General features: G+C 64.9%; 42 protein-coding genes and 2 pseudogenes (1 of these 44 running past the window's edge). 15 read left to right on the top strand and 29 right to left on the bottom strand.

Going from position 1 to position 57,671, the window contains the following annotated elements; all coding sequences use genetic code 11:
• Both HMPREF2896_RS03110 and HMPREF2896_RS03105 read right to left on the bottom strand, forming a co-directional pair.
• Positions 1 to 1,426, bottom strand: partial view of a VanW family protein gene (locus HMPREF2896_RS03110; protein WP_210388734.1) — the 5' portion only. 266 nt of this gene lie to the left of the window's left edge; only the first 1,426 of its 1,692 coding nucleotides appear in the window; the start codon lies at positions 1,424 to 1,426; its stop codon lies beyond the left edge, outside the window.
• Between the two features lie 34 nt (positions 1,427 to 1,460).
• On the bottom strand, positions 1,461 to 2,522 hold the full coding sequence (locus tag HMPREF2896_RS03105; RefSeq protein ID WP_070717616.1) for a glycoside hydrolase family 3 N-terminal domain-containing protein: 1,062 nt from the start codon (positions 2,520 to 2,522) through the stop codon (positions 1,461 to 1,463).
• 58 nt (positions 2,523 to 2,580) lie between these two features.
• On the opposite strand from HMPREF2896_RS03105, the gene HMPREF2896_RS03100 reads away from it, so the two are divergent.
• The 3 genes from HMPREF2896_RS03100 to HMPREF2896_RS03090 are packed head-to-tail and all read left to right on the top strand — an operon-like array spanning position 2,581 to position 6,670.
• On the top strand, positions 2,581 to 3,087 hold the full coding sequence (locus tag HMPREF2896_RS03100; RefSeq protein WP_070562290.1) for a universal stress protein: 507 nt from the start codon (positions 2,581 to 2,583) through the stop codon (positions 3,085 to 3,087).
• A gap of 32 nt (positions 3,088 to 3,119) precedes the next feature.
• Positions 3,120 to 3,317, top strand: coding sequence for a DUF2613 domain-containing protein (locus HMPREF2896_RS03095; protein ID WP_010188604.1), 198 nt, complete (start codon positions 3,120 to 3,122; stop codon positions 3,315 to 3,317).
• A 2-nt stretch (positions 3,318 to 3,319) separates the two neighbouring features.
• Positions 3,320 to 6,670: an alpha-(1->3)-arabinofuranosyltransferase domain-containing protein gene (locus tag HMPREF2896_RS03090; RefSeq protein WP_070717613.1), complete on the top strand. Its 3,351-nt coding sequence runs from the start codon at positions 3,320 to 3,322 to the stop codon at positions 6,668 to 6,670.
• A gap of 177 nt (positions 6,671 to 6,847) precedes the next feature.
• Here HMPREF2896_RS03090 and HMPREF2896_RS03085 read toward each other — a convergent pair whose 3' ends face one another.
• Positions 6,848 to 8,008 carry an acyltransferase family protein gene (locus tag HMPREF2896_RS03085; RefSeq protein WP_070717610.1) on the bottom strand — a complete coding sequence of 387 codons (1,161 nt, stop codon included), beginning with the start codon at positions 8,006 to 8,008 and terminating at the stop codon, positions 6,848 to 6,850.
• Between the two features lie 53 nt (positions 8,009 to 8,061).
• On the opposite strand from HMPREF2896_RS03085, the gene HMPREF2896_RS03080 reads away from it, so the two are divergent.
• The gene (locus HMPREF2896_RS03080; protein ID WP_070717607.1) at positions 8,062 to 9,036 is read left to right on the top strand and encodes a PorA family protein; all 975 of its coding nucleotides are present in this window, start codon (positions 8,062 to 8,064) and stop codon (positions 9,034 to 9,036) included.
• Positions 9,037 to 9,042: 6 nt separating this feature from the next.
• Positions 9,043 to 10,545 (top strand): MmpA family trehalose lipid delivery protein, encoded by a 1,503-nt coding sequence (locus tag HMPREF2896_RS03075; RefSeq protein ID WP_083311442.1) that lies wholly within the window; start codon positions 9,043 to 9,045, stop codon positions 10,543 to 10,545.
• Here HMPREF2896_RS03075 and HMPREF2896_RS03070 read toward each other — a convergent pair.
• Positions 10,469 to 11,551 (bottom strand): glycosyltransferase family 4 protein, encoded by a 1,083-nt coding sequence (locus HMPREF2896_RS03070; RefSeq protein ID WP_070644506.1) that lies wholly within the window; start codon positions 11,549 to 11,551, stop codon positions 10,469 to 10,471. The genes HMPREF2896_RS03075 and HMPREF2896_RS03070 overlap by 77 nt on opposite strands.
• A 24-nt stretch (positions 11,552 to 11,575) precedes the next feature.
• Here HMPREF2896_RS03070 and HMPREF2896_RS03065 point away from each other — a divergent pair, with 24 nt between their 5' ends.
• Positions 11,576 to 12,331 (top strand): class I SAM-dependent methyltransferase, encoded by a 756-nt coding sequence (locus HMPREF2896_RS03065; protein ID WP_070717603.1) that lies wholly within the window; start codon positions 11,576 to 11,578, stop codon positions 12,329 to 12,331.
• Positions 12,332 to 12,387: 56 nt separating this feature from the next.
• Here the strand turns inward: HMPREF2896_RS03065 and HMPREF2896_RS03060 are convergent, their stop codons facing one another.
• Complete coding sequence (locus HMPREF2896_RS03060) at positions 12,388 to 14,208, bottom strand: phosphoenolpyruvate carboxykinase (GTP) (protein ID WP_070717600.1); 1,821 nt, start codon at positions 14,206 to 14,208, stop codon at positions 12,388 to 12,390.
• A gap of 357 nt (positions 14,209 to 14,565) precedes the next feature.
• Between HMPREF2896_RS03060 and trmB the strand changes: the two genes are divergently transcribed.
• The 6 genes from trmB to HMPREF2896_RS03025 all read left to right on the top strand — a co-directional run bounded on the left by trmB (position 14,566) and on the right by HMPREF2896_RS03025 (position 20,924).
• Complete coding sequence (trmB, locus tag HMPREF2896_RS03050) at positions 14,566 to 15,339, top strand: tRNA (guanosine(46)-N7)-methyltransferase TrmB (RefSeq protein ID WP_070443313.1); 774 nt, start codon at positions 14,566 to 14,568, stop codon at positions 15,337 to 15,339.
• Positions 15,339 to 15,950, top strand: coding sequence for an NYN domain-containing protein (locus HMPREF2896_RS03045; protein ID WP_070717595.1), 612 nt, complete (start codon positions 15,339 to 15,341; stop codon positions 15,948 to 15,950). Before trmB ends, HMPREF2896_RS03045 begins: the two co-directional genes overlap by 1 nt.
• A gap of 7 nt (positions 15,951 to 15,957) precedes the next feature.
• Positions 15,958 to 18,360, top strand: a complete 2,403-nt coding sequence (locus HMPREF2896_RS03040) for an MMPL family transporter (protein ID WP_070717592.1) — start codon at positions 15,958 to 15,960, stop codon at positions 18,358 to 18,360.
• Entirely contained in the window at positions 18,357 to 19,367 is a 1,011-nt protein-coding gene (locus HMPREF2896_RS03035) for a lysylphosphatidylglycerol synthase transmembrane domain-containing protein (protein WP_070443306.1), read from the top strand. Before HMPREF2896_RS03040 ends, HMPREF2896_RS03035 begins: the two co-directional genes overlap by 4 nt.
• On the top strand, positions 19,368 to 19,715 hold the full coding sequence (locus HMPREF2896_RS03030) for a DUF3054 domain-containing protein (protein WP_070443304.1): 348 nt from the start codon (positions 19,368 to 19,370) through the stop codon (positions 19,713 to 19,715). It abuts the gene before it with no gap.
• A 195-nt stretch (positions 19,716 to 19,910) separates the two neighbouring features.
• Positions 19,911 to 20,924, top strand: a complete 1,014-nt coding sequence (locus HMPREF2896_RS03025; protein WP_070717590.1) for an HNH endonuclease signature motif containing protein — start codon at positions 19,911 to 19,913, stop codon at positions 20,922 to 20,924.
• 297 nt (positions 20,925 to 21,221) lie between these two features.
• Here the strand turns inward: HMPREF2896_RS03025 and HMPREF2896_RS03020 are convergent, their stop codons facing one another.
• The 12 genes and pseudogenes from HMPREF2896_RS03020 to HMPREF2896_RS02965 form a co-directional block, all read right to left on the bottom strand.
• Complete coding sequence (locus HMPREF2896_RS03020) at positions 21,222 to 22,793, bottom strand: acyl-CoA carboxylase subunit beta (protein WP_070443300.1); 1,572 nt, start codon at positions 22,791 to 22,793, stop codon at positions 21,222 to 21,224.
• Positions 22,766 to 27,610 (bottom strand): type I polyketide synthase, encoded by a 4,845-nt coding sequence (locus HMPREF2896_RS03015; RefSeq protein ID WP_070717587.1) that lies wholly within the window; start codon positions 27,608 to 27,610, stop codon positions 22,766 to 22,768. Before HMPREF2896_RS03015 ends, HMPREF2896_RS03020 begins: the two co-directional genes overlap by 28 nt.
• 217 nt (positions 27,611 to 27,827) lie before the next feature.
• Positions 27,828 to 29,687 carry a FadD32-like long-chain-fatty-acid--AMP ligase gene (locus HMPREF2896_RS03010; protein ID WP_070717584.1) on the bottom strand — a complete coding sequence of 620 codons (1,860 nt, stop codon included), beginning with the start codon at positions 29,685 to 29,687 and terminating at the stop codon, positions 27,828 to 27,830.
• Between the two features lie 138 nt (positions 29,688 to 29,825).
• Complete coding sequence (locus HMPREF2896_RS03005) at positions 29,826 to 30,758, bottom strand: cutinase family protein (RefSeq protein ID WP_070717582.1); 933 nt, start codon at positions 30,756 to 30,758, stop codon at positions 29,826 to 29,828.
• A 54-nt stretch (positions 30,759 to 30,812) separates the two neighbouring features.
• Positions 30,813 to 31,331 (bottom strand): hypothetical protein, encoded by a 519-nt coding sequence (locus HMPREF2896_RS03000; protein WP_070717578.1) that lies wholly within the window; start codon positions 31,329 to 31,331, stop codon positions 30,813 to 30,815.
• A gap of 8 nt (positions 31,332 to 31,339) precedes the next feature.
• Entirely contained in the window at positions 31,340 to 33,253 is a 1,914-nt protein-coding gene (locus tag HMPREF2896_RS02995; protein WP_371325727.1) for an alpha/beta hydrolase-fold protein, read from the bottom strand.
• 301 nt (positions 33,254 to 33,554) lie between these two features.
• The gene (locus HMPREF2896_RS02990; protein WP_070717576.1) at positions 33,555 to 34,586 is read right to left on the bottom strand and encodes an alpha/beta hydrolase; all 1,032 of its coding nucleotides are present in this window, start codon (positions 34,584 to 34,586) and stop codon (positions 33,555 to 33,557) included.
• Between the two features lie 144 nt (positions 34,587 to 34,730).
• Positions 34,731 to 36,476, bottom strand: a complete 1,746-nt coding sequence (locus HMPREF2896_RS02985) for an arabinofuranosyltransferase AftB family protein (protein WP_070717573.1) — start codon at positions 36,474 to 36,476, stop codon at positions 34,731 to 34,733.
• An 11-nt stretch (positions 36,477 to 36,487) separates the two neighbouring features.
• A complete protein-coding gene (locus HMPREF2896_RS02980) occupies positions 36,488 to 37,495 on the bottom strand; it encodes a decaprenyl-phosphate phosphoribosyltransferase (RefSeq protein WP_070443285.1) in 1,008 nt (335 codons plus the stop codon).
• Positions 37,492 to 38,019 (bottom strand): phosphatase PAP2 family protein, encoded by a 528-nt coding sequence (locus HMPREF2896_RS02975; protein ID WP_070443283.1) that lies wholly within the window; start codon positions 38,017 to 38,019, stop codon positions 37,492 to 37,494. Before HMPREF2896_RS02975 ends, HMPREF2896_RS02980 begins: the two co-directional genes overlap by 4 nt.
• Complete coding sequence (locus HMPREF2896_RS02970) at positions 38,009 to 39,961, bottom strand: glycosyltransferase (RefSeq protein WP_070717571.1); 1,953 nt, start codon at positions 39,959 to 39,961, stop codon at positions 38,009 to 38,011. The genes HMPREF2896_RS02975 and HMPREF2896_RS02970 overlap by 11 nt, the downstream gene beginning before the upstream one ends.
• Before the next feature lie 94 nt (positions 39,962 to 40,055).
• Positions 40,056 to 40,214, bottom strand: a pseudogene (locus HMPREF2896_RS02965) (protein tyrosine phosphatase); the annotation flags it as partial.
• 927 nt (positions 40,215 to 41,141) lie between these two features.
• Here HMPREF2896_RS02965 and HMPREF2896_RS12805 point away from each other — a divergent pair.
• On the top strand, positions 41,142 to 41,309 hold the full coding sequence (locus tag HMPREF2896_RS12805) for a hypothetical protein (RefSeq protein ID WP_154762579.1): 168 nt from the start codon (positions 41,142 to 41,144) through the stop codon (positions 41,307 to 41,309).
• Between the two features lie 17 nt (positions 41,310 to 41,326).
• Here the strand turns inward: HMPREF2896_RS12805 and HMPREF2896_RS02960 are convergent, their stop codons facing one another.
• From HMPREF2896_RS02960 to HMPREF2896_RS02920, 9 genes are all read right to left on the bottom strand, one after another.
• Entirely contained in the window at positions 41,327 to 43,018 is a 1,692-nt protein-coding gene (locus tag HMPREF2896_RS02960) for an ABC transporter ATP-binding protein (RefSeq protein WP_232751630.1), read from the bottom strand.
• A 38-nt stretch (positions 43,019 to 43,056) separates the two neighbouring features.
• A complete protein-coding gene (locus HMPREF2896_RS02955) occupies positions 43,057 to 44,835 on the bottom strand; it encodes an ABC transporter ATP-binding protein (protein WP_070717569.1) in 1,779 nt (592 codons plus the stop codon).
• Entirely contained in the window at positions 44,832 to 45,512 is a 681-nt protein-coding gene (locus HMPREF2896_RS02950; RefSeq protein ID WP_046647601.1) for a class I SAM-dependent methyltransferase, read from the bottom strand. Before HMPREF2896_RS02950 ends, HMPREF2896_RS02955 begins: the two co-directional genes overlap by 4 nt.
• 73 nt (positions 45,513 to 45,585) lie before the next feature.
• On the bottom strand, positions 45,586 to 46,323 hold the full coding sequence (locus HMPREF2896_RS02945; RefSeq protein ID WP_046647602.1) for an ABC transporter permease: 738 nt from the start codon (positions 46,321 to 46,323) through the stop codon (positions 45,586 to 45,588).
• A complete protein-coding gene (locus tag HMPREF2896_RS02940; protein ID WP_046647603.1) occupies positions 46,320 to 47,072 on the bottom strand; it encodes an ABC transporter permease in 753 nt (250 codons plus the stop codon). The genes HMPREF2896_RS02945 and HMPREF2896_RS02940 overlap by 4 nt, the downstream gene beginning before the upstream one ends.
• The gene (locus HMPREF2896_RS02935; protein ID WP_046647604.1) at positions 47,069 to 48,112 is read right to left on the bottom strand and encodes an ABC transporter ATP-binding protein; all 1,044 of its coding nucleotides are present in this window, start codon (positions 48,110 to 48,112) and stop codon (positions 47,069 to 47,071) included. Before HMPREF2896_RS02935 ends, HMPREF2896_RS02940 begins: the two co-directional genes overlap by 4 nt.
• The gene (locus HMPREF2896_RS12625) at positions 48,109 to 49,188 is read right to left on the bottom strand and encodes a saccharopine dehydrogenase family protein (protein WP_246823982.1); all 1,080 of its coding nucleotides are present in this window, start codon (positions 49,186 to 49,188) and stop codon (positions 48,109 to 48,111) included. The genes HMPREF2896_RS02935 and HMPREF2896_RS12625 overlap by 4 nt, the downstream gene beginning before the upstream one ends.
• Before the next feature lie 166 nt (positions 49,189 to 49,354).
• Positions 49,355 to 51,601: an ATP-binding cassette domain-containing protein gene (locus HMPREF2896_RS02925; protein ID WP_246823981.1), complete on the bottom strand. Its 2,247-nt coding sequence runs from the start codon at positions 51,599 to 51,601 to the stop codon at positions 49,355 to 49,357.
• 107 nt (positions 51,602 to 51,708) lie between these two features.
• On the bottom strand, positions 51,709 to 52,212 hold the full coding sequence (locus tag HMPREF2896_RS02920; protein ID WP_239107369.1) for an ECF transporter S component: 504 nt from the start codon (positions 52,210 to 52,212) through the stop codon (positions 51,709 to 51,711).
• A 627-nt stretch (positions 52,213 to 52,839) separates the two neighbouring features.
• On the opposite strand from HMPREF2896_RS02920, the pseudogene HMPREF2896_RS02915 reads away from it, so the two are divergent.
• A pseudogene (locus HMPREF2896_RS02915) lies at positions 52,840 to 53,226 on the top strand (IS110 family transposase); the annotation flags it as partial.
• A 2-nt stretch (positions 53,227 to 53,228) separates the two neighbouring features.
• On the opposite strand, the gene HMPREF2896_RS02910 reads toward HMPREF2896_RS02915, so the two are convergent.
• From HMPREF2896_RS02910 to glf, 3 genes are all read right to left on the bottom strand, one after another.
• Positions 53,229 to 53,837 carry a three-helix bundle dimerization domain-containing protein gene (locus HMPREF2896_RS02910; protein ID WP_070717560.1) on the bottom strand — a complete coding sequence of 203 codons (609 nt, stop codon included), beginning with the start codon at positions 53,835 to 53,837 and terminating at the stop codon, positions 53,229 to 53,231.
• 50 nt (positions 53,838 to 53,887) lie between these two features.
• Positions 53,888 to 54,124 carry a hypothetical protein gene (locus HMPREF2896_RS02905; protein WP_046647607.1) on the bottom strand — a complete coding sequence of 79 codons (237 nt, stop codon included), beginning with the start codon at positions 54,122 to 54,124 and terminating at the stop codon, positions 53,888 to 53,890.
• A 74-nt stretch (positions 54,125 to 54,198) separates the two neighbouring features.
• A complete protein-coding gene (gene glf, locus HMPREF2896_RS02900) occupies positions 54,199 to 55,395 on the bottom strand; it encodes a UDP-galactopyranose mutase (RefSeq protein ID WP_070717557.1) in 1,197 nt (398 codons plus the stop codon).
• A gap of 170 nt (positions 55,396 to 55,565) precedes the next feature.
• On the opposite strand from glf, the gene HMPREF2896_RS02895 reads away from it, so the two are divergent.
• Positions 55,566 to 57,506 (top strand): N-acetylmuramoyl-L-alanine amidase, encoded by a 1,941-nt coding sequence (locus HMPREF2896_RS02895; RefSeq protein ID WP_070717554.1) that lies wholly within the window; start codon positions 55,566 to 55,568, stop codon positions 57,504 to 57,506.
• Positions 57,507 to 57,671: the final 165 nt, after the last annotated feature.

Here is a 57,671-nt window from a genome sequence, read left to right as displayed (position 1 = left end):
CCGGGTGGTTGGAGGTGTTCTTAAACTGCAGGTCAATTGCGCCTTCGTACACGGTGGCCTCGCGGCCAGCCGGGTAGCGCGAAATGTAATAGGAGTGCGGGGTGTGTGCCACGTCCTCCATGCCGGCGAAGTAGGCCGCGTTGTACAAGGTGGTGGCGAACTGAGAGATGCCGCCGCCCACGGCCTTGCCCGCGTGGCCGTCGATGATGATGCCGGATTCCACATAGCCCTGCGCGGTACCGCGCGGGCCGGTGTAGCCGTTGAGGGAGAAGGTCTCACCCGGGTTGACCACGGCACCGTTGACCTCCTGGGCCACCAGGCGGATATTGGTGCCGGAGGCCCCGGAGAAACCGCCGGTAGAAAACTCGGACACGGTCTCATCGAAGGTGGCCTTCTCTGCCATTTCCGTGGTGAAGTCTGCGGGGTCCGGCTTGTAATCGGCATCCCATTCGCGGTCGTCCTCGCTGCTCACACGGTCCTCGAAGCCCTCGAGGGTCTTCTCCCAGTCGATGATGGAGCCATCCACCGAGGGCGTGATCTGCTTGTCGTTGCCGCTGAAGGAAATTTTGGCGTTGGTGCCGGGCACCTCGGAGCCTTGCATGCGCTCTTGGAAAAGCTCGCGCGCGCGGTTCTTATCCACCTTGAGGCGTAGCTCGCCATCCTCCGCGGCGATGGAGACGAACTGGGAAATCTCCGGCTTGCGCAAGGTGCCGGTGGTGTTGTTCTCGCCCTTCAGGGTGAGCGGGTTATCCAGCGCGCGGGCGGCATCCCCGGTGCGCATGGCCTCAATCGCTTCATCATTAATCTGCGGCTCCACCACCATCGGCTCAACCTCGACGCCCTCGGGGTCGAGCCAGTGCTTGACGACGCCCTCGTGCAGCTCCCCCTCGTCCACCGCCTGGCCCAGTTCGGGTGCGGTCTCCTTGAGGGAGCCGTCGATAAGCTCCAGGTTTCCGTCCTTCGGCTCGATCTTCAGCTCGTTGCCCACGCGCTCGAGCTGGCCGGAAAGCTGGTTCTCATCGATGTCCACGGCGACAGGGATTTCCTGGGTGGGCTTGATGAAGCTGTACAGGCGCGAGAAGGGGTTCAGGGAGGCATCGGGGATGCCATCGACGGCCTTCTGATAGTTCAGGCTCAGGCCGGAGTCCTGGGGGATAAGCTGCGAGCTTTTCTCCCCGGAGCGGATATCCACGGGCTGGGCCGCGACGTCCCCAAGCTCCTGCTCCAGCTTCTCCACCGCAGCGGTGCGCTCCATGCGGGAGATGTCCACGCCGCCGACCGACGTCGCGCGCGGAACCTTGTGCTGGTTGGCCATGACGTCCCACGCGTAGGCGATGCCGGCGATGAGTAGAAGTCCAACGAGCACGCCAAGGGCCACTTGGAGCCCCTTGCGCCGCTGTTGGCTGTGTCCGATTGCCTTTTTCACGTGTACGAGATTAACGGCTGCCAGCTGGTTTTTACTAGTCGCCCTCTTGCTGGGCCACCACGTCGGCGGCCGCGTCGATGACCGCGTTGATGTCATCGTCGGTGGACCACAGCGGCATATCGGCCCCGGCGGTGAGGGCTGCGGCCACGGCCTCCGGCACGCTGAAGTTCTCCGAGATGGAGGCCATCCCTCCCAGGTCATCGGTGTAAATCGTGCCCTCGAAACCCAGTTCCTCGCGGGCCAGCTGGTAAGCCCGCGGGTTGAGGGAGGCGGGCTCGTCCCCTAACCCAGGCACCACGAGGTGGCCCATCATGAGGGCCGCTTCCGGGGCTTGCGGGATTGCCGTGTGGAAAGGCACGAACTCGTGTCCGTACAGTTCTTCCAGCGGCGGGGTAACGGCCTCACCCAGGTGTGTGTCCCCGGAGGCACGCCCGTGGCCCGGGAAGTGCTTGAACACGGCCTTCACGCCGGCGGCCTGCAACCCGCGGGCAAAGGCCGCGCCATACTCGCCGGCGGCCTGTGGGTCGGTGGAGAAGGCGCGATCGCCGACGACCTCCAGGTCTCCCCCATCCACGTCGAGCACGGGGGCGAAGTCCACCGTCACACCGTGGGCGCGCAGGCTCTGCCCAATCTCCGTGGCCAGGGCCTCGACCTCCTCCGGGCTATGGCCTTCCGCCATGGCCTGCGGGGAGGGGTAGTCACCCAAGATTTCGGAGAAGCGCTGCACGCGCCCGCCCTCGAAATCGATGGAGACTTCAAAGTCACGGCCCATCTCCTCGCGCAGGGCGTTCACTCCCCGCGGGCCATCGCTGAGCAGCTCAGGGTCGGCCCAGCTGGGGATAAAGAGCCCGCCCACGCCGGCTTCGAGTTTCGCGCGGGCATCCTCGTAGTTCAGCGCCGGCGGCATGAGCTTGACGGCAGCGCGAGCGCGGACGCCCTCAAGCGCGGCATCGTGTTCTGCCGCGTCCCCCGACGCGGCGCTCGAGGCCGCGGCGCTGGTTTCGCTGGGCGGGGCGTCGGAAAGCACAGGCTCCTCACTACACGCGCTCAGCGCACAGGTAGCACTCAACAGGAGGGCGGGCATTGCTTTTCTCATGCCCACCAGTGTGCCTGAAGCACCCGCGCGGGAAACAACCGGTTGTTAGGATGGTCACATGAATAACGGAGAGACCATGCTCATTGCCTATGACGGCTCCGACCGCGCCGACCGCGCCCTCGAGTACGCCGCGCGGCTCCTGCGCCCCACCGACGTCGAGATCCTCACCGCGTGGGAGCCGTCCGCACGCCAGGCCGCCCGCGCCGTCAGCCGCACCGGGCTGCACCAATCCACGGTCTCACCAGACAGCGTGGAAGATGATCCGGCCTACGAGGAGGCCCTCGCCATCTGCCGCCAGGGCATCGCCAAGGCGGAGACCTTGGGGCTGCGGGGCCATGCCCACCTGGTGGAATCCGTGACGACGATTCAGAGCGCGATTGTCGACGCCGCCCAAGAACTCGACATCGATGTCATCGTCACCGGCACCCGCGCGCTAACCGGCTTCCGCTCGCTGTGGAACAACTCCACCGCGGAGTACATCGTGCGCAACGCAGGCCTGCCGGTCTTCATCGTTCCGCCGGAGAACGATGAGGAGGACGACGACGCAGCGGAGAGCCACTCCTAAAAGGCGGCATCGAGCTGCTAGAATCTGGCGCCATGGCATTCGACAGCGATTCACTCAACAAGCGCACCCTGGGCCCGGCCCTGGGCAGCGCGGTCGTTGGCGTAGCGCTAGGTGTCGTAACCATCCTGGGCATCGCGCAGTTCTCGCAGGCAGATGCCGTTCCAAACGATAATTCCGTCAAGGCCTCCGACGCCGTGATGGGCGGGCCGGAGTACGGCTCCCGCGAGTAAGCGTGCGCGCACGCATCGGGGGGCTTTTCTTTTTAGCCCTCGTGGTTCTGGTGCAGCCATGGGGGCTGACCGCCGCCGATACTAAGCACGACCTGGTGGCCAACCCGGCTGGGTTTTTGGCCGGCGCCCTGCACGCCTATACCGATACTTTTACGCTGGGCCAGCTCCAGAACCAGGCCTATGGCTACCTCTTCCCCCAGGGCTTGTTCTTCTTGCTGGCGGACCCACTTCCGGATTGGATAGCGCAGCGCGCCTGGTGGTTCTTGGTCCTGGCCGTGGGCTTTCTGGGCTTCTTCCGCGTGGTCCGCACAGTGCTTCCCGCCGCGCCGCGCTATGCCGCGCTGATGGGCAGCCTCCTCTATGCGCTCTCCCCGCGCACGCTGACCACGCTGGGCGCGATTTCCTCGGAGACCTGGCCGGTCATGCTGGCCCCCTGGGTGCTGCTGCCCTTCCTGCGGCCGGGCCGTCTGTGCTGGCGGGATGCCGCACCCTCGGTGGTGGCGGTGGCGTGCATGGGCGCGGTTAACGCCACGGCCACACTCGCCGCTTGCCTGCCGGCGGGTGTGATCCTGCTGTGGCGGCGCGCGGGCAAGACCGGCCTGGTGTGGTTGGCTGGGTGCGCTGCGGTATCCGCGTGGTGGATTACCCCGCTGCTCATCCTGGGCCGCTATGCCCCGCCTTTCACGGAATTCATCGAGTCCGCCGGCGTGACCACGCGGTGGCTCAACCTGGCGGAAATCCTGCGCGGCACCACCAGTTGGGCGCCGTTTGTGGATACCGAGCGCGTTGCCGGCAACGAGCTGGCCACCGAGCCGGTCTTCGTGCTTGTCACCGTGGCCGTGGCCGCCCTGGGTCTTATGGGCCTGGCCCGGCTGCCGCGCCTGTGGCCTGCGATGTTGCTCGTGGGCGTGGCCATATTAGGCACGCATGCCGCGTGGTACCTCGACGCGCTCGATGGCCCGCTGGCCGCGTTGCGGAATGTGCACAAATTCGACCCGCTGGTGCGCATCCCACTGGTACTCGGCGTGGCCGCGATTGCTGCCCGGGTGAGGTTGCCGCGGACGTTGGCACTGGGGCGTCGTGAAGCAGCGGGCCTTCTGGTGTGCCTCGTGGTGATGGGCGCGACCGCCCCGGCGTGGGCGGGCAGGCTACTGCCGAAGGGGGCCTACGAGGAGGTGCCCAGCTATTGGCAGGAGGCCGCTTCTTTCATGAACAGCCTGGATACGCGCGTGCTCATCTACCCACCGGCGTCCTTTGCCCGCCAGGACTGGGGGTGGACGCGCGATGAGCCGGCGCAGCCGCTTCTCGACGTCCCCTGGGCCGTCCGCGACGCCGTCCCCCTCATCCCGCCCGAGGCCATCCGTGGTCTGGACGGTGCGATGGCGCAGATCGAACGCGACCCTGCCACCGCGCCCTTAGTGTTGCAACGCCTAGGCATCGGGGCCGTCGCGGTGCGCCACGACCTCATGTCTGGTTCTTCGGACCACATCCCGGGCGAGGTCCACACCTTCGGGGAGGTCGACGTCGTGGTCTTCGACCCCGACCTCTCCATGAACCTGGCGCCTGCGGACCCGCCGCGCGTGGCGGGCGGTGGGGAATCGCTCGCGCTCCTGGAAGGCCCCCACGAGCTCGTCTCCGCCAACGCCGATATCGTCACCGATACTCCCACCTTGCGTGACCGCAACTACGGCACGCTTTCCGGCCCAGTGTCCGCGCCGTTGGCCTCTAGCGACCCATCGACGGTGCGCAACCGACTGCGCGATTATCCCTCTGCCGGCCCGCTGACCCAGGTGGTGGAGCACGATGGCCGCGTCATCGCATCCTCGTCTGCCGCAGATGCCTCCGCCTTCGGCGGGGCAAACCCGGCGCGCTCTCTCACCGCGGCCGTCGACGACGAAAACTCCACCGCCTGGTGGCCAGCACCCGGCGATTCCGGCTGGTTAGAGCTGCATTCTGCGTCTTCGTGGACCTCGCCTACGCTGCGGCTGATGACCACGGGCACGACTGAGGTGACCATCCACAACGGCGACTCCAAGGTCACCGTCACCATGGAGGCCTACCGCGCCCGCGATATCCGCGTGCCCGGCGCGCAGGCCTCCACCATCCGCATCGAGCCACAGCGCCGCACCGGGATTGCCGAGGCCTCCATCGTGGACCAGCCCACCCCGCGGCGCATCGTCACCGTGCCCGATAACTCGCCGGATGCCGAACAGTTCCTCTTCCAGCAGGACAACGAACACATCCTCATCCGCTCTTTCACCGTCCCGCGCGATATGACGGTGCGGGTCTCCGGCGAGAAGACAGTGCTTATCGACGGCTCCCCCCACGCCCCCAACACCACCCTCAATCTCTCCGCGGGACAGCACCTCCTGCGCACCACCGGCGACTGGGCAGCCCTGACCGATACCGTGTCTTCCCTGCCCGCGCCCCTTCCCGCTTCCTCGCGCGCAGCTTCCGAGGACAAAACCGGTTCCTCCGCGGACCCGGCCGCCGCAACCGACCCATCCGACACCGGCTATACCCCGCTCGCTTCCGGCGGCAACCACGACTTTGCTCGGCTCACCTCTGGTGAGCCCATCGAGCCCGCCGACCACGACCGCCTCCTCATCACCGGCCGTGCCTTCAACGAGGGCCTGCGCGGCGAGCTGCGCTCCCCCAACACAGCCGCGGTCTCGACACCAGGTTCGGCACCAAACTCAGCGCCGGCCTCGACGCCGGCCACTAGCTCGGAACCGCTGGCCCTCGAACCGCGTTCCATCGATGCGGACACGCAGGCCTTCCTCGTCCCCGCCGGTGCCAGTGGCACCTTCCACATGTCTTTTGCTGCCGACCGCGCCTATCGCGTCGGCTTGGGCCTCGGCGGCGCGCTCGCCGCGCTGACCACCGCGCTGTGCCTGCTCGTCATGGCCCGCGGCCCCCGCCCTCAATCCGCTTCCCCCGCCACCTCCGCTGCCTCGCCTGCTGCTTACGCAACACACGATTCAGCCGCAAGCGGCCCAGTCGCCGATGCCGCCCTCCCGGTATCCTCCGCGGCTTCCCAAACGGCCTCGCCCGCCCGTGTTGCCCACTCGTCTCTCTCGGCGCGTGTCCGTCTGGCGCTACTCGTCGCGGCAACGATGGTGCTCGTCGCGGGTCTTCCCGGTGTTGCCGCCGCTGCCGCGGCGTGGGTCATTACCCGCTGGACCACGCTGCGCCCCGACTACCTGGCGGGCGCGCTCACCTTGGCCGCGGGCGCGATGCTCGCCCGCGCACCTTGGCCTGCAGAGGGCTACGCCGGCGATTCGCTGCTCGTGCAGCTACTCTGCATTGCGGCTATCACGTGCGCCTGCCTCCCACCCCGCAGCACGCCGTAGGTACCCTGCCTCACCGCATATGGTTCCCCTCAAAAGGCATTAGCCAGATGGTGTCTTTGGGGTCAAGGAAACCATCTGCGGCGATGCAAAAGGTTTGTTTGGGGTCAAGGAAACCGTTTGACTAATGCCTTCTGGAAAATGCCATGTGTGAAGCGGCGGCGCGGCCACAGCGGCCGGCTAGGAAGCAGAATCAGTAGAGCCAGCGGCGCTGGCGGGGGATCCGGAACCGGAAGCGCTCGCAGAATCGGAGGCGAGGCGCGGCAGCGAACGCGGGACGGCGATACGACCGCGAGTAAAGGCGAGAGAGCGGATGAGGTCGCGGCCGGGGACCTCGACAAGCACATAGGTCGCGGCAGACAGCACACAGCTGACCACCACAGTAAAGACCGAAACCACCGCGAAATCCCCGGCAGCACTCGAGAAGGCAGACACACCCAACAGCGGGAAGGCAATGGCCAGCACCGCCACATGCCACATGAAAACCCCATAAGACCAGCGGCCCAGCGCCCGCATCCACTCGGAGGCCAGCCAGCTTTCCCGCGGCGCCAGCGCTACCGGCACCACGATGCAGGCCCCGCACACAGCACCCACCGCGATGCGGCGCGCAAACTCGCCAGGCTCAGGATGCACCAGCCCCTGCGGGCCGAACCACTCGCGGCTCGCCAGCCACACGCAGCCCGCGGCCACCACCCAGCAGACCGGACGCACAATCCGCCCGGCGCGCAGGCGTACCTGCGCGGCCTCCGCCTCCGCGGCCAGCATCCCCACCGCGAACCACGAGAAATACGCCGGCGGCCAAATCTGAGTATTGACATCCCCGGATTCATAACCGGCTACGAATGGCAGGAAGCCCCAGAACAAACTCAGTACGCCAGCAACCGCAAGAAGCACAACCCTTAAACGCGCAGAAAACCTATCCAACCCCCACGCCAACAACGGCAACACCGCGTAGAAGGCGAACTCCACGCACAGCGACCACAATTGCGTTAACCCGGGAACCAGGCCGTCAGCAATATAGAGCTGCGTGCCGGTCAGGTTGGTGATGACTTGCGGGAGGGTTAAGGGGGAGGCGTCGGGAAGCAAGGCGAGTACCGCCACCACGCACACGACATACAGCGGTGCCAAACGCGCCACGCGGGAAAGAAGATACTGCCCCGCCGTATGCGCATGTCGTCGACGCCACAGCAAGAATCCGCTGAGCACGAAGAAGACCGCCACCCCATAATCCAAGCGCTCAGCCCAAGCCCAGCCGGTGGCCGTCTGGAAGGACACGTGCGTGATCACGACCGCCAGCGCTGCCAGCGCACGCACGCCTTCGAGCTCAGGGAGAAAGCGCATGGCCCACTACGATACTATTTCTGCAGTGAATCCCTCGACCGATCGGAGCTGACGTGTTCCTTCGCTCCCGCCTAGCGCAGGTGACGATTGCCGCCGCGGTGTTCCTCATACTCGGGTCCATCCTTCCGCCGCTGTACAACAACCAGTCCCGCCCCCTGCCCAGGGACCTCAACCTAGAGATCCACGCGGAGCACGACGGAGTCACGTTTACCCGCCACACCACCACCGCCCCCGCGATGAAGGATTCCGTGGCCCGCGCGCAGTCCACCACTGACCTCACCTTAAACGGCGAGACCATCGCGCACATCACCGAGGAATCCCAGCTCAACCGCGAATCCGCCTACCCGGTGGCGGGGCCGAATACGACTCAGCACATCGAGCTGCCCGCCTTCGACGTGCAGGTGGAAGACCGAGTGGAGCGCGACGGCATCAGCTATTTCTTCCCTTCCGGCGCGGAGCAGCGCTCCTATCCTTTCTTCGATCCGCTGACACAGGACACGGAGCCCATCGACTTCCTGCGCGATGAAAAACTCGACGGCATCCCCACCTACGTCTTTCACCAGGATGTCGCGCCGGTCTCGCTCGGGGAGGTCTTCGCCTTCGACGCCCACCGCTCCGGCCCGGCGGGCGATTTCTACTCGCCGGGATCCTTAGAGCGCTACAACCTCAAGCCGAAATCGCACGTCATCCTCGAGCCTTTCTACGCCGTGAGCCGCACGGTGTGGGTCGAGCCCACGACCGGCACCATCGTCAACGAGGAGGAACACCCGCGCATCTTCTGGGCCACGGATGCGCGCCAGGCCCAGGCGATGGTCGATGCCGATGACACACACGAGCGTGCGCTTCTCGACGTCCCCCTCTCCTGGTCCGATTCCACCCGCACCGAACGCCTCGACTCTGTCCGCCGGGTCATCGACACGGTCAAGATCTTGAGCCTCGTGGGCTGGCTGGGCAAAGCCATCGGCGTGGCGTTGCTGGCGGTGGCGGCCGCGATGTTCATGCGCCGCCATGCAGCGCAGAGCGCATAGGCACCCGTGACTACCTCCTGGGCTTCCCGCGCGGTGCGCACCGCCCTCGGCGCGTGGGGCGTGGTGCTCGTTCTCGCGGTGTGCTGGCCCTTTGCGCTGCCCGGCGAGTTCCTGTGGCGCGACATGGTGTTGCTTGAGCACCCAGCGTTCACCGCCTCTGCCTTCGGCGCCGGCGATTTGCCTGCGCGCAATGCTCCGCAGGACGGGGTGCTTGCCCTCGTTGGCGGGGCGTGGATAGCCAGGGTTTTTATCCTCGGTGCGGCGAGTGCCTCGGCGTGGGTGGCGGGTCTGTGGGCGTGCCAGCGCCCACAATTCAGCCCGTGGGCCGCAGCTGCGGCGATGGCGTGCGCGGTGGCCAATCCTTTCGTCATCGAGCGCCTCTTGCAGGGCCAGTGGTCGCTGGCGGTCGCGGCCTGGCTGGCGCCCGTGATCGCGTGGGGGTGCTTAAACTGCCACCCGCGCGTGGCGTGGCTGGCGCTGTGGGCCGCGTCCTTGACGCCCACCGGCGGGCTCTTCGGGGGCCTCATCGCGGTTGTCTGTGAGCGCGAAGGGCGAAGAAGGTGGCTCTTCGCTGGCGGCTCAGTCTTGTTGTGGTTGCCGTGGCTGATTCCAAGCCTTGTGGGCGGACTTTCGGCCGCGCCCATGACTAACGGTGATCCCGCCGCCCAAACCGCGGCCTTCGCCCCGCGCGCGGAGGCCTATGTGGGAACGGTCGGCTCGCTGCTGGGTTTCGGTGGCATCTGGAACGCCGCAGCGGTGCCAGCCTCCCGCGAACATGGCTTCGCCGTGGCGGGGCTTGCTGTTGCCGCCCTCGCCGTCTTGGGCGCTGCCCGCCTGTCCCGGCGCGAGGTGCGCCCGCTAGCGGCCCTGGCGGTTCTCGGCATGGGCCTGGCGATCCTCGGCGCGCTGGCGCCCGGGCTTACTGCGTTCGCCATCGAGCACATCCCCGGCGCGGGCCTGTTGCGCGATTCCTCCAAGCTCAGCCTGCTCGCCCTGCCGCTGGCCGTGGCGGGCATCGCGTCCCTGCGCCAGCTTCCGGCCGCGCTCGCCCTGTGTGCCTGCCTGCTCCAAGCCCCCGATGCCCCGCGGGAGCTCGCCGTATTGAAGCCGCGTGAGACGGGCATCGACCGCCAGCTCATCGAAGAGCTCGATGGCCGCCTGACCTTCTTCGCCGACCGCCCCGCCATGGTCGTAGTCGACGGCGGCATCGCCCTCGACCCCTACTCCAAGGCCGCGAACAAGCTCGACTCCGGGGAGCTCACCGTCGACGGTGTGACAGTGGATGAGCCATCGCCGCGCTACCTCGCGGCCGCCGAAGCCTGGACCAACCGCGACCTCAACCGGCTGGAGGAACTCGGCGTGGGCGCAGTCGTCGAGGATGGCCGCATCGTTGTCACCACGAACGCCCAACCGACACCCGCCCCGTGGGTTCTTAGCGCCGCTTGGTGCGCACTTCCGCTTCTAGCAACTCTTCGAAGCGCGCGCCGGTTTTCTCCCACGAAAAAGTAGCCGCCAACTCGCGCGCCGCGTTGCCTAAACGGTGGCGGAGGGAGGGATCGTCGACAAGCGTGCGCACCGCCTGCGCGAACTCCTCCTCGCGCTGCACCAGCACACCAGTCTCACCGGCGATAACGCTGTCTTGCAGGCCGAAGGCATAACCTACCGTGGGAACCCCATGTTGGGCCGCCTCCATGACTGCCAAACCCCAGCCTTCTTTGCGGGAGGGCATAAGGTGCACGTCGGCGCGCGCGAGGAGCGCATGTTTATAGTCCTCAGTGACCTGACCGCGGAAGCGCACGCGGTCTTCCACCCCGTGGGCCCGGGCGTACTCGCGCAGCTGGGATTCCCACCAGCCGGAACCGATGACGTCGAGAATCGCCCCCGGAATCCGCGCCACGGTGTCCATGGCGTGTTCAATCTGCTTGTGCGGCACCAGGCGCGACAGCGTCACCAGGTGGATATCGGCCTCGCGCTCCAGGGTGGGCACGTGCTGCGGCAGGGGATCAAGGCCGTTCTCAATGATGCGCGCACCGTGAATCCCCAGCTTCTCTAAATCGCGCTTCGAGGCTTCCGAGACCGTCACCCACGTGTTCTCGCGATACAGCGCGGGGACCACGCGAGATTCCAGGAACCAGCCCAGCCGCGCCAGCACGGGCCCGGCCACCGGCCACTGCTCGCGGTGGCAGTGGTGCGTCAGGATCACCACGGGCGCCCGGGTGGCCAGGCGCGCAAAGAACGGGATGCCGTTGTGGGTATCCACCACGACATCGAAACCGCGGCGCCCGAACAACATCGCCACCAACGCGCGCGGGTACACGCTGAACTTGGCCCCAGCGCGCGAATAGAGCACGCCGTTGCGGCGCTCGCGCTTGGCGGCGTTCATGTGGCGCGCAGTACGGAAGACCACCTCGTGGCCTTGGGCAGCGAGGTACTCGCCGACGCGCTCAAGGTAGCGCTCGGAACCGCCACCCTGCGGGTGGGTGGAATCGCGCCAACATAAAAGAAGGATTTTCATGACGATGCTTTAGCCTAGTGGGTTATGAAACGCACCCGCGCCTTGGCCACCCTGCGCCGCTCCTGGCGGCTGCTGCGCTCCTTCCGCTTCGAGCAGACAGCGCCCACGGTCTTTTATGGCGGCCTGGCCCAAGACACCGCCGCGCTTGTCGACGCCCTCTCCCGCGATCATTCTTTGTCCCTCACCGGCGCGCGCGTGCTCGACGTCGGGGGCGGCCCCGGTTATTTCGCTTCCGCCTTTGCCCAGCGCGGTGCCAGTTATGTGGGGCTGGAGCCGGACGTGGGTGAGATAGCCGCCGCCGGCATCTCAGTGGCCCAAGCAGTGCGCGGCGATGGCACGTGCCTGCCTTTTGCGGATAACACTTTCGACATCACGTATTCCTCCAACGTGGCCGAGCACATCCCGCACCCGTGGGCCATGGGCGAGGAGATGCTGCGCGTGACCAAACCCGGCGGTCTGGTGGTCTTGAGCTACACGGTGTGGCTGGGACCTTTCGGCGGGCACGAGACCGGCCTGTGGGAGCACTACGTGGGCGGCGAGTTCGCCCGCGACCGCTATATCCGCCGCCACGGCCACCCGCCGAAGAACGTCTTCGGCACCTCGCTCTTCGCGCTTTCCGCACGCGAAGGTCTGGACTGGGCGCGGGGCGTGACGTCGCAAGGCTCGCAGCTCCTCGCAGCCTTTCCGCGCTACCACCCTGCCTGGGCCTGGTGGGTGACCAAGGTGCCGGTGCTTCGCGAGTTCCTCACCTCCAACCTGGTCCTCGTCCTACGCGCTTAATCCCCCGTAAAACGCCGAATGCTCCCCCGCAGGGGAGCATTCTTTAGATGCCAAGACTAGCTGGCAGACTCAACGCGCTGCTTGAGCGCGGAGAACTGGTCCCACACCTCAGACGGAACGCGGGAGCCCAGGAAGGTCAGGTACTCCTTGTTGTCTTCCATGTCGCCAGCCCAATCGGCCGGGTTCACGGCAAGTGCCTCGCGGACGTCTTCGATGTCGAAGTCCAGGCCGGTGAGGTCGATATCCTCCGGGCGAGCGGTGTGGCCCACGACGGTCTCAACAGCGTCGACGTTGCCCTCGATGCGGTCCACAATCCACTTGAGAACGCGGGAGTTCTCGCCGAAGCCCGGCCACAGGAAGCGGCGGTCCTCACCGCGGCGGAACCAGTTCACCAGGAAGATGGCCGGCATGCGGTCGCCGCCCTTTTCACCCATATCGATCCAGTGCTGCAGGTAGTCACCGGCGTTGTAGCCCATGAAGGGCAGCATGGCCATCGGGTCGTGGCGCAGGGCGCCGACCTTGCCCTCAGCGGCAGCGGTCTGGCCAGAGGAGAGCAGGGCGCCGATCATGGTGCCGTGGTTCCAGTCGAAGGCCTGGGTCACCAGCGGAACGGTATCTGCGCGGCGGCCGCCGAAGAGGATGGCGTCAATCTTGACGCCCTTCCAGTCATCAAACTCCGGAGCGGCAGACGGGCACTGCGTGATCGGCACGCAGTAGCGGGAGTTCGGGTGCGCCGCCTTGGTGGTGGAAGCCGGGGTCCAATCGTTGCCGTGCCAATCGATGAGGTGCTCCGGGGCCTCGCCCATTTCCTCCCACCAGACATCGCCGTCGTCGGTCAGCGCGACGTTGGTGAACAGGGTGTTGCCCGGCTCCATCGTCTTCATGGCAATCGGGTTGGAGTCATAGTTGGTGCCCGGTGCCACACCGAAGAAACCGTTCTCCGGGTTGACGGCGTACAGGCCATCCTCGCGCAGCCTCATCCAGGCGATGTCATCGCCCACAACCTCAGCCTTCCAGCCCGGGATGGTCGGGGTGATCATGGCCAGGTTGGTCTTACCGCAGGCGGACGGGAAGGCGGCCGCGATGTGGTACTTCTTGCCCTCCGGGTTGGTGAGCTTCAGGATGAGCATGTGCTCTGCCATCCAGCCTTCTTCCTTCGCCATGACGGAAGCGATACGCAGCGCGTAGCACTTCTTGGCCAGGATGGCGTTTCCGCCGTAGCCGGAACCGTAGGACCAAATCTCCTTGGTTGCCGGGAACTGCGTGATGTACTTCTTGTCATTGCACGGCCACGCGACATCCTCTTGGCCCGGCTCCAGCGGAGCGCCAACGGAGTGTAGGGCGTGGACAAAATCGCCGTTCTCACCAATCTTATCCAGAGCCTGCTGACCCATGCGGGTCATGATGCGCATGGAGAGCACAACATAAGCGGAATCAGTAAGCTGCACGCCGAGCTTGGGGTCCGGGTCGCTGATGGGGCCCATGCAGAAAGGCACCACGTACATGGTGCGGCCCTTCATGGAACCGCGGAAGGCCTCGGTCATCTCTTCCTTCATGGCCGCCGGCGGGGCCCAGTTATTGGTCGGGCCTGCGTCCTCCTCAGTCTCCGTGCAGATGAAGGTGCGGGACTCCACGCGCGCGACATCCGACGGGTTCGAGCGCGCCAGGTAGGAGTTCGGGCGCTTCTCCTCGTTGAGCTTAATCAGGGTGCCCTTCTCCACGAGCTCAGCGGCGAGACGGTCAGCCTCCTCCTGAGAGCCATCTACGAAGACGACCTCTTCCGGCTGGAAGAGCTCGACGCTCTCACTGATCCACGAAATAAGCTTCTCGTTCTTCGTGGGCAGTTCACCTACAAGGCCTTTAATAGTTGCGGTCATCTCACATTCTCCTGTGGTCGGTGTGGCCAGAGTGCTTTATATCGCCGAAGGTTTCCCCTATCGACGTTTCACCAACCAGAGTACGGATACTGGTGATAACAGAACGTGTAATGCCCGCCACCCCGGTTATATCCACCCAGCTCATGTCGACTATGTCGAGGACAGCGAAGTGTGAAATATGGCACCCACCGCCCCCAATCGCCCCCATACGGGGGCTCTGTTTCTAAGCATCACTCATCCAGTACGCCCGTCCTATTACCCCCGCGGAGCCCTGATCTGTCTCCGCCTAGGCACCCTCCACCCTCCACGGCGCGGCACGTTGCCCCTCACCCCTGCTTAAGGGAACAATGTCAACTGATGAATAGTGCAGACTCCTCCCAGAATCCCGCCGCGCAGATGCCTCATGGCCGCGGCCTCCAGACGGATTTCAACGCCGAGTTCAACAATGATTTGGACTACCCACGCCTCGGCAACGTGACCTTCCGTCGCGGCACCCTCACCGACAACCAGAACGCCCTCTTCGAGGAGCACTGGCCTCAGTTGGGACGCCTGCTTGCCGACGAACCCCTCGACATCCCCGCCTGGTTCAACCGCGAGGGGGCTAAGACCATCGTGGAAATCGGCTCCGGCACCGGAACCTCCACTGCTGCGATGGCCCCGTTGGAAAAGGACACCAACATTGTTGCCGTCGAGCTTTACAAGCCAGGCCTAGCCAAGCTGCTGGGCTCCATTGTCCGCAACGATATTGAGAACATCCGCATGGTCCGCGGCGATGGCATCGAAGTTCTCATGCGTATGTTCGCGCCCGAGTCCCTCGACGGCATCCGTATCTTCTTCCCGGACCCGTGGCCCAAGGCCCGCCACCACAAGCGCCGCATCATCCAATCCGGCACCCTCAACCTCTTCGCCTCCCGCCTGAAACCCGGCGGCGTGCTCCACGTGGCCACCGACCACGCCGGCTACGCCGAGTGGATCGACGAGCTCGTAGAGGTCGAGCCCTCCCTCGATTACAAGGGCTGGCCCTGGCCGGAATGCCCCATCCTGACGGACCGCCAGGTCATCACCAAGTTTGAGGGCAAGGGCCTGGATAAGGAACACGTCATCACCGAGTACCTCTGGGAGAAGAAGTAATGGCCGGCACCTACCTTCTGGTGTGGGATGCGCCCAACATGGATATGGGGCTTGGCGCCATCCTCGGCGGGCGCCCCACCGCCGCCTACCGCCCGCGTTTTGATGCCATCGGCCGCTGGCTGGTAGAGCTGGCCTTTGACAACGACGCCACCCCCGAAGCCGCCGTCTTCACCAACGTCACTCCCGGCGGCGCCGACGTCATCCGCCCCTGGGTCGAGGCTATCCGCAACGTCGGCTTCGCCGTCTTCGCCAAGCCAAAGCTTCACGAGGACGATGATGTCGACCCCGACATGGTCGAATACATCAAGGCCAACCGCGAGAACCTCTCCGGTGTCATCGTGGCCTCGGCTGATGGCCAGAACTTCCAGCACCTGCTGGAGCAGCTCACGGCTTCCGGTCTGCCCACCTGCGTGCTCGGTTTCCATGAGCACGCCTCCTGGGCGCTGACCCACCCCGACATCGAATTCGTCGACCTCGAAGACATCGAGGGTGTCTTCCGCGAACCGCTGCCGCGCATTAACCTAGATAATCTGCCTCCAGGTGGCGCCTGGCTGCAGCCTTTCCGCCCGCTGTCCGCGCTGCTTCCGGAACGCGCGCCCGAGCACAGTTAGGAGCCGCATGTTTTATTCCTGGGGCCGTTTTTCCTATGCCCACCGCAAGGTCATCCCGCTCATCATCGTGGGTCTCATCCTTGGCCTCTTCTTCGGCTTCGGCACCCGCCTCGAGGAGCGCATGAGTCAGGAGGGCTGGGAGGACCCGGGGGCGGCGTCGACAAGCGCGGCACAGATCGAGCTGGAGACCTTCGGCCGCGATAATTCCGGCGACGTCATCCTGCTTTTCGACGATCCCGATGCCCACGCCACCGAGGCCAAGGCCTTTCTGGATGACCTCAAGGCTCAGCATCCGGAACAGATTGACTCTGTCACCAGCTACTTTGATAAGCGCAACCCGAACCTCATCACGCAGGACCACTCCACGGCCTTCGCCGCCATCGGGCTCAAAGGTGACGGCGAGCAGACCCTCAAGGACTTCCGCACCATGGAGGATTCTCTGCACTCCAGTGGGCTGCCCGTGCAGGTCGCGGGTGCCACCGCCGTGGCCGACGCGCTGGATGAGGGCATGGCCAAGGACATCTCCCGCGCGGAGAAGGCCGCCCTGCCGCTCGTCGGCCTGCTGCTCCTCGTGGTCTTCGGCTCCGTCGTGGCGGCGTTCATGCCGCTCGTCGTGGGCGGGCTGTCCATCCTGGGCTCACTAGGCATTCTTTCCATCCTGGCTGGCTTCCAGCAGGTCAACGTGTTCGCGCAGGCCGTCGTCACGCTGCTGGGACTGGGCCTGGCCATCGACTATGGCCTGTTCATGGTTTCGCGCTTCCGCGAGGAGCTGGACAAGGGACGCGATACGAAAGAGGCGGTGGCGATCACCACCGCTACTGCCGGCCAAACCGTGGTCTTCTCCGCCGCCATGGTGGCCGTATCCCTCTCCGGGCTCTTCCTCTTCCCGCAGGCCTTCCTCAAATCCGTGGCCTACGGCTCCATCTCCGCCGTCGGCCTGGCCGCTCTGCTGTCGGTGACGGTGCTGCCATCGCTATTTGGCATGCTGGGCCCCAACATCGATAAGTGGACCGTGCGCAAGACCTCGCGGCGCGGGCGCCGCATCGAGGACACGTGGTGGTACCGGATGCCGCGCTGGGCCATGGGCCGCGCGGGTGTGATGACCACCGCCATCTGCGCGCTGCTCATCGCGCTGACCTTGCCGGTGCTGGGCGTGAAATTCGGCGGCATCAATGAGACCTACCTGCCACCCAACCAGGACGCGCGCGTAGCGCAGGACCAGTTCAACGAGCAATTTCCCTCCTTCCGCACCGAGCCGGTCAAGCTCGTGGTGAAGAACGCGACCAATGAGCAGCTTGTCGACGTCGTCATGCAAGCCCGCTCCATCCAGGGCCTTACCGAGCCGATGGGCCCGAAGACCGCGACCGTCGACGGCACCACCGTCCTCGGCGCCGGCATCCAGGACCGCGAGGACTACGGGCGCATCGTCCACGAACTCGAGAACATCGAGGCACCGGAGGGCGTGGAGCTGTATGTCGGCGGCACCCCGGCCATGGAGGTCGAATCCCTCGACGCGCTCTTTGAGACCCTCCCTTGGATGGCCCTCTACGTGGTGCTGGCCACCTTCCTCCTCATGGCGCTGGTCTTCGGCTCCTTCATCCTGCCGCTGAAGGCCATCATCATGACGCTGCTCTCGCTGGGTGCCACGCTGGGCATCTTGACGCTCATGTTCGTCGATGGCCTCGGCTCCGGCCTGCTCAACTTCACCGCCGGCCCGCTGATGAGCCCGATTCTGGTGCTCATCATCGCCATCGTCTTTGGCTTGTCCACGGACTACGAGGTCTTCCTAGTCTCGCGCATGGTAGAAGCCCGCCGCCGGGGCGCTTCCACGGACGAGGCCATCGCGGCGGGTACCGCGCACACCGGCGGCATCATCACGGCGGCCGCGCTCATCATGATTGTGGTCGCGGGAGCCTTTGGCTTCTCCGACATCGTCATGATGAAATACATCGCCTTCGGCATGATTTTTGCACTGCTTATCGACGCCACCATCGTCCGCATGCTCCTCGTCCCCGCCGTCATGCACCTGCTGCGCGAGGACAACTGGTGGGCCCCGCGCTTCCTCACGCGCCTGACCCATCGCCTCGGCGGCGAGAACTCCCCGGCTGCCGAGCCGGCGCCCACCGCCCCAGTGCTGAACAACGAAGAGGCCGCACCGACTGAACAGGCTGCGCCGTCCCCCGCCGTTACTAGCGAGCGGGACGATCCGCGTTCTTCGACTGGGTCCACCGAGCAGGCAGAACCGCACTACTCCCCCGTGACTCCGGCTGAACAGGTCGAGGTGGAGGGGGCGTCGGCAAGCGCCGCGAACGAAGCCGCCGTACGCGGGAACCGCAGTGCCGATACTGACGAGGAGCTCATCCCCTTCTCTGAGCTGGTCAAGCGCCTCAATTCCACGGATGGTCGATGAAGAAGAACTGGCTGACCTGGATAATCTCCCTGCTGATTCTGGCCGCGCTGGCGTGGTTCTTCCGCGACCAGCTGGACTTCATCTCCGAGGGATTGCGCCGCCTGCGCCACGCCGAACCTTTCCCCGTCGTGCTGGTGGTGTTCTTCGCGCTGCTGTCCATCGCGGGTATGGCGGAGGTAATGAAGCGGCTCATCGGTGCCGGCGGCGTTGAGGTGCCGCTGCGCGAGACCTACGCCATCACGCTGGCCTCCAATGCCTGGTCCACGACTCTGCCTGCGGGCCCTGCCTTTTCGGCTTTGCTCACCTTCCAGGTGCAGCGCCGCTGGGGCGCGTCGGTGGCGCTGTGCAGCTACTTCCTGTTTTTGTCCTCGATCATTAGCTCGATGTTCCTCGCGCTCATTGGCCTGGGCGGGGTGTTTTTCCTCAACGCAGATATGGCTTTGGGTTCGCTGATCACGACCATCGCCCTCATGCTCGCGGCACTCGGCGGCATCTTCTGGCTGACCTCGCACCCGGTGACCCTTGAGCGCTGGCTGCGCAAGCTGCGGCCCGGCCCGAAGCGGGACCGCGCGATCCAAGAAGTCCGCAACCTGGGCGAGGTCCACCTTTCGCGCGGCCCCTTTGTTGTAGTTGCCGGGGCGTCGCTGGTTCACCGCCTGGCCGATATGGCCGCGCTATGGGCTTCCGTGTGGGCGGTAACCGGGGAGATCCCGTGGCTGCGCGCCGGTGCTGACGACACCACACTAGCCGGTGTGGCCCTGGCCTTCCTGGCTGCGAAGCTGGCTGGGTCCGCGCAGGTCACCCCGGGTGGTGTGGGCACGGTGGAGGCCGCGCTCATCACCCCTCTGGTGGCGACAGGCCTGACCGTGGTGCACGCCACCTCTGCGGCCATCATCTACCGGCTTATTTCCTTTGCGCTCATCACTATCATTGGATGGGTCATCTACTTCGCCCACTACGCCCGCGATGGCTTTTCTTACGCGGCGTTGAACCGGAAGGAATCCTAAATGCGCGTTGCCCCGCTTATCGACGTCCTCGCTCTCGTACTCTTCGCCATCCTCGCCCGCCTGGCGCATGGTGGCCTGAGTTTTAGCTCCTGGGTTGATGCCTTCTGGCCGTGGACCGTGGGCGCGCTCGTCGGCTGGGTCATCATCATGGCCACGAAGCTAAGCGGCCTGTGGAAGGAGGGCGCCGTCGTGTGGCTGAGCGCCGTCATCGGCGGCATGGCTTTGTGGATGCTGGTCAACGGGCGCCTGCCGCACTGGTCCTTCCTCATCGTGGCCACCGTGATGTCCGCGCTATTCTTCTTTGGCTGGCGAGCCATCGCGGCCTTTGCGTCCCGCTCCCGCGCCTAAGGTTTGTGCTTCAACTGCCAATTCGCCCTACACGACGCCGGGGGCCTGCTTTCATCCTTAACTTCCGCCGGAGTCCAACGCGTCACAACTAACTCCCAGTCGAAATGGTACATTCACCCCTTACGTTCGGGTGTTTGAGCTGGGAGTTTGGCGTTCCGGTTGCGGGGTGCTTTAGGCCGGTTTAGGGTGTGAGGCATGAAGTTGGGGGACTTACTCGGGGTACTCGCTCGCGGCATGCACGTCGTGTCCTTGTGCGCAGGCCACACCCGTGAGGAGATGCTGGCGCTGGGCGCGACGCCTCGCATGGCGCGGCAGCTCGAAGGACTTCACCGCGTTTATTTTGGCCAGACTGCTTTCACTGCCAAGCAGCGCCGTGCGCGGGAGACGGACCATGCGCTGGATACGCTGCTGCAGATTGAGCGTCATGTGGCACGCGTCAAAAACTCACGCCAAGCTTGGGATCTGCGAGTGGAATTGTGCTCGACCCCCGAGGGCGAGATTGCGCGCGTGGCGAAGCTAAGACTCTCGGAACTTAAACCCGAGCCTAGCCCCGGCGTCCGCGTGCGACGCAGTGCGGGAGGCATGCACAAACTCATCATCACGGACCGTCCGCGCGCGATTGCCAATCTGGTGGGCACACTTAAGGCCACCTCCGACGACCTGCTGAAGGCCGTCCACGAAGTCTTTTCCGGCGGCGGCGCACCGAAGCCAGCCTTGCATGCGCACGTGATTGTGCGACTAGAGCAGCTGGACAAGATTGTGCGCGGTGAGGGCGACGATATTATTCTGCAAGCAACTGACGGCGGCACCATGACCGGCGCTGAATTTCTCCGCACGCAGTTTGCCGAGCGAGGCTTTGTCTCGCTCTTCCACCCGGTCGAGGGGCCGGTGAATCTGTATTACGGGAGCCGTTTTGCCAACGATAAACAGCGGCTTTTGCTCAGTGCAGAGCATCCGACGTGCGCCTGGCTCGGCTGCACACGACCAGCCGCGGAGTGCCAGATGCACCATATAAGGCGCTGGCAGGATGGCGGACCGACCAACCTCGACAACCTCGTGCCGCTATGTAAATATCACAACGCCATCAATGACGATGACCCCGCCCGACCCACATATCGCGGGCGCATCGACCGAGTTGAGGGCCGCATGGCATGGCTGCCTCCCGACGGCGCTCCACCAATCCCCATCCCCAGCCCGGTCTGGGATTAAAAAGCCCCTCCACAAGGAGGGGCTAGAAGCGCTGGCTTACTTCGAGCTCAGGGCGCCAACGTTCACGCCTGCTTGGTTGAGCAGCATGATGACGAGGTTGATGATGTCACCGCTGAGGTCAAGAACGCTAGAGAGCATTGGGTTTCTCCTTCGATTGAATTCCTAGACTTTATGCCTATCGTACGAAACGGTCCCAAACGTTACGCCCCGTGCCTGGGGCGCGCGGCGGAGGCTTAGGTCGCCCAGTGAGCATGCATCCCGGGAGCAGCTAACACGAGGCAGTTAACCCCCAGGACGCTAGAGCGGGGAGATGGTGTGCTTCTTGGGCAGGTCCTTCTCTTGCTTATCGGCAAGCTGGCGCAGCGCGCGGCGCAGGGCCAAGCGCGACTCGGAGGGCTTAATCATGCCATCGAGGTATCCGCGCTCCGCGGCGACATAGGGTGCGGTCATGGTCTCGTCGTAGAAGTCCATGAACATCTTCTTCGTCATCGCGCGTTGCTCTGGGGTCTCGGCGGCCTCGAGCTGCTTGCCCGCAATCATGACCACGGCGGCGGCCGAGCCCATCACGGCGATCTGGGCCGTCGGCCACGCCAGGTTGATATCACCGGTCAGGTTCTTCGAGCCCATCACGGCATACGCGCCGCCATAAGCCTTGCGCACGATGAGCGAGACCTTCGGCACGGTGGCCTCCACCACGGCAAACGCAAACTTCGCGCCGCGGTGAATCAAGCCCGCCTTCTCCTGGTCCACGCCCGGCAGGTAACCCGGCGTATCCACCACAAAGACCAGCGGGATGTTGTAGGCATCGCAAATACGGATAAAGCGCGCGCCCTTATCGGCGGCATCCGCATCGATACAACCCGCTGAATGCATCGGGTTATTGGCCACAAAACCCACGGCCTTGCCATCAATGCGACCAAAGGCAGTGATGACGTTGGGGGCGTAGTTTTCCTGAATTTCGATGAGATCGTCATCGTCGCCAAGCTGCGTGAGCAGGTCCATCATGTCGTAGCCGGCGTTCGTATCATCCGGCATGAAGGAATCCAGCTCGGTGTCCTGGGCTACCTCCTCATCAGAAGGCGCATCGAAGACCGGGGATTCGTCGAAGCAGGTCAGAGGCAAATGATCCAGCAAGTCACGAACTAGGTCGAAGGCCTCATCCTCCGAGGGCACCACGACAGACACGTTGCCGTTGAGCTCCTGCTGGCGCGCGGAGCCCAAGTCGTGGGAGGAAATTTCCTCGCCCGTGACCTCCTTGATCACGTTCGGGCCCGTCACGTACATTTCCGCCTCACCATCGACGGCGATGATGAAGTCCGTGGTCACCGGCGCATACACCGCACCACCAGCGGACTTACCCATCATGATGGAAATCTGCGGGCTACGGCCAGATAGCGGCAGCTGGCGGCGGGCAATCTCGGAGTACATGGCCAGAGACGTCACCGCGTCCTGGATGCGCGCACCACCGGAATCCTGGATACCGATAACCGGGCAGCCAATCTTGATGGCCAAATCCATGATGTCGGTGACCTTCTTACCAAAGGTCACGCCCACGGAACCGCCATACACGGTCTTATCGTGCGCGTAGATACACACCGGGCGGCCATTGATGCGGCCGTGACCAGTGACCACGCCGTCGGAGTAAATCGCATCCGGGTCACCGGGGGTCTTGCCCAGGGCGCCGGTTTCGACGAAGGAGCCTTCGTCGAGAAGCGCGGCGATGCGTTGGCGCGGAGTCGAACGCCCAGCCTCGTCGCGGCGCGCCCGGGAGCGTTCACTGCCGGGATCCTGGGCGCGTTCGAGGCGCTCGCGTAGGTCCGCTAGCTTGTCAGCGGTGCTAGTCACTTCCGAATCTTCTCCTCGATCCATTCCTCCATGTGCTTGCCCACGATACCGATTGCGGGCTCGTCGGGAACCGCCAGGTGGTCGCCCGGCAGCTGCACAATCTCCAGATCCTTCACGATAACGCCCCAGCCACCGTCCGGGTTAATCTCCGCATAGGCAGGCTCGAGCTCGATGGCGCCGTCATGCATGCGCTCGGAGCGGAAGAGGATGACGGGCGCGCTTACCGACGCCCACCGTCCCATATCCAGCGAGCCCAGAATCTGGTTATCCACGAAGGATGCGCGCTGGTGCTCTAGCACGCCGGCGGACAGGCCGTGCTCAGAGGCGTCGGTGGAGCTAAGGAATTCCGCGAGCATGGCCATGAGTGCATCCTCGCCCACGGTCTCCAGCATCTCGTAGGGCGGCTCGAAGTCGAGGCCATAGGTCTTCTTGGCGAAGGCGGCGTAGCGCCCCCAGCGGGCCTTGGTTTCCTCCAGTGTCTTCGGCGCTGGGTTAGCCGGCTGGGTGGTATCCAGCAGAGCGATAAAGGCAACCTCAGCAGTATCCTCGCCGCGAGCTTGACGCTCCTGCAGCTGGTAGGCCACCTCGTAGGCTAGCGCTCCGCCGAAGGACCAGCCGCCGAGCACGACCTTGCGCCCGCGCGCGTAGTGCAGGATGTCCTCGATATAGGCGGCGGCGCGATCCTCCAGGCTGCCCTCGATGCGCTCCACGCCGTAGACGGCGACGTCGGCAGGCAAGCGGCGGGTCAGCGGCTGGTAGACCACGGTGGTGCCGCCGGCCGGGTGGAACATGAAGACGGCCGGGCCATCGGCCTCACGCAGCACACGGATATTGCCCTCGACCTCAGTTTCCAGGCCCTCGCGGACCAGGTCTGCCAAATTCTCCAGGGCTTCGGCTTCCTGGACCTGTTGTGCGGTGACCTCGATGCCGGCGCGCTCGGTGAGGCGCTCGGCAATCTTTGCGGCGACCTCATCGCTGACCTGCGGCAGCGCAGAGGTCACGCCGGCCGCGGCCTTGCCCGTGAAGGTGGCCCAGGTACCAAAGACCATACGCTCGGAGGCATCGCGCGGTGCGACGCCGACGCCTTCGCGGTTCTCATCCATGCCGCCGCTTTCGCCGTTCGGCTTATCTGCGCCGCCCTTCGCGCTCACGGTGGTGTCGTTCGCGCCGGTGCGGTCAGCCTCGGTGAGTGCGGAAGGTGCGTCAGTACTCGCGGTTCCAGCTTCAGCAGCCGCGTCGGCCGGTGCCTGTGCGGCAGAACCGGGCTGCTCGGACACGGCCTCTTCAACCATGGTGATGACGTCGGCGAGGGAGGCGTCGCGAAGCGCCTGCACCTGCAGCGGCGGAATCTGGAAGTCATTCTCCACGCGGTTCTTGATGCGCATGCCCATGAGCGAATCCAGGCCCAGGTCAATGAGCGGCAGCTCGCGCGGGAGATCGGAGACGTCGTAGCCCATGGACTCCGACACGATGAGTGCCAAGCGCTCCTCCACGCTCTCCGTCGCCGGGTCCCAGCGCACGGCATCGGCGCCCACGTCGGGGTCCGCGAACTGCGGCGCGGTCACAGCCTGCGGCAGGCTCGGCTCCGGGGCCGCAGCGGGTTCGGCAAGGTTGAGAGTCGAGGCAAAGCCCTCCGCGACAAGCTTGGTGCTTGCTCCGTCCACGTAGTGCACCGCCAGCGACAGTCCACCCAGCGTGCGGCGGACAATCGTGGTGACCTCGCCCTTCGCGGGCAGGTCGAGGTGCTCCTCGCTCGCCGCGATATGGGCGCCCGGGGTCACGGCCTCGGCGGCAGCCTCCAGGATGGCCAGCGCGCTCGGCGCCTGGTCGGCGTTCGTGGAGAAAGCCACCGCGCCCTCCGGCAAGCTCACGCGCGCACCCGGCAGACCGGACACACCAGAAGACGGACGAGCATTGGTCCAAAAACGTTGGCGGCGGAAGTGGGTATGGGGGGCGTCGACAAGCGCGCCGGAGCCAAAGACCTTGGTGTAATCCACCGGCGTTCCAGCAACGTAGAGCTTGCCCAGTAGGTCCAGAAGTGACTCGGTGGGCTCCACCTTGCGCTTCAGGCTGTAGAGCAGCTGCGCATCCGCCTTGCCCGCGGCAAAAGCGGTGGACATCAGGCCCATCAGCGCAATCGGGTTCGGGGAAATCTCCACGATCTGCATGTGGCCGGCCGCGAACGCCGCTTCCGCCGCGTCCTGCAGGTAGACGGGCTTGCGGGTCATGCGGATCCAGTAGTCCTCATCGTGCAGCACCGCACCGGGGCGGTAGACCTTGCCGCGGTCCACGGAGGAGAAGAGCGTCGTGTGCAGCGGGCGGGTCTCGATGCCAGCGATTTCTGCATAGAGCTCACCCAGGAGCGGGTCAACGGCGGAGGTGTGGCCAGCGCCCTTGACATTGAGCGCGCGGGCGAACTTGCCCTCGCCCTCGAGGCGCTCCACCAGCGCGAGGACCTCCTCACGCGGGCCGCCTACGGTGGTCATGCCCGGGCCGGTGTAGACGGCGGGTTCGATGGAACCCGGCAGGGCGTCAATCTCCTCGGCGGAAAGCTCGACGACGGCCATGGCGCCCTGCTGGTCCTCCGGCAGCGAAGCCTCGCCCTCGCCCATGAGGCGCGCGCGGTGGCAGGCGATGAGCATGGCGTCGGCCGCCGTGATGCCGCCCGCAGCGTAGGCCGCGCCGATTTCACCCATGGACATGCCGATAACGCCGGCCGGGCGCACGCCGAAGGTGGCGAGCAGGTCCGTCAGCGCAATCTGGATGGCGGTGATGGCCACCTGCGCGGTTTCGGTGTTATAGGTCTGGGCGTCGTCGTGCACCAGCTCCAGAATGGACCAGCCGGATTCGCGCTGGACGATGGCGTCAAGCTCCTCCAAGCGCTCCTTGAACAGCGGCGAGATCTCGATCATGTCCTTAGCCATCTTGCGGTGCTGGGAGCCGAAACCGGAGTACATGAAGACAGGTCCGTGCACCGTCGGGGAATCCGCCGCGGCGATCCCGACGGAGACGGTCCCCTCGGAGACCTGACGCAGGCGCTTGACAGCTTCCTCGCTTGACGACGCCGTTACTACCGCACGCGAACGCCCATGGTTGCGGCGCGCGAGGGTGCGGGCCAGGGAGAGCAGGTTCGGGTTCTCCGCTTCGATGTAGTCCGCCAGGTGAGCCGCTGCCGCGGCGCGGCGGGATGGCAGCAAACCGGAGACCGGCAGGGCTACTGGCTGGCCCTCGCCGATGGCGACCTGCGGGGTGTCCTGGTGGGTCAGCCCGCGGTAATCCGTAAGGACGACGTGCGCATTGGTGCCGCCGAAACCAAAGCCGGAAACACCGGCGATTTTCTGGCCGGAGTATTCAGGCCACTCGCGCGGATCCTCGACCACTTCGAGGTGCTCTGCGTCAAAATCGATATAGCGGTTGGGGCCCACGTAGTTGATGTTTGGTGGGATGACGCCGTGGCGCATGCCTTCGATGACCTTGATGAGGCCCACGACGCCAGCGGCGGACTCGGAGTGGCCGATGTTGGTCTTGGCGGAGCCCAGCAGGGTCGGGTTGGCGGCCTGGCGGCCCGGGCCCAACACGCGGCCGAGCGCGGTGGCTTCAATGGGGTCACCGAGAATGGTGCCGGTGCCGTGGGCCTCGACGTAGTCCACGTCCTGCGGGCGGATGCCGGCGTCGGCGTAGGCGCGCTCGAGGACGTCGACCTGCGCGTCTGGGTTGGGGGCGGTCAGGCCGTTGGAGTGGCCGTCAGAGTTGACCGCGGAGCCCTTGATGACGGCGTGGATGGTGTCGCCGTCGCGCTCGGCGTCCTCCAAGCGCTTGAGCACGAGCACGCCCGCCGCATCCGCGCGGACGATGCCATCGGCATCATCGGAAAAGGCGTGGATGGCGCTGGTGGGGGAGGTAACCCCCAGCTCACTAAAGCCGATGGAGGCGTGCGGCGAGGCCAGGATGTTCACGCCGCCGGCGAGGGCCGTATCGGCCGCACCCACGCGCAGATCCTTCACCGCCTGGTTGACCGCTACGAGGGAAGCCGAGCACGCGGTATCCACGTTGAGGGAAGGGCCGCGCAAATCGAAGGCGTAGGAAAGGCGGTTAGCCACGATCGCTGAGGAGGTACCCGTCATGGCATAAGGGTGCATCTCCGCCGGGTCGGCGGTAATCAGCATGCCGTAGTCATTGTTGGTGGAGCCCATGTAGACACCGGTGGCGGTGCCGCGCAGCTGGTTGGCGGGTACGCCGGCATCCTCGAGAGCTTCCCACGCCACCTCTAGGAGAATGCGCTGCTGCGGGTCCATGTTGGCTGCCTCCAGCGGGGAGAGGCCAAAGAACTCGGCGTCGAAGGAGGCGATGTCCTCGATGTAGCCGCCGTCGGTGTTTTGCTGCTCCATCTTCTCGCTGGTAATTGGGTCGGAGGAGTACTCCGACCAGCGCCCGACGGGCAACGGGCCGGTGCCCGCGCGGCCCTCGACGAGCATGGTCCAGAACTCGTCGACGTTCTTGGCTCCCGGGAAACGGCCGGCATAGCCGATGACGGCGATATCCCCGCCCGCGAGGGAAGCAGAACGCGGCGAAGCCTCACGCGGCGCGCTTTCTGCCGAGGTGCCGGCCGCGCCGTTGACAAGGCGCTCGGCCAGCTGCGCAATGGTGGGGTACTCGTAGGCCACGGTGGGCTCGAGCTTAATCCCGAGGAGGTTTTCTAACTCGCCGGAGAGGACGACTGCGTCACGCGAGGACAGCCCGAAATTCTCCAACGGTTTGGTGTCCGTGATTTCCTCAGCTGATAGGCCGGTGGTCTGCGCAACCCAGGTGCGCAGCCAGCCACGAAGCTCTTCAACGGTCATAAATCTCTAGCTTTCTTACGCGGACTAAAACTAACTAAATGTGCGGTCGATTTTGCGCAGCACAAAAGCGCGCACATCGATGCGTATATAGGGGCTATCGGACGATTATCCCACTTTGTTAACTTGGGTTTCATAACCGACATACCCACAGGCAGCGGCAACCCCCGCCCCGCAGTAGCGCGGAAACGGGGGTTGAAAAGGCGTGGTTTCGGAAGGCCTAGGAAGCGAGGTAGCTCTTCTTCGCCACGCGGCGGGCAATCTTGCCCGAGGAGGTGCGCTTGATCTCATTAGCGTTGAACCACTGGATGACGGCCGGCGTCACGCCGTGGTGCGCGGAGACTGCGGAGCGGATGGCTTCGGACGCGGCGGCGTCATCGGTTGGGTTGGCACCGTCGGCGCGCTCAATGAGCAGCACGAGTTCCTCGGTGCTACCACCCTCCACGGAGAAGGCCGCGATGGAATCCGCACGTACGTGGCCCGAGGCCTCCTGCACGGTGCCTTCGATGTCCTGCGGGTAGTGGTTGCGGCCAGCCACCACGATGAGGTCCTTGAGGCGGCCAGTGATGTAGAGCTGGTTATCCACGATTGCCGCCAGGTCACCGGTGGCCAACCAGTTGTTATCCTCCGGCGCGTTCGGCACGCGGGAGCCCTCTTTCAGGCGCTCCCCCAGCGTGTTGTGGAAGGTCGAGGTGGTTTCCTCCGCGCGGTCCAGGTAACCGGCCGCGCGGTTATCACCGTGGAGCCAGATTTCGCCCACTCGGCCATCCGGCAACTCGGCCTTGGTCTCTGGGTCCACGATGGTCAGGTGCTGAGCCACGACGCTCTGACCACAGGAGGCATAAGCCACGGAGTCCGCGGACTTCTCCACGATGACCGCCTCGCCGTCGGCCAAACGCTCGCGGTCGAAGTGGGAAATAATCGGGCGCTCCAATGTCTGCGGGGTGGTCACAATCAGCGAAGCCTCCGCCATGCCATAGGAGGGGCGCAGGGCATCGCGGCGCAAGCCGTACTCTTCCTTGCCGAAGGTCTCCCAGAAGGAATTCACCGCGGACTCCGTGACCGGCTCCGAGCCGATCACGATGCCATCGACATTGCTGAAGTCCAGCGTCTCACCTTCCGCCGGGGCGCCGTAGCGCGCGGCGAGCTCGAGGGCGAAGTTGGGAACCACGGCATAGGTTCCCTGCAGCTGCTCATCGATGGGCTGGCGCTTGAGCTGGTCAATCCAGCGCTTGGGCTGCTGCACGAAGTCACGCGGCGTCATGATTTCCAGGTTGAGGCCCAAGATAGTCACGAAGGTTGCCAGGATGATGCCCATATCGTGGTGCATCGGCAGCCAGGACACCACGCGCGCCGGCAGCTTGATCTGCACCGCGGTGAAGATCTGCAACACATTGGTCATGATGTTGCGGTTGGTCAACAGCACACCCGCCGGGGTGCGGGTGGAGCCGGAGGTGTACTGCAGGAAGGCCGGGTGGTCCACCGGCGCGGTCTGCAGCGCGGCCAGGGCCGCCTTGCCCTCCTCGGTCTCCAGCGGGTTCACCCAGCTCTGCGCCAAGGAATCCGGCAGGGAGTCGATGGAGATGATGCGCGGGCGCTCAGACGCCGGGCGGTCCGCGAAATAAGCTCGGTTAGCCGCAGCTGAAATGTTGTTGGTCAGCACGATCGACGGGTTGGCATCGCCGAAGACTGCCCGCAGGTGATCGGTGTGGCCGGGCTCGTTCGGATCGTAGAGCGGAAGCGGCGTCATGCCCGCGTACATCGCGCCGAGGAAACCGAAGATGTACTCGGGAGAGTTGCCCGCCAGGATCGCCACACGATCCCCCATCTTGCCTACCTGCTGCAGGCGTGCTGCTACCGCCTTGATGCGGGTATTGACCTGGGAGCGGGTGATATCGCGCGGGGTGCCCTCCGGGTTATCGGTATAGACCCACTGGCGCATGACCGGGCGATCCGGGATTCCCGCCTGCTGCTCCGCGGCATAGACGTGTTCAGCGAGCCCCGCCAACGTCAGGTGAGGCGGCAGGGCAATGTTGCCCTTCTCGTCGAAGAACTGGCCGATCAAGGCTTTCAGGTCCATGTGGGAAAGCTCCTTCGTAGGGTTGAGAGGGGCACGCACCCCTACTTCACGTACTTTTGACATTGAAAATATCAGAAGAGATGTGCCGAGCGTTACATGGCACGCGGTGGAGGTGGGGTGCGGGGGCGTCGCCAAGCACTACTGCGCGTCGATGGTGTCCTTCGCCCACTGCGTGACCCACTGATTGGCCGTGGTGCCTTCGATGACGTCCGGATTGTAGGCATACAGTGCATGAACACCGTTGGCGTCGATGAGATCACGCGCGCGTTCGAGCCCGTTGCTGACATCCAGCGGGGCATCACAAATCGAGTCATTCGGCGCACAGATTTGGAAGGTGTGGTCCGCCAGCGCCCCGAAGCCATTGGCGCGCTCACCGCGCATCGTGGCACCCGGGACGATACCCTGAATCAACGTCGAGACCGGCTGCAGGGCAATCTCCGCGCCCACACCGCCGACGTGCGCGCCCGGGTTAATGCCCACGCCATCCTGGCGCCGCCCATCCGCAATGAGAGCTACGCCCGCCACGCTTTCTGCGGGCACGGGACCGTTACCGCCGCCAATCCGGTCCGCCACATCACCCGCGATGACCGCACCCTGCGAAAAGCCGCTCAGGATGAATTTCGTGTTCGGGCAGGTCTCGTGCATGTAGGTCAACTCACCCTCGAGGCGCGAGGTTCCCTCGTTGCGGGAATCGTCGTAGCTCATCTCGTGCTGCGCGTTGATGTTCTTAAACTGCGCGGTGTACGGCAGCGTCCACACCTTGACGTCCTCGGGGACGTAGGCCTCCTTCAGAGGATTCGTAATCGACAGCATGAAGGAGTTCGGGTTCGCGCCTGGGTTAATGGGATCATCGTCCGCAGCGGATTCCCACGTTCCCGGAGCGGAGATAAACTCCACGCGCGGGCACCAGTCCGGTTGCTCGGGGCTCGCGTCCCCCTCCTCCTGGGAGGGGGCGGGCTCCGCCAGGTTCCCTTGCTCTCCTTCCTCATTGCTATTGAGAAAGTGGACCGCTCCCCCGCCAATCACGGCTAGGAGAACAACGACGGCAAGGACGGTGAGTGTTTTACGCATGAAGAAATTTCTACCTTGACAAGGCGCGGGATTGGCTGGAAAATCCCTGCCACATTACTGAGCGCAGAGCTTGTTGCCCTGCTCGGTGATGAGCTGGACGACGTCCTCGTGGCTGAGTTCCGTGCGGCCCTGCTCGATGAGCTGCCCGGCCACAGCCGGCACGGTGACGGCATCGCCCTGGCAGGAAGCTTGCGCAGCACCCACCAGTTGGTCTTCTACGCCGTCGATGTTCACACCTTTCTCAGCCACTGCAGCCAGGAAGTCCTGGTCCGGGCCTTGCGCGGGCGCGGGCGTTGGGATTTCGGAGATCTCGCGCGCACCACGGTCTTCCGGCTCCTCGCCTGGCGTTCGCTCGGCCGATGCGGAGCCTGAGGCGGATGCAGAGCTTTCGGATGCCTTGCTTGCCGACGATTCACCACTCGCCACCGAGGAGCGCTCCAGCGGAGCCACGGAGGTTTCGGTGGCATCACCCTCGTCGACGGTGGCGGAACCGCAAGCGCTCAGCAAGGTGCCGGCCGCAAGCAGCACCGCCGCACCAGCTGCTGCGGTGGGTCGGGCAGAGAAAAGACGCATGACAGTCCCTACTTCTTATCCGCCTGGACCTGGCCCATGACCTCACGAATGACGCCGTGCTGGAAGGACTGAGTCAGTCCGCCTGCCGGAATGGAGGCGTAGTCCTTGGTGGGCCAGCCAAACTCACCCTGCTCCCAGCCGTGCTTGCCCCACTCATCAAAAATCTTGCCCTTGAGGATGTAGTGCGCGCCGGAATCCATGGACCAGTAGATGTTGCCGTGTTCGAATTCCTGGAAGAAGCCGCCGTTGACGGCCGTCTCCTCGCCCACCGGGTAGCCCAGCTCGGACTCGGCAGCCTTCAGCTCCTTGTATTTCGCGCCGATGGCACCGTGCACGATGTGGGTGGAGCCATCTGGGTTGCGGGTCAGCACGCCGTTCTCGAAGTCCTGGACCTCGCCCTCGCCAACCTTGCGCGGCTCGGACACCGGGTACTTGAGGTCGCCGCCCTCGAAGCCGTTCTTGCCCCAGGCATCGAAGAGGTCCTTCGAGATGGGCCAAGCGCCGGTCTCCGGGGTCCAGTAGATGGAACCGTGCTCGAAGTGGACGTAGCGGCCGCGGCCGTCCGGGGTCTTTTCCTCGCCGGTCTTCGGGAAGCCCAGCCAAGAGGTCGGGCCACCGAGCTCGGAGTAGCGCGCACCAATGCGGCCAATGACGGCGTGGGCACCGGTCTCCGGGGACCAGTAAGCGGTACCGGCCTGGAAGTCCTGGGCCTTGCCGCGATCGGCAACGTCATACTCGTTGTTCACGCAGTCACCGATAATGCCGGACTTGGTAGCCTCTGCAATAGCGCCGATCGGGGTGCAGTCAGCGCCGCGGTCACTCTTGTCCAGGCCGAGAGAATCAGCGATGTAAGGCCAGGCCTCGGTCATCTCGAACTGCCAGTACTCCCAGCTGTGAACGCCGGTCGGGCGGAACTTCACGACCGGCTCGACACCGGCGCGCTTGGCGTAGTCAACGAAGGTCTGGGTGGACATGCGGGAGATTGCCTCTAGACCCACGCCGGCCATGTTGGCCTTGCCCTTGGCCACCGAACCAAGCTGGCCGTAGTCATCCTTGCCGTTGCCAGCGGAGACGTAGACCTTCATGTCCTTGAGGTTCTCGATGCCCAGCTTCGGATCGTGGTCAATCCAATCCTGGGAGTAGAGGTCACCCCACATGTTGGTGGAGGTGAATCCGCCAGCATCAGCCTGGGCAGCGGTAATAGCCTCCGGCATACCCGTGGTGGTGGTATCGAGGTAGCCCGAGAAGGAGCCAACGTACTTGAAGGCCCACGGGTTCCGCTCAGCTAGGTTCATGGCGGCGGTACCACCCATGGAGATACCGGTAACGGCGCGCTTGCCGTTGGAACGGTAGCCCTTCTCCAGAATCGGGATAAGCTCCCGCATCAGGAAAGTCTCCCACATGTAGTGCGTGCCGTTGTCCTCCTTCTGCCAGTCAGAGTAGAAGGAGGACTCACCGCCCACCGGCATGATGAGGTTGACGTTGCGGTCGGCGTACTGGGAGAGGATGTTGGTCTCGATAGTCCAGCCGGACTCGTCATCGCGGGCACGCAGGCCGTCCAGCGCCCAGACCTCCGGGAAGGTCTTATCCGGGCTGGAGTACCAGTCACGCGCGAGCTGGATCTGTACGACCTGCTCCTTGTCCGGCATGGCAGCGGACTTGATGTAGACCATGAGGTGGCGGTTGGTCAGGTACTCAACGCGGGAAACAGATACGCCCTCCGGCAGGCCCTCAATCTCCGGGTATTCGGTATCTACCGGGGTACGCTGCGGCGGATTAGAGGGAGCGAAGGAATCGGAAAGGTTGGAGCTGCCTAGGAGATCAGTAATGCCCTCGGTGGAGGAGCTGGACGACTGCGCGTTGGCGATTGGCAGCAGCGCAAAGCCCACTGCCACGGCGGTGGGCAGTGCGGCGATGGTCAGGCCCTTGCGGGCTGCGGACGGGGAACGCAGGCCGGACGCCTTGGCGGACCGGCGGGGCTGAGTTGACGCAGTGTTCGGCATTGAAGAGTCCTTGTAGGGGTAAATCGAGATGAGGGCACGCGGTGCCGCGAGCGGGCTCCGCAGGTTCCCCTCCTGCGGAACTCGCCGCCGCACGCGTGGTGAGCGGTCTAATGTGTTCTCAAGTTTAAGTTTAACTTGAGACTTTCGGTAGGGGGACACGCCCAGCAAACCAATGAAAAAGCCGCCGTGCTCTTAAGCACGGCGGCGAGACAGTAAGTACTTACCAGGCGTTCATAACGTTAAGCACCTGCGGCTTGGAGCGCTCGAGTTGGTAGCCGAACTGCTCCCAGTTGTGCAGGCCCTGGGCCGGGTAATTCGTCTGCAAGCGAACACCCATGGCGCGAGCCTTCAACTCCCACAGGCGGGTGGTGCCGTTGGCAAAGCCCTCCAGCGCCACGCCGGCCGCGATGTGTTCCGGACGGTAGCGCTGCTGATCCAGCGGCCCCGGGATGCCGGAGGCGGCGGAGACGTAGACATCCGTTCCGTTCGCAGCCAGTTCCGGAATCAGATTGAAGGGGTCATTGCTGAAGCGCTTCGGGTTGATGATGGACCCGTACATGGCGTTGATGTTGAAGCCGCCAGCGTCGAGAAGCGCCAGGCGCATAAAGGTCTGAGCGCCCGGCAAGGTCGTGGTGAGGTAGCCGGAGTAGGACAGCGCCTGGCGGAACTGCTCCGGGTGCTTGCCAGCGAGGGTGATGGCAGCGGTAGCGCCCATGGACAGGCCGGCAACTGAGTTGTTGTTGCGGGCCACTCCGAAGTTGCCCTCCAGGTAGGCCGGCAGTTCCTGGGTCAGGAAGGTTTCCCACTGGTAGTTGACCGGCTTGACCAAGTCATAGGTGGCCGGGCCGTTCCAGTCCGCGTAGAAGGACGCTGCGCCACCCACCGGCATCACCAGGGTGATGTTGTGGTCTACATAGGTGCGCGCGGCGTTGACGTCATTGATCCAGGCATTGGTGGAATCGGTAGCGCGCAGGCCATCGAGCAGGTACAGACCTGCGTTGCCGCCGTTCTTAGCCGGCTGGATCTGCACTGGGATGTTGCGGCCCATTGCCTGGGACCACACGTCGCAGCGCTGTACCCAGTAGCCGACGCGGTCCCACTCGCAGGCACCGGTGGCGTCGCCACGCAGCCAGTCCCGGTTGGCGGCGGATGCTTCTTGCGTACCCGCGGTCACTACCAGACCCAAAGCCACAGCGATGGCTGCCACCACTGAGAGGACCCGAGTCCGCAGGCCAGAGCTTAGTGAACTCATGTTTCTCCTTAACGTTTTTACTGCCACTACTACATCGCCAACACGCCAGCGATAGTTACAGATCAATAACAAGAATCTTGTTTAGCGTAACGCACCCTGGCAATTTTCGCCTACCCATGGGGGTGCTCCCCAGCTCACACCAAGCTAATGGACAGGATAATCGCTCGGGTCAGACGGCAACATGAGCGTGCGCCCCGAGGTCAGCGAGAAAGCTAGATTCGCGCGGAAGCGCTCCCACGTCAGGGGCGCGCTATAGGAAGCGATGAGTTCCTGCACTTCTGGGCTGTCCAGCGCGGCGCGCGCCTGGCGGGTCTTGTCCTTGTCATACCACGGCGGGAGATACTCGATGTCCGCGCCCGTGAGTGCTGCTTGCCATTCCAGCTCGAGGGATTTGTCGTGGCCCACGCGCCCGCCTTCCTCGCGGGGCATGCGCGCGGCCATCGGCGTGGCCAGACCGATCGTGTCAAGAACCCGGACATTGAGCGGCGCGTTCATCGACGTCATGCCCAAGTTCACCAAGTACACCGTCGGTGGCTCGTTCATTCCCGGCTCGCGCGGAACGGTGAGCCAGTTGAGCAGGTCCTTTTCTTTATCCTCCACATAGATGGTGGCCAGGGCATCTCCGCCAACGAGTTTCTCGCCGGCTTCTTCGTAGCCGCGCATGAACTTCATCCCCAGGTAATCCCGCGCCGAGCGCGGCGGGTGGCCCGCCTCGCGGTGGGTGGCATAGGTCCAGAAATCACGCTCATCCACGATGGACAGCGGCTTTTCATAGGCATCCCAATCCGTCGGATGCCCGCGCAGCACGATGATGAATGCCCACACCGCGCAGAAGGCCACCGCGAGCGAAGACACAAGACCCTTGAGCGGCAGCACGAAAACGGGGAGAAGGGCGGCGAAGAGCGGCAGCAGCAGCATACGTCCGTGCATGAAGTCACCGCCGACGCGCAGCACGTACAGCACGTGCACCGCCGCCGCCCCGACCATCAGGTAGGTCACGGTCGTGGCGCTGCGCAGCGCTGCCGGGCGCAGCTGGGCGCGGAAGGTCCACAACGCCGCACCCGCCAGCACGAGAACGGGCAGGTACAGGGCATAAGGCCCCACGAAATCCTTCAGGTAGTTCAGGCCGCTGCCCCACGCGCTTGACGACGCCGACTTGGCCACCGCCGTGTGCGGAGTCACCAGGCCGTAGTAGCCCATGCGGAAGAATTGGTAGCCCGCGGGGATGGGAAGGGCCGCGCCGAGGATGCCCAGCCACGCCTTCCAATTACGGTGTGCCGCCAAGAGCAGCAGGCCGGCCAGTCCGCCGTAGAGCGCGAACTCCGGGCGCACGAGCCAGGACAGCCCGGCCCACAGCGCTAGCCAGTAGGCGCTGGCGCTATCGCGGGACTGCACCCAGTGCTGCAGCAGCGCCCACAGGGCCGCGAGGTAGAAGATGGACAGGCCCCATTCGAGCCCGGAGGTGAAGAAGTCACGGGCCGGAGGCAGTGCGAGGTAGACCAGCGCGCCGGCGGGAGCCACGAGTGGTGCAGAAAACTGGCCCGATCGGTAGAAGGCCCGCGCCGTGGCCCACGCCCCCAGCACCATCGCCGCGACTGCCAGTAGGAGGCCCAGGTTGACGGCGATGGATTCCAGCGGGGCGTTCGTCAGCCAGCGCACGAGAAGGATGAGGTACTGCCACAGCGTGGAGGTATTGGCCTCCACGCGCTCGCCGATGTTGAAGACGGGGCCGTTTCCTTCCTCAAGGTTGCGCACCGTGCGCAGGACAATCAGGCCATCGTCAGAAATCCAGCGGCGGGCGAAGCCACCCCAAAACGAGAAAACTCCGATCACGATGACCGAGGCCAACGCGCTGAGCGCGGCCACGGTACGTGTATCGGATTTTCGCATGAGGAGAGAGTTTAGCCCATCATGACTGGCATGATGTAAACAGCCATGGCGATGCAGGCCAGCCACAGCAGAGCCAGAATCTGGAGGACGCGGTCCTCCAAGGCAATCTCGTCCGGGGCACCGCCGTTGCCGCGGTCCACGTCGGCGGCATAGCGCAGAATCGCGATGGTAAACGGCACCATGGAGATTTGGTACCACACGCTGGCCGGGCCATCAGACTCGTTGGAGAGCTGGAATCCCCACAGGGAGTAGGACATGACAACTGCGGTGGCCGCTAGGGTCCACACGAAGCGCAGGTAGGTAGGCGTATAGCCCTCCAGGGATTTGCGGATCTTGGCGCCCGTGCGCTGCGCTAGAAGGATCTCCGAGTAGCGCTTGCCCGAGGCCATGAATAGGGAGCCGAACGCGGCAACCAGCAGGAACCATTGCGACAGCACGATGCCCGCGGCCACACCGCCGGCCATGGTACGCAACATGAAGCCGGAGGACACCAAGGCGATATCGATCACCGGCATGTGCTTCCACCCGAAGCAGTAGCCCAGCTGCAGGCCAATGTAAATGGCCATGACGATGGCGAGCTCCAGGCCCGCCGTGGCCAGGAAGGACAGGCCAATCGAACCGATGATGAGCACTGCCGCCATGACATAGGCCAGGCCCACCGGAAGCACGCCGGCCGCGATTGGGCGGAAGCGTTTCGTCGGGTGCGCGCGGTCAGCCTCTACATCGCGGGCATCGTTGATGAGGTAGATGGAGGACGCGCCCATGCAGAAGACGATGAAGGCGAGGAGGACGTCGAGAAGCACGCGCGTGTGAAACAGCGACTCCGCGCCCGCAGCCGCAGGAGCCGCCAAGACCAAAACGTTCTTGACCCACTGCTTGGGGCGCAGGGCCTTCACCATGCCATCGGCGAGGTTCTTCGGCGGCTTGCGCTTGCGGCCGGTATCGATGCCGGAGGTGTGCGGCTCAGAGTGGAAGACTCTCTGTTCGCCGTCGTCGACGCGGTTGGGTCGTTCGCTCATGCGGTCTTCCTTTCATAGCGGTGACATGCTTCCGCGGTGGCGGCTCCCAGCAGGGCGCCGATCGCCGTATCGGATGGGTAATGTACCCCGAGGACCATACGCGAGGCCATCATGACCGGCACACCGACAAGCGGTGCCGGGGTTCCTAGAACGTGCGCTGCACCCACGAGGAACGCGCTTGTCGACGTCGCGTGGGACGACGGAAAAGACAGCTTAGACGGGGTTTTCACGCCGACTTTGACGTAGTCATAGTCCGGGCGCTTGCGGCGCACAATGCGCTTGATCACAACGCTGGCCGCGTGCGCCGTGAAAGCACCCGCACCGACGGCTAGCCACTGGCGGCGACGCGCCGGATTCTGGTAATTCACGGCGACACCTAAGCCGGAGAGCGCCAGCCAGCCCAGGGCGTGCTCGCCGAAGTGGCTTAAACCCCGCGCGGTGGGCAGAACACCGGGCGCATCAAAGGCCGCGTCCTGAATCTTTTCGAGGACGTGGGATTCGGCGACAGAAAGCTTATTGGGCATCGAAGACCTTTCGCCAGGACTCGCGGGAGGTCAGCGCCGGCAGGGCCGCGCGGTACTCGGCGCGCAGGTCATCGAAGTTATCCTCGATTTCCTTGAGCAGCTCGCGGGTGGACTTCACCAGCTCGAGGGCCAGCTCGCGGTCGCGCTTGCGGAAGGCCACGCCGGTGCCACCCGCGGTAGAGACGGTGGCGGAATCGACGCGGGAGAGCGTGAACCAGCGGGCCTCCTCCGGGGTGAGGTTGAGCTGCGGCGCTTCATGGTGTGCCGGGTCTTCCTTGGTGACCAGGTGCTTGGCGGACTTGATGAGCCACGGGATCTTCTTGATCTTGCCCAGGCGGCCGCCGACATTGCGGGTCGGCACGCCCGGCGCGCCGGTGGGCGCGGGTAGTTGGGCCGCCGAATCGATAATGACGGCGTCCGGGAATTCCTTACGGATTGCGGCGATGCGCGGCAGCGAGGACTCCAGGATGTCGAAGAGCTGATCCGGGCCGGCCAGGAAGTCCTTCATGGCCTCCAGCTGGATGGCCATGGTGGAGTACTCCATGCACATGGTGTGCTTGAGGGTGGATTTGAAGATGGACTTGGTAATCCCGCGCGCATCGCCCTCATGGTAGAGGGCCGCCACGATGAGGCGGTTGCGCAGGTGGAAATAGGCCTGCCAGTCGATGGCATCGTCCTTATCCGCCCAGGCCATGTGCCAAATGGCCGCACCCGGCCAGGTCACCGTGGGGAAACCGTGGGCGGCGGCGCGCAGGGAGTACTCGGTGTCATCCCACTTGATAAACAGCGGCAGCGGCTGCCCAATGCTCTCCGCGACGACGCGCGGGAAGAGGCACATCCACCAGCCGTTGTATTCCACGTCGACGCGGCGGTGCAGCGCGCGGGAGTCATATTTCTTCGGGTCGAGGTGGGACTGGGCATCACCGATGGCGCGCAGCGGGTACTTGGCAAAGTCGTGGTCGTAGACGGCGTGCTCGGCCGCGCCCCACATGAAGTCGGCGCGGTTCACGCGCTCACCGGTAGTGCGCAGCTGGGAGCGCTCCTGCAGGTTGAGCATCTGCCCGCCCACGATGAAGGGCTTGGCTGCGTAGCGCGCTGCTTGGACAGCGCGAAGGATGGAATCCGGCTCGATGGCAATGTCATCATCCATGTAGAGGATGTACGGCGAGTCTGTGTTTTCCAGCGCCTCGAACATGATGCGGGAGTACCCACCCGAGCCGCCCAGGTTGCCCTGGCGGAACTCGCGGAAGCGCTCACCAAAGTGCGCAACGGCTTCGTCGTAGCCTGGTTCGTCCGCGGGGTGCTGGTTCCCTTGGTCCGGCATAAGGACGTAGTCGATGATGCCGTCCACCACCGGGTCCTCCGCCAACGCCTGCAGCGCCGCGACAGCATCCGTCGGGCGGTTAAAGGTCGGGATACCCACGGCGACGCGCTTCTCCTGCGCCGGATACTCGCTGCCGTCCGGCAGGAGCTGCGGGTTCGGGGCATGCGGGGCGCACCAAGCGGCGTCGGTAAGCACGGTGTCCTCAACGGCGGAGGCATCGAACCACAGCAGGCCGCCGTCCTCGAAGTTCTTCAGGGGCAGCTCAAACTCGTGGTGCCCGGTGGTCACCACGTGGTTGGCCACGGCGATGCGCTGGCCGTCCTGCTTGGAGCGGTACAGGGAGATGTTGGCCTCTCCCTCCACGTCCATGACCAGCACGATGGACTTCAGCTGGGACCAACGGCGCCAGTAGGCGGCCGGGAACGCATTGAAGTAGGTCTCGAAGGAGGCCTCTTCGCCGGCCGGGATGGTCACGGAAGTGCGGCCACTCCAGCTGAGGCGCTCGCGGTTTTGCTCGGACTCGATGAGGTAGAGCATGCGGACGTCGACCGGCTCGCCACGCTTGGGCAGCAGGATGCGCTGTACGGGTTCGTACGCAGCAGTATTGTTGGCAGTCACGATATCTTCGGTTCTCCACACAGATTTCGACAGTATTCAGGAACCAAGATTAGTGGTTTCGCACTCTTCAGCTGAGTTCCCACGCGGCTGAAAGCTAAGCCGAGAGGGGTGCATCCTCCGAGATGGGTTCGATGCCCAGACGGTTGAGCATGTAAAGCACGCGGGCGCGGAGGTCGTCAGCCAGCTCGCGGGTCTCCTCTACGGTTTCTGCCGTAGCGATATCCCAAATCTTGATGTCCTTGCCGACTTCGTCGCCTATGATTGTGGCGCCAAAAGGAAATCGACCTCGATGGTCACGAACTCGTGGCCGCAATTGTCAGAGGCTCAAGAGAGTGTCGAATCGGAGGGAGATTGAGAAAGTAGAGAACAATACTGACTAATTTTTCGCTAACTGACAACTATTAACTCTGTACAATAAGAAGGATACTCCTCATAGCAACACATGATCAGTGTGTCTTTCTTCCTATTTCAGTCAGCTCAAAGAGTCGACTTTAGCGAACCTCTTCCCAACTGCTCCCAAAGTGAGATAAACGCCGGTACAAACAAGAAATGCTGCAAAAAGAACGCCAGCAAGGGAAAACGAAACCTTCAGAGAAATCCCCGCCATCACATGCCCCAATGAGGAACCAAGGATGGGCCTGACCCCCGACGTGTCTACTTTCCGGGGGTCAGGCCCCAAGCCCACCCGTGGAGTTCACAACCTATATAGGAACACCCCCCGACGAGGTGACGAGAATCCCCTCGTTGCTGTCGGACGGCGGTTTCCCGACCGGTGGCCCGGCCGCCGGCAAACCTCACCCGCGGCCGCCCGGGCCCTGTCCATGGCCAAGCCCGGTCTGGTGCCCCCGGCGCCAACGACTTCCGGTGCCGCCCCGGGACGGTGAATTGCCCGTCATCCTCATTCCCGGGACCGGGTCGTCGAACAGCTCATCGGTACCGATGCCTCGAACCACGGGCCCCGGGCGCACAGCGCAGCCGATCGCTTTGACGTCCACCCCGAGATGCGCCACGGATACTCCCGAAACGCCGGCAAACGAACGCGCTTGCCTGGGAACAGCAGATCTCCGGTTCCATGCTGCTGAATGAGCTGACCATCGGCGACATCACTCGACCGGGCGTGCGGTACACCTTCCTAGGCACGCGGCACGACAATGCCGTGCTCCCCCACTAAAACTCCTTCGTGCGGGAACCCGGCGTCACCAACATCACCGTCCAAGACGTGTGCCCCGCCCACCGCACCGAGCACTACGGCTTCAATTACGACCCTGTCGCCCAGGGCATCGTCGAGGACCCGCTGACCGGGACGGCGTGGCGGGACCACTGCACCGGTACCGGACCGGAGCGATAGTCCTCGACGGACGAGGATCAGGCGCCCGGGGAACTCCCCGTCCGGCACGCCCACGACTCGGCATAGCGGCCGCCCTTCGCCAGCAATTCATCGTGCGTGCCCCGTTCTGCGACCGTCCCGTCCTCCGAAAGCACGACGATGAGGTCGGCATCGCGGATGGTGTGCAGGCGATGGGCGACGACGATCACGGTGCGATCGCCGCGCAACGCCTCAATCGTGCCGATGATCGCCCGCTCAGTGGCCGCATCCAGCGAGGACGTCGGCTCGTCGAGAAGTACCACCGGGGAATCCTTCAGAAACGCCCGGGCGATGGCGACGCGCTGCCGCTCGCCTCCCGACAGCAGCGTCCCTTCCTCCCCCACCGGGGTATCCCACCCGGAAGGCAGCAGCTCCACGATGCGGTCCACCCCGGAACGCCGGGCGGCCTCGCGCAAGCGGTCCCCGTCACCGGGCCTGGAACCGAATCCGGGGTCGGCGAAGACCACGTTGTCCCGCACGGACGCGTCGAAAAGGAACGTCTCCTGGAACACCGGGGTCACCAGCGAGTTCACGCCGTCGGTGCCGATCCGAGGCAAGGGCACCCCGCCGATGAGGATCTCCCCCGAGTCCGGATCATGAAAACGCGACAGCAGCCGCATGACCGTCGTCTTGCCCGCCCCCGACGGTCCCACTACGGCAACCAGTGCTCCCTGAGGTGCACGGAAGCTGACGCCGTCGAGAACCTTCTTATCCCCGTACCCGAAGCTCACGTCGCGGAACTCCACGTCATGCCCGTCGGGCAGCTCCGGTGCGGCAGGTTCGGGAAGGGCGGGGATTGCCCGCAGGTCACGCAACGCAGCCAACGTGTTGCGGCCCGCACCGAACCCGCCGGACAACGCTCCCGCCGTGGTGATCGGTCCGGTGAACTGGACGAGCACGATGAGCATCGGCGCCAAATGCGTCGGCGCCATCCCACCCGTCGCGGCGACTGCCACGGCGACGATCACCGCCGCTGTGAACACCGCATGGACGACCGAACCCAACCGTCCGATGGCCGCCCCCTGCGTCGACGTCGCCTTCGCGAACGCATCGTGTTGGGCCCGGATCGCCTCATCCACCATCGCGTCCGCCGCCGAACCGTCGCCCGCGGCGCGAATCGCCTGCTGGCCGCGGGTGAACTCGATCAGCCTGCCGGAGACGGCAGCGACGGCGTCAGCATGCGCTTCGTCCGACTCCCCGCCGACCCGGCCAATGGCCCGGTAGGCGAAGAAGAGCACCGGTGCCGACGCGACAAGAACCAAACCGACGCGCCAATCCACCGCCAGAATTCCGAAGGCGATGACGGTCGGCGTAACCACCGCGGCGATGACGGGCCGCAGGATCACGTGCGGCACGGACGCCGCGAACGCGATACCCGACGACGCCATCTCCGAAAAGCGGCCGGCCGTGGACTTGGTGACGTACCCGAGTGGCAATGTCAGCACGCGTTCGCCCAGGGAACGCAGCAGGGACGACAGCACCGCTGCGGAATTCGCTCTGCCGACCGTCCCCGCGGCGAGGGACAGCACCGCATGGGCGGCCGCGAGGCCGGCGATGACGCCGGTGAAACGCCATGCCGTCGCATCATCTCCCTCGGCCAGAGCCGACAGCAGCGGCAGCAGCGCGACGAACGCCGCTCCCTGGGCCAGCGCGGCAAGCGTGGCCAACGCAATGAGCCACACCAGTGTCATTCTCGAGAGCCGATCCGTCATCGACCACAAGTCCCGAATCATCGGTTCCCTGCCTTTTCATCGTCTGATTCAGTGCCCCGCGGAGCGAATGGTTCGTCGTCGAGCGCGAACGCGCGCCACAGATCCCGGTAGCGGCCACCGCGCGCAAGCAACTCGTCGTGGGTGCCCGCCTCCGCGACCGCTCCCCCATCGAGAACGAGGATGCGGTCGGCGTTGCGGATCGTGCTCAATCTGTGCGCAATCACGATCACCGTCCGCGAACGAGCCAAACGCTCGATTGCGGACTGAATGAGGGCCTCGGAAGCCGGATCCGCGTAAGCGGTTGCCTCGTCGAAGATGAGCACCGGCGCGTCCGTGACAATCGACCTCGCGATGGCCACGCGCTGCGCCTCACCACCGGAAAAGGTCACGTCGACGTTGACCACCGAATCCAGGCCCTTCGGCAGCGCCGCGATGACCGTATCGAGGTTCGCGAGCTTCGCGGCCGCCATGATTTCGCCGTCGGTGGCGTCTCTCCTGGCCAGCCGGATGTTCTCCCGCAAGGGCAGCGTGAGCAACTGCGGATCCTGGAACACCACCGACACCGAACGGTGCACGTCGCGCACGGCGATGTCGCGAAGATCGTCGCCGCCCAGCAGCACCGAGCCTTCGACAGGGTCGTGGAAACGCGCCAACAGCCGGGCGACGGTGGACTTTCCGGAACCGGAGGACCCCACCAGCGCCGTGAGGGTCCCCGGTTCGAACGTCGCGGACATCCCGTCGAGGACCCGCGGCCCATCGGCGTAGGAGAAGACCAGGTTCCGGACCTCGAGCGCGCCTCCGCGCGCGGGCACCGGATCGGCGGGCTCGGCGATCGGCGGCGTGCTCAGCACCTCCGCGATGGACTTCAGGGCGGCGATCCCCGCGATGATGGGTTCGGAGTTCATGGCCACCCGCACGATCGCCGCGGAGAGTCCAAGGCTGAGAACCAGCCCGGCGACGAGACCCTCCGGTATGCCGCCCGCGGCGTCCCTCAGAGCGAGGCCGGCCCCGCACACCACTGCGAGAACTGTGGTCGGGGACGTCACCACGTCGATGAGCCCGAGATAGATGTTCGACTGCCGGGACCAGGCGGACCACGCGCGGACGAACGACAACGCCGCGGCATCGTAGCGACCCGCGCCCTGGTTAGCACGCCCGAAGGACTTCATCACCGGGATACCGCGCACCAGCTCGATGACCGCGGCCGTCACTCCTTCGGAGGCTCGCTCGTAGTCGCGCTGAAGACCGGCTCCGCGCGAAATCATCACGCCCATCAGGGCGAAGGTGACCAGCACCGGGACGACCGCCACCACCGCGATCCGCCAATCCACCATGACGAGCGCGATGAGGGAAAGCAGGGGAACCAGCACCGCCACCACGGTCTCACCGACGGTGTGGCCCATGAGCTGGTGGACAGCCGCGACGTCCTTCTCAACCGACTCGATGATTCCCGACGACCGCCGGGCATCCAGCCAGCCCAGGGGCAACTTCCGGATTTGGGCGACCAGTCGGCGCCGGAGGTGGAGCTGCAGGTCATTATCCGCCCGGTGCGAGAGCATGCCGGCGGCGCCGTCCGCGGCCATGCGCACCGTTGCGGCGACGACGATGACAGCCACGGCCAACCACGTCCGATGCTCCGGGGCCTCCGGGTACGTCATCGCGATGTCGATGATGCCGACCAGCGAAGCGACGGTAGCCACCGACGACAGGACGGATAACGCGACCACCGCACGCATCCGGGTCCGAATCGGGGCGAGCAGCGACCACGGGCCTACGGTCCCGTCCACGGCGCTCACTTGCCCGCCTCCCCGATCGCGCTTTTCTTCGTGAGAGTGCAGAAGTACACCATGCCGGCGTGTGAGGCTCCGCCCAGCTTCAGCCCGTTGGCTTCGGCGAGGTCCTCGACCTCGCTGCCCCGGAACACCCGGTGGCCCATCTTCGCAACGACGGCCATGTCCACATGCTCGTTCACGTCGGGATCCTCGACGAACGTCTGCACGTAAGCGATGCCTCCATCGGCGAGCAGCCCGGCGACCCTGCCGAGCGCGGCTCCCGCATCCTTCATTTGGTGGAGCGCGCCACACACCCAGATTTCACAGGCCCCGCCGGGCTCTCCCGCGAGCGGCGTGAGGATGTCGGCAACGTGGAATTCCGTCCGGGCCCCAAGCCCGTCGGCGGCGGCGCGTTCGCGGGCGATGCGGATCGCATTGGGCGACAGGTCGTAGCCGACGATGTTCGCCCTGCGATAGCGAGACTCAGCGGCGAGCGTGCGGGCGAGCCACCCGGTTCCGCAACCGAGGTCGAGGACCCGGGCCGGCGCATCCGGCCCGGGATTCAGCGCACGGAGCTTCCGGTACACGGCGGCGTCCATCGGTTCGCGCGCATAGCGGCTGAGGAACCTCGGCTGGACCTTGTCCTCGTAGGCCGCGAGGAGCCTGCGGTTGTTCTGGACGATCTGGGCAATCGACTTCATCTGGTTCTGTCTCCGGGTGTGTGGGCCGCATCCACGCGGCGGTTTCGGGTTAGATGCTCGGATTCGCGGGCCGTCATGCAGACTCCCCCGGCCTCGTTTTCACGGCGATGCCCCACGCCGCGAGCACGGCGATGCCTAAGAACCAGGCCGCGCAGACCACCAGACCCGCAGCTCCGGTGCCGTTGACGGCCTCGCCGGCCGCGGATACGGGGGTGTGCCCGGCGATTCCGCGCAGGAGGGGACGGAAGTGGTCGGCGGGCATGAGCACCGTGTTGACGAACATCGCAACGATGATTAACGGGATGAGGGCCACGGAACCCTGGGGGCTGGTGATGGAGAACGCGATGTACGTGCCGGTGCATGCGGCCGCCGCGGCAACCATCGCGCCGGTCACCGCGATCCTCCACCACCAGGACACCTCCGGTGGGCCGTCGGAAAGCAAGGCGGCCACCGCCGCGACGACGGCCGTCATCGCCATGATCTGGATGAACTCGGCAATGATCCGTGCGGCCGGCACGGCCGCGTACGGCGCCGGCATGGTGATCAACCGCTCGTGGAAGCCATTGCTGCGTTCAACGAACACGGTGGATGATCCCGTGATGGCCAGGATGAACGCCCACGCCGTCACGACCAGGATGACCGCGTTCCGGAGTTCGAACTCTCCGGTGAGCTGCCTGACCAGGCCACCGAACATGCGGTTGACGATGAACAGGTACACGAGCGGAGCAATGAACGTCATGAACCAGAAGTCGGGGCGCCGCAGCCAAATGTGGGCGATGCGCCGCAGATGCACGAAGATGGCGCCAATCATGATTCGCTCCTCGAGGTGAACCGGCGGATGAACAGGACGATTCCGGCGACCGCCGCGACACCGAGCCACAGGGCGGCCTCTTCCCCGGCGCGATCCGGGAAGGCGTCCGGGGACGCCGCCCTAATCACCTCGATCACCGGCGAAAAAGGCATGTGGCGCACGACGTCGCGAAGGGAGCCGTCCAAAGCGGTCGCCGGAATGAACGCGGTGGAGAACATGAGCAGCAGCATTTCCAGCGCCTGGATCGATGAGGCCGTCGACACCGGGGCGGGCACCATCAGGATCACCCCGTCCGTGACCAGGGACAGGACCGCCGCGGCGAGCAGCGACCACAGGACAGTCCACGCGACTTCACCGACAGCCATGTCGAGGCCGCAGGCCCACGCGACGACCAGCAGCGCCGCGATCGACGCGGACATCCGCAGCACATCGGTGACGAGCCTGCCGGCGACATAGCCGCCTGTGGCCCCGGGCAACACGCGCACGCGGTCAACGAGCCCGGATTCGACGTCCTGTCCCACCGCCATCGCCGACGCCGCGGCGGTGAACATCGCCGCCTGGAACAGGCAGCCGCCGAGCACGAAACGCAGGTACCCGAAGCCGGATTGCTCCGCCGAGTACCCGAACACCGCGTACAGGCACAGCAGGAAGAGGGGCGGAACCACGAACATGGAGATCAGCGACGCGGTGTTGCGTCGCAACAGCAGCAGATCCCGACGGAGAAACGCCGCGACCGACGTCGCACTCATCGCGCCGCACCCCCTGTGTTCATCGATATGAACACCTCGTTGAGGGTGGGCGGCGACACGCTCAGCGAATCCGGCAACGCTTCCGAGGCCTCCATCGCCTGCGCCACCGCCTCGAGGACCCGCGGTCCGGGGTCGACGTCGAGGGACACCGACTTCCCCGCGACGCGGGCGCCGTCCAGGCACGTTCCCCCGAGGCAGCGGGCGAACGCCTCCGCCTCGGCGGCGGTGGCGAAGGACACGCGGAGCACGTGCGACCCGAAGGCGCGGCGCAATTCCTCCGGCGTTCCGCTGGCGACGATGCGGCGATCCTTGAGCAGATGGACGTGGTCTGCCAGCGCCTCCGCCTCTTCCAGGTACTGGGTGGTCAGCACCAGGGTCATTCCGTCGTCCCGCAGTTGCCGGATGAAGCCCCACAGCTCTTCGCGGCTGACCGGGTCCAGCCCCGTCGTGGGTTCGTCGAGGAACAGCAGCCTGGGCACGACGCACAGCGACGCGGCGATGTCGAGGCGGCGCCGCATGCCACCCGAATAGGCCGACGCCAGCGTCGAGGCACTGTCTGCGAGCGAGAATTGCGCGAGCAGTTCCGTCGCGCGGGCGGCCGCGGCGGCGCGGTCGAGTCCGCGCAGCCGCCCGAAGAACTCCAGGTTCTCCCGGCCGGTGAGGTTCTCGTCGATCGCCGCGAATTGGCCGGTGGTGGCAATGTCAGCGCGCACGCCCGCCGGGTCCTCTTTCACGTCGCGCGAGAAGATGCTCACCTCGCCGGAGTCGGCGGTGATGAGCGTCGACAGGATTCGGATGAGGGTGGTCTTGCCTGCACCGTTGTGGCCGAGGAATGACACGATCGCCCCGGTGGGCACGGTGAAACTCACGCCGTCGAGCACATGCTTGCGCATCCGGGCACCGCGCTTTCCCTTGCGCCCGCCGTCCGGCGGGGCACCTGCCCCGCCTTCGGGCGGGGTGCCCGCTTTGCCCGCAATCGGGTAGCTCTTCGTGAGGTCGCGGACGACGATCGCCGCACCTCGTTCAGCTTGATCCGTCATCGTTTCCCCTTTTCTTTGGTATCGCAGTGGGCCGCTGTCGGCAGCGGCCCCGTGGCCGGGTTGTCATGTGGCACCTCGATATGGATGCCCGCATCGCGGGCGAAGGCGAGGACCGGTTCGAGGAGCCGGGGGTGGCCGACGAGATCCCGGCACCCCGGCGCGACCGGCTTCCCCGCGACCGCCACAACGGTGGCGGCAGCAATCGCCGCGGTCATTTTGTAGGAACCCGGGCCGGTCGCCCGGACGACGGTCGTCTCGGCCGCCGGCCCCGCATCGCCCGCGCCGGCAGAGGACAGTGCGACGACCAGCTCGGCGGGTTGCGGAGTGCCCTTCGCCCGCGCCTTCCGCGATGTCACGGCCGCCCCGAGACGGGCGAGCAGACCGGAGACAACGGGCATCGAGTACAGTCTCGACGTGCGGATTTTCTCCACCGACTCATCGGGGAGGGCATCGAAGGCGACGTGGTAGGAATATCCGAGGATCGAGGGGCACACCCCGCGTACGACGTCGATGTCCGGGCATTCGTAGCCGATTCCGCTTTGCGACGACACCAGGTTGCGCCGCACTTCGACGATGGCGCCGCCGAGCATCGCGCGGTATCCGCCGCGAATGGTCCGGAACATCGACTCGACCGACGCGGCCCCGGATTCCTGGTCGGCGCCAATTCGCAGATCGACCCGCACATCGCGGACCTCTTCGACCCCCGCAGCGCAGGCCCCGAGCATCAACAGGGCCGTCGACAAGCCCGGGCACAGGCCGAACCCGGTGAGCACGGGAACCCCCTCCCGCCGAGCATCCCCGTCGAGGGCCATGATTGCGCGGCGGGCGTCGATCGAATCGTTGACGTCGATGTACCCGGTGCCTGAGTCGATGCAAGCACGGGCGAGTGAGTCTGCATGCACCTCGAACGGGCCGATGCCGGCTTCGGCCAACCGAGTCGCAGCCGCCACCGCCTCCGCATGGACCCGGCCGTACGGGACGAAGACGTCCCGCCGATTCTCGACGAAGGTGATCCCCTTTTTCGTCTCATCGGCCTTGTCCCGAAGCACGTCGCTGATGGTCCGGATCGTGTTCACTGGTACCTCTTTCGGTTGTCGGCGCCATGCCGGTGCCGGGCGGACCGGGCCCGCATGGCGCGACCCGGAGGATGTGTCTGAAGGGTTGAAGCAACTGGGTGGGGCGCGTCTCCGCACAAGCTCGGAAACGCTCGCGGGCTCGAGGCCCGCCGGTTCCGGGTGCCCGTCAAGTCACTGCGGACACCAGGGCGGCAACGAAGGTCGCGGCGGACGCTGCGGCCGCGAAACCATCACGCACTCGCCAGGGGTGATCAGTGCGGAAGGTACGCCGCGGATGGCGGCCGAAGTTGCGCATCGCCAGGGTCAGGGACAGCTTTTCGGCGCAGCGCACGGCGCTGACGAACAGGGGAAAGGCGATGCGCGCGGGCGTCGTCGCGCGAATGAAGCCGGAGCGGAAAGACTGCCCCGGTCGCATCGAGCGCAATCTAATCGCCCATGTCAGCTGGGGGATTTCGCTGCGAAGGAACGCCGCGATGCTCACCCCGGAAATCGCTATGGTGCACCATGTGTAGGGCACCCGGAGGCGTTGCACCATGGCGTCGAAAAGCTCCTCGACGCGCATACACGCGGAGACCAGGACCGTCCCCGCGAACACGGCCGTCAGCAGCAGTCCGTGATGGATGCCGTGGCGGACAGCCTCCGCCGGATCCCCACTGCCGTAGAACTCGGAGCGCCACCCGAGCAGGCCGAAGAACACCCCGATCAACAGGGCGAGGAGGACCTTCCCCGCCGTCGCCCGAACGTCGCGTTCCGCGATTGCAGCGAGTGCGAGGAACGCGACCACCGTCAGGGCGAGAACGGCGTCTCCGCCGGAGAGCAGCCCGGCGACGAGGACGAGCATCACCGCCGCGACAATCGTGATGGCGTTCAACCCCGCGCGCATTCGAGCGGCGGATCCACTGGTCCAGGGGCTTTCGTCCAAGGACGTCCGTGCGCCGGCCGCGGGCAGTGCGCGATCCCGCCGGGACGACTCCGGGGAAGCCGGCACGTCGGCTGCGGGACCGGACCAGGTGACCTTCCCTTCGGCGACGATGCTCGCCCGATCCGCCCACGTTCGCGCAGCACGGCGGTCGTGGCACGTGAACACAACGGTTCCGCCGGCCCCTGCGTATTCCGCTAGGGCATCCAGTACGATGCGCGAGCTCGGCGAATCCAGATGCGCCAACGGCTCGTCGAGAAGCAGCAAACGGCGATTGGCCGCCACCGCCAGGAAGATGCCCAACCGTCTTTTCTGTCCGCCCGACAGGACGAACGGCGAGACGGGGTCAAGTGCCCGGGGGCACAAGGCTTCCCGCAGTTTCCGCAGCTCATCGGCGCCGAGTGGTCCGTGCGGGTCCGTGCCGGCCAGCGCGGAGTCGATTTCCGCGGCGACGGTCGCGCGGGTGAACTGGTGCTCGGGGTTCTGGAACGCCAACGACGCGAAGGCGTCGGGGACGCGCCGGGCCGACGCGCCGTCGATCCGGAGGTCCGCTCCCGCCTTCATCTGGCCCGACAGCACCGCCAGCAAGGTGGACTTACCGGCTCCGTTGGTGCCGACCAGGGCATGGATCTCGCCCCGTTCCAATGTCAGATCGGCCCCGTTCAGGATCCGCTCCCTGCCCCGGGCCACATGGGCTCCGGTCAAGGCCAGCAGTGGAACGGCGTCCGCCTCCGATTCCGGATCAGCGCCATCCCCGGCTCCCCGGGACCTTCGCCGCCGGTCCGGACTGAGACGGTCCGGTGCCCCCGTGCCCGGCGTACTGGCGTCCGGCGTTCCGGCGGTCGCGGCCGTCGTCGCAATGCCCTTCACCGCGATGCCATCCGGCGCTCCGTGGGCGGCGACGCTCCCGTCCGCATCGAGGATTGTCACCGTGTCGACCCACCCGTCGAACGGACGGAGGTCGTGCTCGATGAGCAGGATGACGCGCCCCGGGGCCCGCAAATCACGGATGGCGGCGAACAGCGACCGGCGACCCTCCTCGTCGACGTGGGCCGCGGGCTCGTCGAAGATCATGACCTCCGGCGCCCTGGCCACCGCACCGGCGATGGCCATCCGCTGGCGTTGCCCGCCCGACAAAGCCCACGGATCCTTCTCCGCGAGCTCTGACAGCCCGAGCTCTGATAGGGCCGCGGCTGATCGCTTGGCGACGATGTCGGCTTCCACGAGGGAAAACTCGAGGGCCATGGCCACGTCATCGACGACTCGGAGCGTGAGCACCTGCGTCGCCGGGTCTTGCCCGACGAAGGTGACTCGGTCCCTGTCCACGGGGCATTCGGTGCCGTCGACATCAACGATGTGCACGGATCCGGCATGGTCGATGGGGATGTGCGAGGGGATCAGTCCAGCGATGAGGTGGGCCAGGCTCGTCTTTCCGCATCCCACGGGTCCCGTGATGACATTGATCGTGCCGAAGTCGAAGGAGAGATTCACCATGTCGGGTGCCCATCGCCCATCGGCGTGCCGCACGCCAGCGCCACTGACCCGTAACCGGGCCGGGGCCGTCCCACGTGTCGCACCGGCGCACGCAGGTGCTCCGCCGGTCACCGGGTGACCTCGCGGCTGCGAAGCCCCTTTGCGACGGCAAAGCCCAGGACCAAAAACACCAGGCTCGATGCCAAGGCTACGGCGAAGCTGATCAGGGTCATGGGCGTGGTCGGCGAGTCGACGCCAACTGCGCGCGGGGCCATCGTTCCCATCATCGCGGAGAACAACATCGCCGACGCCACGAACTGGGTACGCGTCCACCGCCGGTACAGGGTGACCATGAATGGAAGCTCGATGAGCAATCCTTCCATGATCAGCGCCCCGATCGCGGCGACGCCGAACGGGGTGGTCGCCGCGGACACGACGCCCATGGCAAGGCACGCAATGAGGCTCGCGCCAGGCTTGCGGACGACGATGAGGGGAACGACGCACTGCAGGAACCACAACCCGAGCGTCGCCGCGACGAGATAAACGTGGGCGATGCCGGCGAACACCTGCAGGTAGGTCAGGGGCACGACGACGAGAGACCCCGCGACGCCGATCGCGGCGGCGACGAGCATATCGCGGGTGGATGGTCGGCCACCCGCTGCGACCGGTGCGACGTGTACCAACCGCCCGTCGTCCGTCTGCGACGCCACCGCGTCGCCGTCGCCCGTCCCGTCCGGGCCCGCGTCCCCGACTCCCCCTCCGGAGAGGGGTTCTCTGGTCGATCCACGTTTTCTGTTCATCGTCGCCGCCTCGCTTCCGTTGCCGATTCCCGATCGGAACATAACTTGAAACAGTATTAGGTTAGGCAATCCTTATCAACTTATGCCAGACTCGAATTATTGACTTTGCCCCCGCTTCCCCCCATTACGTTGTTAGCAGTTCCACCTCAGGGCACCGAAGATTCATAGCCTGTCCACCCGATTGGGCTGGTTATGTTTATTTCCGGTCCCTCCGTCTGAAAGGACAGTGGAACTAGTCGCTGGCTTCGGTATGGCTTGTTCCCGCCCCTGTCTGAAAATGATCCGGGGGTGATGCCGCCGAAGACAGTGACATCCTCAAACTGCTAATAGGAACCCGACCCAGCCCAGGTGGTATGAGGTCTCACAGTAATGTGGATGCCAGCGCAAGCATGTCCGACAACCCCAGCGATGAAGCTTAAATAGTCCAACTTCTCATTCATCGCTAGGAGGCATACACCCATGGCCTATGACTTCGTCATTGGCGTAGACGTCGGCAAATACTTCCACCACGCCTGCGTCCTCGATCCCCAAGGCAGGCAAGTCCTGTCCAAACGCATCAATCAGCATGAAGGCTCGCTACGCAAGCTCTTCGGCCAATTCCTCACCGACAACGCCTCGGTCCTTGTTATTCCCAACAACATCGGCCGGTTGACCGTCGCAGTCGCCCAAGACATGGGGGCAGATGTTCGCCATCTACCAGGGCTTGCGATGCGGCAGCTCTCTCGCATCCACGTCGGCAACTCCAAGACCGATGTACGCGACGCCTACGTCATCGCCCATGCCGGTCTTAACCTTCCAGATTCCCTGCGCAGTGTCGACCGCGTTGAGGAAGTCTTTATCCAGCTGATTTAGGCCGTGACAGCGGCATCCTCCGAGATGGGCTCGATTCCCAGGCGGTTGAGCATGTAGAGCACGCGGGTGCCGAGGTCATCGGCCAGCTCGCGGGTCTCCTCCACGGTCTCGGCGGTGGCGATGTCCCAAATCTTGATGTCCTTGCCGGCCTCGTCGCGCGGGATCTCGCGGCCCAAGTACACGATGTAATCCGGGATGGTCACCAGACGCAGGTCCTCGAGGTAGCGGTCCGGGTGCTCCGCCATGCCGCGCTCTTGGAGCACGTGGGCCATGTGGGAGTCGGGGTCGTTTTCGGGGTGGGCTACGGCGGCGTCGACAAGCAGGGCCTCGCCGGCGTACTTCTTCGTCAGCGCTACGGCAGCCTGCGCCAGCGCGTGGTCAGCTCCTGCGGCGAAACGCACGTGGATGCGGTGGGTGCCGAAGTGCTCGCGGACCTCGCGCTCCACCATCACGGGGATGAACTCTTCTAAGGTTGCGCCGGCCTCGTGGCGCTCAATGGTGGCGTCGAGGAAGGAATCAATCTCCTGCGCGGTGTACTCGTGGCCATAATCTGCGTGCAAGTCTTGGCGCAACGTATCGAAACGGCGGGCATTCGGGGAAGTCATCTCTAAACTCACTTTCTGTTCGCCTATTGTTAACCTGCTGTTAACTTTAATCAATCGTTGAGCGTCCGACAAGTTTTATGTGCGGCGTCCCGGCCCCGTGCGCTGGCGAAACCTCCCAAAGAAAGGCCAAAGGCCTGCCGGGTGTTCCGGCAGGCCTTCCTGGATTGTTCCTTCTTCTTATCGGGAATGCGCGTTGCGCGACTGCGCAGCTTGAGGTGTTCCTCGAGCCGCTCCGGGGACATCTTCCACATGCTGCGGTCTGCACGCTTCTTCTTGCGCTGGGCCATGCCGTCACCTCCTTCCATCGAGGTGTCTCAGCATAGCGCGCCACGGGGACTAACCCGTACAGGCCGCACGCGGCTTAGTGGCCGCGCTCCTGCTCCAGGGCCTTGCCCTCATTCCAGAACGGGGCCAGCTTGTTATCGAACATGCTCAGCGCGGACGCGATGGCCATGTGCATGTCCAGGTACTGGTAGGTGCCCAGGCGGCCACCAAAAAGAACCTGGTTCTCGCGGGCCTCAGCGGCGGCGAGCTTGCGGTAGGCCTCCAGCTTGGAGCGGTCCTCCGGGGTGTTAATCGGGTAGTACGGCTCATCGCCCTTCTCGGCAAAGCGCGAGTACTCCTTCATAATCACCGTCTTGCCCTTGGGGTACTTATCGGCGCGCTCCGGATGGAAGTGGCGGAACTCGTGGATGCGGGTGTAGTCCACGTCCGCATCGTTGTAGTTCATCACCGGGGTGCCCTGGAAGTCACCGGTCTCCAGCACCTCCAGGTCGAAGTCCAGCGTGCGCCAGCCCAGCTCGCCCTCGGCGAAGTCGAAGTAGCGATCCAGTGGGCCGGTGTAGACCACCGGCGCGCTTGGCGACGCCTCTCGCACCTCCTCGTGCACGTCGAACCAGTCGGTGTTGAGACGGACGTCGATAAGCTCGTGCTCCGCCATCTTCTCCAGCCAGGCTGCGTAGCCGTCGACGGGCAGGCCCTCGTAGGTGTCGTTGAAGTAGCGGTTGTTGAAGGTGTAGCGCACCGGCAGGCGCGTGATATTGCCGGCCGGCAGCTCCTTCGGGTCGGTCTGCCACTGCTTTGCGGTGTAATCGCGAATGAAGGCCTCGTAGAGCGGGCGGCCAATGAGCGCGATGGCCTTCTCCTCCAGGTTCTTCGCCTCATCCACGGCAAACTCACCAGCCTGCTCCTTGATGAGCTGGCGCGCCTCATCCGGCGAGTAGTAGCGGCCGAAGAACTGGTTAATCAGGCCCAAGCCCATGGGGAACTGGTAGGCCGTGCCATCGTGCATGGCGAAGACGCGGTGCTGGTAATCGGTGAAATCGGTGAACTGGTTGCAGTACTCCCACACGCGCTTATTCGAGGTGTGGAAGAGGTGCGCGCCGTACTTGTGAACCTCGATGCCGGTCTCCGGCTCGGCCTCCGAGTAGGCGTTACCGCCAAGGTGCTCGCGGCGCTCGACGATGAGCACTTTCTTGCCCAGCTGGGAGGCTGCGCGCTCGGCCACGGTCAGGCCAAAGAATCCGGATCCAACAACGATGAGGTCATATGCAGTCATGGCCATCAGCTTAAAGCAGTAACACGCACAGAACGGCGGGTGACACCCAAGCGAGAAAACTCGCGTGTCACACCTTCTTCCACTCCAACACCTGACGTAACATCTGTCCCGTTAGTTAACTTTTTGCGCTCCTTTTAACCTTGTGGCGCACACCATCCTAGGGAGTAACAGTGCACCTCAAACGTCGTCTTGTTCCCGCGAAATCGACGTGGTCCACGCCGATTATCGCCACGGTCACCTCGATCGCTGTGGTTGCTGCCGCAGCCGTGGGCGGCCAAACCCTTATCCACACCCAGGAAGCGGGCAGCGGGCCCATCGAAGTAAGTTCGGCCTCCGAGTCCTTCGGTTCTGGCGAAACGGTCGTGGTGGATGACCCGGCCATCGCCGGCCAGGGCGAGGGCGAAGGCCCGCGCGCGGTCAAGCAATTCCACCGCGATGAGACCTTCTCCTCTTTTGCCGTGACTTGGAAGGGCGCGCGCGATGTCGCTGCCTTCGTCCGCGCCAAGCAGCCAGACGGGTCCTGGTCCGAGTGGTACGACATGGACTCAATGTCCTACAACAACGATGATCCGAACGCCACGAACGGCACCGAGCTCATCTTCGTGGGCGATACCAACGACGTGCAGGTCTCCATCAACAATGTGGATCTGGTAACCGGGTCGAATCTGGACGAAGAGTTCACCGAGACCCCCGTTGAGGACGCCGCGCTTGACGACGCCTCCTTCAACGTCGGCGACATCGCCCCCGTCGCTGAGGCCGAAGAGCTTCCCGCCAATAGCGACGTGGAAGGCCTCGAGGCGGTCTTCATGGACGGCAACGCCCAGGAGGGCGAGGTCATCGAGCCAACCGCTGAGACCGATGGCATGCCGCGCGTGGTTTCGCGCGCCGGCTGGGGCGCGGATGAGAGCATCCGCTGCTCGAGTCCCACCTATGATGATGGTGTGGAGGCCATTGCGCTGCACCACACCGCGGGCTCCAATAACTACACCCGCGCGCAGGCAGCCGCGCAGGTGCGCGCCGCGTACAAGTACCATGCGCAGAACCTGGGATGGTGCGATATCGGATACAACGCGCTGGTGGATAAGTACGGCACCATCTACGAGGGCCGCTACGGCGGTCTCGCTAAAGCTGTGCAGGGTGCGCACATCGGCGGTTTTAACAAGAACACGTGGGGTATCTCCATGATCGGCAACTACGAGACTGCGCAGCCGACGGAAGCCCTCTTGGAATCTGTCACCGACCTCGCCGGCTGGAAGGGCGCCATTTCCGGTGTCGATCCGACCTCCCGCGTCTCCCTTCGCTCGGAAGGCTTCGGTGGTTCGCGCTACCCAGCAGGCGCCTCTGCCCCGGTTTATGGCCTTTTCGGTCACAGCGACGTTCATTTCACTGCCTGCCCGGGTAAATACACCATTGCCCAGTGGCCGACTATCCGCCAGGCAGCGCACAAGAAGTACCTCGCCATTAAGTCGGGCGCATCTGGTTCGACGTCGACAGACTGGGGCAGCGGAAATACCTCTACCCCAGACTCCTCTGGCTCCACGCCGAACGGAAACGCGCCGTCTGCTCCCGCACCGGCTGCCCCGGCACAGGAGGCAACGTCCTCGCTGGGCGATACTGAAATCCCGATGAGCACCATCACCGCACTAGTCGGCCTGGCTGGCACGCTCTTCGCCATCATGTATGCCCGCTCGGACCAGCAGATTGACACGGATAAGACGGTCAATGGGCTGCCGCTGGAGCAGATCCCGGGCATCGTGACCAAGGTGTTGGCCCTGAGCAAGAACGAAGGCCTGAAGCAAACGTGGACGGCAGTTCTCAATACCTTCGGCCCAGCACTTGGTCTGGCAGTTGGCGGTCCGGATGAGTCGGCAGGCATCATCTACCAGCTCTTCCAAAACGGCATCGTGCTCAGTTCCGAAGACACCGGTACGCACGCGCTGGTGGGACGCATCGCAAAGGAATGGGCCTCCGGCAACAACTCGGCAACGCTCGGCTTGCCGACGTCCGACGAAGTCCCCACCGGCCTCGGCAAGGAAGTCCGCGTTCAGTTCCAGGGCGGATCCATTGTCTACAACCCGGAGACTGAGCAGATTCAGGTCTTCACGGACTAATCCCAGCCGCACCGTGTGCGCGTGCAGCTCTGTGGGATCGCCGATGTCGCGGGAGCCACCTGGTGGCTTCCGCTTCAGCGTGTGTTTGGGATTGGGGTTTAGGTATCCGGCGGTACTGCGTCGAATAAGTCCCCGTTTGAAGCGTCCTGGGTTTAGTTCCGCTTC

This window comes from Corynebacterium sp. HMSC069E04 (assembly GCF_001813175.1).
GTDB lineage: Bacteria > Actinomycetota > Actinomycetes > Mycobacteriales > Mycobacteriaceae > Corynebacterium > Corynebacterium aurimucosum.
The sequence above is the reverse complement of the archived record's forward strand: the minus strand, read 5'-3'. Positions and strand labels throughout refer to the sequence as shown.

Excerpts from the sequence above, each read along its gene's own strand:
- HMPREF2896_RS03095 (WP_010188604.1), top strand. The coding sequence starts at position 3,120 with ATGGCATTCGACAGCGATTCACTCAACAAGCGCACCCTGGGCCCGGCC.
- HMPREF2896_RS03045 (WP_070717595.1), top strand. The coding sequence starts at position 15,339 with ATGGCCGGCACCTACCTTCTGGTGTGGGATGCGCCCAACATGGATATG.
- HMPREF2896_RS03005 (WP_070717582.1), bottom strand. The coding sequence starts at position 30,758 with ATGCGTAAAACACTCACCGTCCTTGCCGTCGTTGTTCTCCTAGCCGTG.
- HMPREF2896_RS03105 (WP_070717616.1), bottom strand. The coding sequence starts at position 2,522 with ATGAGAAAAGCAATGCCCGCCCTCCTGTTGAGTGCTACCTGTGCGCTG.
- HMPREF2896_RS03020 (WP_070443300.1), bottom strand. The coding sequence starts at position 22,793 with ATGGATCGAGGAGAAGATTCGGAAGTGACTAGCACCGCTGACAAGCTA.
- HMPREF2896_RS03085 (WP_070717610.1), bottom strand. The coding sequence starts at position 8,008 with ATGCGCTTTCTCCCTGAGCTCGAAGGCGTGCGTGCGCTGGCAGCGCTG.
- HMPREF2896_RS03070 (WP_070644506.1), bottom strand. The coding sequence starts at position 11,551 with ATGAAAATCCTTCTTTTATGTTGGCGCGATTCCACCCACCCGCAGGGT.
- HMPREF2896_RS02935 (WP_046647604.1), bottom strand. The coding sequence starts at position 48,112 with ATGACGGATCAAGCTGAACGAGGTGCGGCGATCGTCGTCCGCGACCTC.
- HMPREF2896_RS03015 (WP_070717587.1), bottom strand. The coding sequence starts at position 27,610 with ATGACCGTTGAAGAGCTTCGTGGCTGGCTGCGCACCTGGGTTGCGCAG.
- HMPREF2896_RS02980 (WP_070443285.1), bottom strand. The coding sequence starts at position 37,495 with ATGAGCGAACGACCCAACCGCGTCGACGACGGCGAACAGAGAGTCTTC.
- HMPREF2896_RS02920 (WP_239107369.1), bottom strand. The coding sequence starts at position 52,212 with ATGCTCGTCGCCGCCGCGATCGGCGTCGCGGGGTCTCTCGTCGTCGTG.
- HMPREF2896_RS02985 (WP_070717573.1), bottom strand. The coding sequence starts at position 36,476 with ATGCGAAAATCCGATACACGTACCGTGGCCGCGCTCAGCGCGTTGGCC.
- HMPREF2896_RS02940 (WP_046647603.1), bottom strand. The coding sequence starts at position 47,072 with ATGAGTGCGACGTCGGTCGCGGCGTTTCTCCGTCGGGATCTGCTGCTG.
- HMPREF2896_RS02925 (WP_246823981.1), bottom strand. The coding sequence starts at position 51,601 with ATGGTGAATCTCTCCTTCGACTTCGGCACGATCAATGTCATCACGGGA.
- glf (WP_070717557.1), bottom strand. The coding sequence starts at position 55,395 with ATGACTGCATATGACCTCATCGTTGTTGGATCCGGATTCTTTGGCCTG.
- HMPREF2896_RS02905 (WP_046647607.1), bottom strand. The coding sequence starts at position 54,124 with ATGGCCCAGCGCAAGAAGAAGCGTGCAGACCGCAGCATGTGGAAGATG.
- HMPREF2896_RS02910 (WP_070717560.1), bottom strand. The coding sequence starts at position 53,837 with ATGACTTCCCCGAATGCCCGCCGTTTCGATACGTTGCGCCAAGACTTG.
- HMPREF2896_RS02990 (WP_070717576.1), bottom strand. The coding sequence starts at position 34,586 with ATGAGTTCACTAAGCTCTGGCCTGCGGACTCGGGTCCTCTCAGTGGTG.
- HMPREF2896_RS03035 (WP_070443306.1), top strand. The coding sequence starts at position 18,357 with ATGAAGAAGAACTGGCTGACCTGGATAATCTCCCTGCTGATTCTGGCC.
- HMPREF2896_RS03025 (WP_070717590.1), top strand. The coding sequence starts at position 19,911 with ATGAAGTTGGGGGACTTACTCGGGGTACTCGCTCGCGGCATGCACGTC.
- HMPREF2896_RS03000 (WP_070717578.1), bottom strand. The coding sequence starts at position 31,331 with ATGCGTCTTTTCTCTGCCCGACCCACCGCAGCAGCTGGTGCGGCGGTG.
- HMPREF2896_RS03065 (WP_070717603.1), top strand. The coding sequence starts at position 11,576 with ATGAAACGCACCCGCGCCTTGGCCACCCTGCGCCGCTCCTGGCGGCTG.
- HMPREF2896_RS03010 (WP_070717584.1), bottom strand. The coding sequence starts at position 29,687 with ATGGACCTGAAAGCCTTGATCGGCCAGTTCTTCGACGAGAAGGGCAAC.
- HMPREF2896_RS02945 (WP_046647602.1), bottom strand. The coding sequence starts at position 46,323 with ATGATTGGCGCCATCTTCGTGCATCTGCGGCGCATCGCCCACATTTGG.
- HMPREF2896_RS03030 (WP_070443304.1), top strand. The coding sequence starts at position 19,368 with ATGCGCGTTGCCCCGCTTATCGACGTCCTCGCTCTCGTACTCTTCGCC.
- HMPREF2896_RS03060 (WP_070717600.1), bottom strand. The coding sequence starts at position 14,208 with ATGACCGCAACTATTAAAGGCCTTGTAGGTGAACTGCCCACGAAGAAC.
- trmB (WP_070443313.1), top strand. The coding sequence starts at position 14,566 with ATGAATAGTGCAGACTCCTCCCAGAATCCCGCCGCGCAGATGCCTCAT.
- HMPREF2896_RS02950 (WP_046647601.1), bottom strand. The coding sequence starts at position 45,512 with ATGAAGTCGATTGCCCAGATCGTCCAGAACAACCGCAGGCTCCTCGCG.
- HMPREF2896_RS03100 (WP_070562290.1), top strand. The coding sequence starts at position 2,581 with ATGAATAACGGAGAGACCATGCTCATTGCCTATGACGGCTCCGACCGC.
- HMPREF2896_RS02960 (WP_232751630.1), bottom strand. The coding sequence starts at position 43,018 with ATGACACTGGTGTGGCTCATTGCGTTGGCCACGCTTGCCGCGCTGGCC.
- HMPREF2896_RS03040 (WP_070717592.1), top strand. The coding sequence starts at position 15,958 with ATGTTTTATTCCTGGGGCCGTTTTTCCTATGCCCACCGCAAGGTCATC.
- HMPREF2896_RS02975 (WP_070443283.1), bottom strand. The coding sequence starts at position 38,019 with ATGCCCAATAAGCTTTCTGTCGCCGAATCCCACGTCCTCGAAAAGATT.